Here is a 57,671-nt window from a genome sequence, read left to right on the forward strand (position 1 = left end):
AGCCATCTGTGTTTTCCTCCTTTCTAAAAGAATTATTTAGAAGCTTTAACGCTTTCCTTTAATACTACACAAGCTTTCTTAGGTCCCGGAACAGCACCCTTAACTAAGATTAAGTTCTGCTCTGCATCAACCTTAACAATCTCAAGGTTCTGAATTGTAACTTTAACTGAACCCATCTGACCAGGCATCTTCTTACCCTTGAATACACGGCTTGGATCTGAACAAGCTCCGTTTGAACCAGCATGTCTGTGGAACTTAGAACCATGTCCCATAGGTCCTCTGTGAAGACCATGTCTCTTGATTGCGCCCTGGAATCCTTTACCTTTTGAAGTTCCTGTTGCATCAATCTTGTCGCCTGCTTCAAAGATATCAGCCTTGATTTCCTGACCGAGTGTGTACTCTTCAGCGTTCTCAAACTTGAATTCTTTCAGATATCTCTTTCCAGAAACACCAGCTTTTGCAAAATGTCCCTGTAATGGCTTATTAACACCATGACTTCTCTTGATTTCTTTTTTACCTGCGGCATCTTTTGTGATAACTTTATCTTTCTTATCAACAAAACCTACCTGAACTGCACTGTATCCGTCATTGTCAACTGTCTTTACCTGTGTTACATAGCAAGGACCAGCCTGAAGTACAGTGACTGGAGTTAAAACTCCGTTTTCATTAAAGATCTGTGTCATACCGACCTTTGTAGCTAAAATAGCTTTCTTCATTGTTTTGCACCTCCTGTTAATCTACAGCGGATTTCAATTCTTCTTATTATATAAGATTGAAATCATCCTAGATGGTCTATAATGTGCAAGTTCGTAAACCAAAAACTCGAACCGCATATTACGCGATTTATATATAAACCCTAAGGACTTACTCATTTTTAAATAGTAATAATTCTCAGAATTATTTTTCTTTCATTTTAAGATTGACTGCTACGCCAGAAGGAATATCCATCTTTGTAAGAGCTTCGATAGTCTTCTGTGTAGGAGCGATAACATCAATCAGTCTCTTATGAGTTCTCTGCTCGAACTGCTCTCTGGAATCTTTATACTTATGAACAGCACGAAGAATTGTAACTACTTCCTTCTTTGTTGGAAGAGGTACAGGACCACTTACCTTTGCCCCGTTTTTCTTCAATGTCTCAATAATCTTTCCAGCAGCATGATCGATCTGATTGTGGTCATACGCTTTAAGTGTAATTCTCATTACATTTGTTGCCATAAAAAAAGCCGCCTCCTTTTCGCACTTTTGCAGACATACTGATCTGGCTTTTCGCCAAGTCTGCTAATTTCAGCGGAACAAGTGGTGACTGTACACTTATCCGGGTGTTTCCTGCTATGGTTTACAATTAAGCCGCAGAAATCCCGCCTTATCTAAATATGTATCCTAATGTTACATATACAGATATCAAATTGTTGTACAGTGACTTGTCGCCAGTTTCCTAACTTGACATTCGCTCCACGGAAAACCTGCCGTTATCGGCAGCAACCTCACGCTTCATCGCTATCAATGTCACAGCAGTTGCTAGTATACACTGTTTCTAGTTCTTTTGCAAGTATTTTTGCACTTTTTTATTTATTTTTTCGTTTTTCTCCATAATGCACAAAAAGCACCGTTTTTTCGCGATGCTTTTAGTAATTTTCACTTCAATCACTATTTAATTTATTCCGCTGTGTCGTTCTCTTTAACTGCTTCCTCATACTTTTCAAGTATCTCTTTCTGAAGCTTATCACGCATTTCAGAATTTATAGGATGAGCTATATCACGATACTCTCCGTCTCCTGAACGTCTGCTCGGCATCGCAATAAACAATCCTTTCTCCCCCTCAATGACTTTTATGTCATGAACAACAAATATCTCATCAAATGTAACTGAGACAACTGCTTTCATTTTTCCTTCTTTTGTAATCTTGCGCACTCTTATGTCAGTTATCTGCACGTTATAACCTCCTTCGGCTGTAATAAATAATAAATTTTAGTCTGAAAACTTACAACACACCATGGCAAAATGCCATGATGTGTCTAACTTTCTACCTATTATAATGATTATAATGCATATCTCTCATTTTTTTCAATAACTATTTTCACCTGTCCGGTTTCACCTATATAATTGGTGTTGGCTCTTATCGTATCTCTACTCTCAACTATACAGTTTTCAATATGTGTATTGTCTCCTATATATACATCGTTTAAGATAATCGAATTTTTAATTGTACAATTGTTTCCAACATATACTTTCTTAAACAAGATTGAATTCTCTACAGAACCGTTTATTATACATCCGCTTGAAAGAAGACTGTTTTTAACACTTGAGCCAAGATTGTACTTAACCGGAGGTAAATCTTCTACTTTTGAATATATATCAGGATACTGTCTGAAGAAATAATCCCTGACATCTTTTTTAAGGAAGTCCATGTTTGTATTATAATAGGAATCAACTGATGCTATGTTGCTCCAATATGTATCCATTTTATATGCATAAATCTTTTTTATGTTCTTGTATCTGATAAGAATGTCTGTTACAAAATCATGTCTTTCTTCTTCGGCAGCTTTTTCAATAAGTTCTATGAGCTGACGTCTTCTTATGACATATATTCCTGTCGAAACCTGATGACCGTCTGTTGTGATCGGCTTCTCCTCAAAATCAGTAACTCTTCCGTCTGCATCTGTCTTTATCACACCAAATCTGCTTGGGTCGTCTCTCTCATCAACCGTTGATGTAACAATAGTAACATCTGCCTTTTTAGCAATATGGTACTCAAGCACTTTCGCATAATCCATCTTATATATACCATCTCCTGATGCTATAACTACATATGGTTCATGACTTGATTTCAAGAAATCGATATTCTGCGCAATGGCATCTGCCGTTCCTCTGTACCAATAGCTGTTGCTCGGTGTGGTAGTCGGTGTAAATACATACAATCCACCCTGTTTACGTCCAAAATCCCACCATTTTGATGAGTTAAGATGTTCGTTGAGTGATTTTGCATTGTACTGTGTAAATACAGCTACTTTCTGTATATGTGAATTGCTCATATTGCTAAGAACAAAATCAATGCTTCTAAATCCACCGGCTATAGGCATAGCTGCCACAGCTCTCTTATTGGATAATTCTTTCATTCTGCTGCTGTTTCCTCCAGCAAGCACTATTCCTATTGCTCTCATACCTTATCACCTGCCTTAATCAAAGTTTCGCCACTGTCGAGTAATCCGTTCGGATAATCACTAAGTTCAGTTTTTCCTGATATTGCTGTGTTCTTTCCTATACTTACACCGTCAGGGATAACACTGTCCTCTCCGATGGTACAAAGTCCAAACGCATATACGTCAGGTTTGTAATTGTTCGGTTTTTCTTCACCGACACCAAGTTTGCAATTCTTTCCTACTTTTACACTTTCGGCTATAATCGACTTATCTATAACCGTTCCCTCATCTATATAAGAAGAACCCATAATAATCGAATCTCTGACAACTGCTCCCGGCGCAATATAAACACCTGAGCCGATAACTGAATTGCTGACTTCACCGTATATCTCCGACGCTTCGCCTATAATAGCTCTGTCGATTGAAGCCTCTTCTGCGATAAACTGTGGCGGAATCTTATCACTCTTTGTATAAATCTTCCAATACTCCTCGTAAAGGTTGAATACAGGAATAAGGTCGATAAGTTCCATATTGGCTTCCCAATATGCTCCAAGCGTTCCGACATCTTTCCAATAACCATTGTACTCATATGCAAAGATACGCTTGTCCTGCTCGTGGCAATAAGGAATGATATGTTTACCGAAATCACATGCCGGCTGGTCTTTTAACTTTATGAGAGCATCTCTAAGAACCGGCCATGAGAATATGTAAATACCCATCGAAGCAAGATTGCTTCTTGGATGTTCAGGTTTTTCTTCAAACTCCCGAATCCTTCCGTTGTCATCTGTTATCACTACACCAAATCTGCTCGCTTCTTCAATAGGAACCGGAATCGTTGCAAGTGTGACATCTGCTTTATTTGCCTTGTGGAAGTCAAGCATGACCTCATAATCCATCTTATAGATATGGTCTCCACCAAGGATAAGTACATAGTCAGGATTATAATACTCCATATATTTTAAGTTCTGATATATAGCATTTGCTGTTCCTGTATACCACTCACTGCTTGCACTCTTCTCGTAAGGCGGCAGTATTGAAACACCACCTACATTTCTATCCAAATCCCACGGAATACCTATTCCGATATGTGTGTTCAGCCTAAGCGGCTGATATTGTGTCAAAACACCTACTGTATCTACTCCTGAATTGATACAGTTACTGAGTGGAAAATCAATAATTCTATACTTTCCTCCAAAGGCAACTGCCGGTTTCGCAACGTCAGCGGTAAGGACGCCAAGGCGGGAACCCTGTCCTCCCGCTAATAACATAGCTATCATTTCTTTCTTAATCACACTATCACCCCTTTTATATTTATTCGTTTGAAATTTATATATATACAGTCATGTACTGCCTGTCCCGAATATGAACATATGACCATTTACAAAATTTCTAACAGGTATACCATATGCCTCAATTTAATGTGACAATATAGTATATTCATCTAATGTGCTTTTTATTATAACACAACATGAACAAAATGTGAACAAATATAACAAATTTTTCAGACATTTTTTTGTTATTTTTGCCAAATTTTACACAAAAATACTGCTTTCACGCCGTTAATACACTATATATACGGACTGCAATATTTTTACTCAATATTTTGTATTCATATAGAAATTATGAACTGTGTTCATATTCCAGTGAAACATTATTTTAATTACAAATAATTTATATTTTTGTTACATTTTCATTTTACAATTGTATTTTTCCAGCCAATGTTTATAATATAATGAGTAATAACTTATTAAAACAGATAGGACGGTGGCATTATGTACCAAATAAATCTTAATAATCCATGCAAAGTATTTTTCATAGGCATCGGTGGAATCAGTATGAGCGGTTTTGCTCAGCTGCTCCATGAAAATAATTTCAATGTCTGTGGTTCAGATATAAAAGAAAGCAAAATCACAAAGCATCTCGAAAGCACAGGTATAAATATTATATACGGACAGAAAACAGAAAATATCACTGATGACATTGACCTGGTTGTCTATACAGCGGCTATTCACCCTGACAATCCTGAATTTATCCGTGCCAAAGAACTCGGCATTCCTATGATGGAGAGAGCTGAGATGGTAGGTCAGGTCATGAAGAACTACCCAAATGCAATCGGCATTTCAGGAACACACGGAAAAACCACTACAACTTCCATGCTGTCACAGATTTTTCTTGCGGCAAAAAAAGACCCTACAATCTCCGTAGGCGGTATTCTTGACGCTATAGGCGGAAACATCCGCATAGGCCATTCAGAAAACTTTATCACTGAAGCATGTGAGTACACAAACAGTTTTCTTAAATTTCATCCTACTGCCGGAATTATCCTGAATGTAGACGCCGACCACCTTGACTTTTTCAAGGATATAGATGACATAAGACATTCATTCCGAAAATTTGCGGAACTCATACCTGAAAACGGTGTTCTTGTCATAAACAAACATATTGACAAATTAAACGAGATTATAGACGGTCTGCCATGCAAGGTCATCACTTTCGGACTTGAACAGGATTGTGACTATGCGGCTGCTGATATTTCTTTTGACGAAAAAGGACATGGCTGCTATACACTTGTAAGAAACGGTCAGAAAACAGATATGCAGGTAAAACTTAATGTAGTAGGAAAACATAACATATCAAATTCTTTAGCGGCAATCGCATTATCCGAATATTACGGAATAGACGAAGCTTCTATTTTAAGCGGACTCTCAGATTTTGTCGGAACTGAACGCCGCTTTGAACTTAAAGGTACATTCAACGGTGTAACTGTTATTGATGATTATGCACATCATCCAACTGAGATTACAGCTACACTTACAGCGGCTCAAAAATATCCACACAAACACCTCTGGTGTGTATTCCAGCCGCACACATACAGCAGAACAAGAGCACTTCTCAAAGAATTTGCTGCCGCACTCTCAAATGCTGAAAACATCGTCCTCGCCGATATATATGCAGCAAGAGAGCAGGACCCGGGAGATATTTCATCAAAAACACTTCAGGATGAACTTGCTAAACTCGGAAAAAAGGCGTACTATTTTCCATCTTTTGAGGAAATTGAAAAATTTTTACAGGAAAAATGTATCGACGGTGACTTGTTGATAACTATGGGTGCCGGAAATGTAGTAACCATAGGCGAATCACTCGTTCAAAAATAGTTATCCACATTATCCACAATTGATTGTTGATAATTCTTCACAATCCATTGTGGATATTTTTATGTTTTATATTACACTTAAACATGCTATTTTAAGCCATTTAAAACTTTTTTCCACATTTTCAACATTATCCACATTTTTTTAATAGACATAACTGTTTTCAAGCTATGACTTGAAACATTTTTAAAACATGCTAAAATACATTTACGGTGGACTTAATAACACATAAGATTTCAAAACATACAAAAATACAGAAATGAGGATTATAAATTATAATGGAAAATGTTTTATCATGTACCGGATATATTCAACAGAATACAGTGATAAGCAATGCATTCATTGAACATTTTATGTTGGATGCAAACGGCAGTTATGTAAAGGTATATCTATATCTGTCAAAATGTATACAGTCCGGCGGCATCGACATTTCCATACCATTTCTTGCAGATAAAACAGACAGCACTGAAAGAGATATTATTCGTGCTTTGCAGCATTGGGAAAAAAAGGGACTTATAAAGATTACTCTTGACAATGTCACCGAACAGATTTCTTCTATTCAGATGCTTAACCCCGACGATGTCTATCAAGCTGCAAAATCAGCTTCATATATTGATGATACCGCCGAAGACATTGCAAGCACATCACAGATTCCTTTTTCATCCAAAGAAAAGAAATCTGACTCTGTCAATTCTGTTTCCGTATCTGCCGAACAAAGAAAAGAATTAGCAGCAAATCAGGATTTTCAATTTGCGCTTCAGGCAATCCAGTCATTTCTTGAACGTCCTTTTAAGTCAAATGAAATTGAACTTATATCATATCTTTATGGTACGCTGCATTTCTCATCCGAATTATTGATTCATCTATATGACTATTGTATTTCACTCGGAAAAAGCAACTCAAATTATATACAGGCAGTTGCACTTTCATGGCACGAACAGGGTGTAAAATCACCCGAAGATGCCAAAAAAGTTACTACCGATTACAATACAGCATACACTGCCATATCAAAAGCTTTCGGACTTGGCAGACCGCTTGCTATCATAGAAAAGCAGTTCGTTGAACGCTGGCAGAAAGAATGGATGATTGATTTAAGTGTAATAATAGAAGCATGCAACCGAACGATGCTCAAAATACAGAAAGCTGATTTTAAATATGCCGAGGGAATACTCGACAACTGGCATAAGTCTGGCATAAAAACTTTGCTTGATGTTGAAAAAGCCGACGAGATATATGCTAAACATAAATCCGAGAAAAGCAATAACAGCCAGAAAAATTACAGATACAACGCAAACAATTCAGGCGGCAGCTATATAAAAAAGAACCAGTTTAATACTTTCCAGCAAAGAGATACTTCTCACGCTGAGATAAGTGAACTGGAGAGAAAACTGCTAAACAGGTAAACAAATCTAAACAGACAAATGACTGCTGATTTAAATACGGAGGGAGATTTATGGGATTATCAAACACTCAATATCGTGATATTATGTATAAGTATGACCAGCTGCGTTTAAAAAATAAACGCCTTGTTGCTTCGAGATATGAGAAGCTCTATGAAAAAATTCCGGAATTGAGGAATATTCAAAACGAAATCATCAATCTCTCTACCAATCAGGCACGCATGGAGCTTTTAAACCCTGACGAAAAGCTTGACGAAAAAGCTTACCGTGCAAAAAAAGACGAACTTATCAATAAAAAGACAGAATTACTGCTGGCAAACGGTTATCCCGCAGATTTTCTATCACCGATTTATTCATGTAAAGACTGTAAAGACACCGGCTACATAGACAACAAACCATGCCACTGTCTTAAACAGTACGAGATTACCTCGTTATACAAAAATTCAAATCTTGCTGATATACTTGAAAAAGAAAATTTTGATACATTCAATCCAACTTTTTATGATAACAAGCATATTGTCGAAAATTTATCACTTACGGCTAGAGAAAATATTCTCAGAGTCAAAGCGGTTTGTCTGGATTTTGTCAAACATTTTGATACAGCATACGACAATCTTATATTTTACGGCGAGACAGGTGTCGGAAAAACTTTCCTCACGCACTGCATTGCAAAGGAGCTCTTAGACACCTCGCATACCGTTGTATACTTGACTTCTTTACAGCTTTTTGATATTTTAGAAAAAAATAAGTTCTACAAAACCGATGAATATTTAAACAACGAACAAATCTCATATATTCTAAACTGTGAACTGCTCATCATTGATGATCTTGGCACAGAACTTGCAAATGGTTTTACAACATCACAGTTGTATTATTTTATAGAAGAAAGACATATGAATCAGAAATCAACAATTATTTCAACCAATCTCTCATTTCAAGAACTGAGAGAACGGTACAGTGAGCGTATTTTTTCACGTTTTACCGGATATTATAACTTTTATATGATTGCCGGTGATGACATACGCATTAAAATTGCTATCTCTTAACCTTGGAAAATATTTTATTTTCCTTTATCCAAATACATTATGGAGGACAAACTATTATGAAACGACATGACAAATTAGCTGAAACAATCCCTTATGGTACTCTTGGCATTCTTGCCCTTGAGAGCAGTAGAGATATGGGAAAAAAAGTCAATGACTATATTGTTGACTGGAGAAACGACAGAGCTGCAAAACATGCAACTGCCGCTTCTTTCGCCGGATACAACAGAGAGTCATTCATAATCGACTCTGCATGCCCTAGATTTGGTTCAGGTGAGGCAAAAGGTATCATCAGGGAGTCAGTTAGAGGTCAGGACTTATATCTCTTGGTAGATGTATGTAATTACAATTTAACTTACACTGTATGCGGTCAGACAAATCATATGTCTCCTGATGACCATTATCAGGACTTAAAGCGTATTATTGCTGCCGTCGGTGGAAAAGCAAGAAGAATCACTGTTATAATGCCTTTCTTATATGAAAGCCGTCAGCACAGAAGAAGTGCCCGCGAATCTTTGGATTGTGCTCTTGCCCTTCAGGAGCTTACACAGATGGGCGTTGAAAGCATTATCACATTTGATGCACATGACCCTCGTGTACAGAATGCAATTCCTTTAAAGAGTTTTGAAACAGTTCAGCCGACATATCAGTTCATTAAAGCACTTCTTAAAAATGTTGATGACCTCAAAATCGACACTGACCATCTTATGGTTATCAGTCCTGATGAGGGAGCTATGGGACGTGCCGTTTACTATGCAAATGTTCTTGGTATTGATATTGGAATGTTCTACAAACGCCGTGATTACAGCAAGATTGTTGACGGAAGAAATCCTATTATCGCACATGAATTTCTCGGCTCAGACCTTGAAGGAAAAGATGTTATTATCATCGACGATATGATTTCTTCAGGCGAAAGCATGATAGATGTTGCAACTGAATTAAAAAGAAGAAAAGCTAATCGTATATTTGTTGCAGCTACATTTGGTCTTTTCACAAATGGAATGGAAAAATTTGATGAGGCTCATGAAAAAGGACTTATCGATAAGGTTCTTACAACAAACCTTGTATATCAGCCTGAGGAAGTTCTCAAAAGAGATTACTATATAAATGTTGATATGAGCAAATATGTAGCACTCCTTATTGATACTCTCAATCATGACCAGTCAATCAGCGACCTTTTAAATCCGACAGAACGCATTCAGGCAGTTCTCAAAAAATACGGTCAGATTTAATAACTTATAACATGTGCAAAGTACATGCACAAAAAAGCCTTTCTTTAAAAACACCGACAAAAAATACCTGTTTTGTCGGTGTTTTTTTAGATTTTGTTTAGAATTAAGCTCTGTTTTTCACAATCACTTCATAAATGAAACACAAAAGGAACACAATTCCTTTGTATAATGTATTCATAAACATAAATGAAGCGGGTGAGGAAAACAAAGGTAGGAATTACCGAGTGAGATGATTCTTATTTTTGTCACCTGTTTCGACAAAAATATTTTAGCTTATTGACTTATGTTTGAGATAGATTCTTTTTCATTTTTTTCATTTAGGTCTGTAGTAGCTCCCTCTGCTGCAGACCAACTCCTTTTTGTACCGTACTTAAAATATTAAGTACACAATTTTTTTACATTATTTTTTCATGAACCGACAGTAAAAACTATCGGTTCAATCCTCTTTTTTCTTTAAAGACAAAAACAGCCTTACCGATTTGGTAAGGCTGTTTTTGTTTTGTGTTTAATTTATCTGTATCATTTTATTTGCATGCTTCACTTTAAAGATTTATATTAGATGCAATGTTTTTACTCTCTGCTTTAACCTTTTTCTTTTTGGATGAAATCGAAATGTTAACCGAAGACTTAATGCTCAATGTCTTTTTTGCTCTTATTCCGTGATCCGCTGTACTTGTAAGGCTTAAAGTTCCGTCAGTTATATTTACATTGGCACTCGCATGAATACAATCACCGTATGAATTTATGCTTATCTTGCCACCTGATATGTTTATATCCGCAGAAACAGCAGTTTTACCGTTTTTTCCTGAACGTCCTGCCGCAATACCTCTGAAATCTTCAAACTTTGTATTTGAACTTTTTCTTGTTTTTATACTTATACTTCCTTTTTTAACTGTTACACCGCTTCTTCCTTGAATGCCTTTGTCAACAGCATCTACAAGTACGCTTCCGCCATCTACCGTAACTTTTTGCGATGCCTTTATTCCAGTGTCTGATGAAGTCACCGATATATCTCCGCCGCTGATATTTACATTATCTGCATGTATTCCACTGTTTTTCGATGTAATAAATATATTTCCTGATGTGATACTTATATCTTTTTTACTGTCTACGGCATTGCCGTTTGACGATGTATCTTTTACATTAAGACTGCCACTGCCCCATATTTTCAAATTTCCGTCACTCATGATAACTCCGTCGGGAGATATTTTTTTGCTTCCTGTCTTTCCTGTAACCTCCGGGAATGCAGACGGCCCCGTCAAGACATTTTTTGTTCCTTTCACAAGCTGTATATGCAGGCTGGCAGATTTTTTCGTGTTGTAAATACATGCTGTCTTTGAATTACTCATTGTAACCCCATTCAAACGGACAGTCACATTCAGTTGTCTCTTGTTCATAATAATTCTGTAAGAGCCAAAATTTCCCTTGAATGTATATGTGCCGCTTTGGTTAAGTGTGATTGTTTTATTTTTCTTTGATACTGCCACTTTTCCATTCGCTGTCGTAACAACAGCTTTGCCAATTTTTACAGTTGATATTTTCTTGTTTGCCGCTGACACATTTACCTTATCACAGGAATAACCTGTTGTAAGCGCTGACATAAAAACTGCTGCTGCAACTGACATTGCAAATATCTTCTTACCTTTACATTTTATTTCCCTAAATAATTTTTCTTTTCTCATAAAATCCCTCATTTCCGTTTTAAAGCTGTTCTGCCTGCTGTACAATCCGTCCACACACAACCGTAAGATTTCCGTTTCTGCATCTTATCGCATCAATAAATTCCTTTTCTTTACTATTATCTTTAAATTCTATGTAATAGTGAAGCTGATACATACTTCCCATATTTACGGTTTTAACATTTTGCATCTCAACTTTTTTCAGATACTTTTCAAAAATATCATCAAAAATTTCAGTATAGTCAAGATTTTCATAAATAGTTATCTTCAAGTTTCTCATATTTTCTTCGCCCTTAAAGAACGGAACTGCATATATGACAAGCATTACAACAACAATAAATGCCGTTATGAATGCGGCATATGTAATATAACCCATGCCCGTAGCAAGTCCTACCACCATGGCAAAAAATATATTGCTTATCTCTCTGCTTGTGCCCGGTATCGAGCGAAACCTCACAAGACTGAACGCCCCGACAATCGCCACTCCGGTTCCAAGATTTCCATTGACAAGCATTATAACTGTCTGAACCATAGCCGGCAGTATAACCAGCGAAACAAAAAAGTTTTTAGTTGTTTTTCCAGTAAATGCATAGCACAATGCTACCACAAATCCCAAAACCAATGAGACTCCCGTACATTTAACTGCAGTGCTAAATGTAAGCGAATTTGCCGTAAGATTTAAAATCGTATTAAACATAATCCCTCCACTTATGTATATTATTCTGCGTATATACAATTCCATATTTTGAAAAAGAAATCGGATATATCTCCAAGTTCTCCAAAAGTTTTATAAGCCAAAACGGATATGCCGCCGAAGCTTTTATCTCAAGCAGGACACTGTCATCCGTCATAATATACTCTCCATAATCGCCATGTGACATATCAAGGTCATCTGTGCGGTATCTTATATTAAAATCGAATGTGACACGAAGGTCACTGCCTTTCTTATCATATAATGCCACCCTGTCATATGCCAGATACACTTTCGGCTCAGGTTTATAAAATGACAAAACATAATCGAGTTCTCTAAGAATCTGAGTGTCAGCTTTTTCTATACAACCTGCTGTAACAGCCTTATATGCTTCTTCAAGTTTCATGGCTGCTCTGCGCTTATAAACAATTCCCCTGTATTTTTTCTTTAGTTCAAGATAAACCGTATCCCCGCTTTTTATATCACCATAACCCCGCAGTCTGATTTTCTCCTTATAAACAGGCTTTTCTATAGATTCCCGAATCATGTCATACTGCCCGGTATCATAATAAATGTTGTTTATGGTATCAAGACCAAATTCATCCACCTGCATGTGCCTGTCAACTTCCCCACGAAACTTCTCATACTTATCTCTTGTCAAAAGATACTTTTTTTCGTATCTCTTAAATGTCATAAGTACATTTTTTTCCGCCATATATGTATCTCCCCCCCTATCCTAAAAAATGCCAAAAAACAATCAATTCAACTTGTTTTTGACACATTTCCTTTACACTTTATTATACATAAATTTGTTTATAAAAACCATATCTAAAATTATTTTTAAGTAATTCTTAATAAAATATATAATGTTATTTTTGCTGTGACTGCTTTATCGCAGAGATATAAATAACTATTATTTATTACTATTGACTTTTGAACAATAGTTGTTATAATAACATCATAAACAAATTTTTGACACACAAGTTTGTGTCTGTGCACACTTGCACAAGCTTGATATGACAAACAGGAAAAATGTGTGCAGAAAAGAGGGAAAAGTGGTAATAGTGTGAAAAATCTATGATTTTTCACACGCAAGATTTGTGCTTGCGCACAAACTTGAGATGCCCTGAAAAGCGGGCAAGAATGGAGATTAATATGAATACAAAAATCAGTGCACAGATAAAAAAAGGCGTTCTTGAAATGTGCCTTCTGCACAAATTATCACAACAGGATTATTATGGCTACAATCTTATGCATGAAATGAATATTTTGTTTCCTGAAGTAAACAGCAGCACTTTTTATGCCATATTGCGCCGCTTAAAAAATGATGGTTTTGCTGACATTTATTATGGAAATGAGTCCGGTGGTCCTACAAGAAAATATTACAAGATAACCGATAATGGAAAAGAAACTCTTGCCGCCTACATTGAGGAATGGGAACAACTTAAATCCGTTGTCTCAGAACTCGGAATCTAAATTAATATATATTTACAATGCAATTTTATTAAATATATAACAAAAAAAATTGACATAATACACAACTTGTATAATGTCAATTTTTTTACGCTTTCGCTTTTAAATTCCCTGCTTTCGCTCGGTTTATAACTTCTCTACACCAAATGTAACTTTCTCGCCGTTGATGTTCCACTCTTTTTTGAATCCTACAGCTCCGTCATACTTAGTTTCATTTGCGAGAACTTCTGACTTAATCTGTTCTTCGTTCTTCTGTACAATACCAGCTATCTTTTCATTATCCTGCATTGACACACGGATATGATCCATTACTTCAAATCCTGCATCTTTACGCATTGTCTGAATTTTACTGATAACCTCACGGACAAATCCTTCCTCAATAAGTTCAGGTGTAAGGTTTGTATCAAGTACGACTGTTATTCCACGGTCTGTATCTGAAATATATCCTTCCATCTGTGCTGCCTCGATAAGAAGGTCGTCTTTTTCAAGAACTTCCTCATTTCCATCAACTGTAATAGTGAGGTTTCCTTTCTCATTGAGTTCTGCCATTGCTTTCTGACCGTCAAGTCCTGCAAGAATTTCTTTTACAGCATTAATCTGTTTTCCAAATCTGCGTCCGAGAGTTTTAAGCTGTGGCTTAAAGCTGTATGTTGTAAGCTCACTTACATCCTGTGTAAGAACTGCTTCCTTAACATTAAGCTCATCCTTAATGATATCCATATAAAATTCTGAAAGCTCTGTATCAGCTTTTACATACATCTTTCCGATTGGCTGGCGGTTCTTGATGTTTGCTGTATTACGGCATGCACGTCCGATTACAACTGCTTCAAGTACAGTCTCCATATCCTCTTCAAGCTTCTTATCGATATGCGCTTCATTTACCTCAGGGAAATCACAGAGATGTACACTTTCAGGTGCGCTTGCATCAAGTGTGCATACAAGGTTTCTGTAAATATCTTCTGTCATAAACGGAATCATAGGTGCTGCTGCCTTTGAGATTGTCACAAGTGCTGTATACAGTGTCATGTAAGCATTTATCTTATCCTGCTCCATGCCCTTTGCCCAGAATCTTTCACGACAACGTCTTACATACCAGTTACTCATCTCATCAACAAAGCTCTGAAGTGCTTTTGCAGTCTCAGGAATACGATATGCTGCAAGGTTTTCATCAACTTCCTTAACAGTGCTGTTAAGTCTTGATAAAAGCCATTTATCCATTACGGAAAGTTTATCATAATCAAGTGTATATTTTGTTGCATCAAATTCATCAATGTTCGCATAGAGTACGAAGAACGCATATGTGTTCCACAGTGTACCCATGAACTTACGCTGTCCTTCCTGAACTGCCTTGCCGTGGAAACGGTTTGGAAGCCAAGGAGCACTATTTATATAGAAATACCAGCGGATAGCATCTGCGCCATATTTATCAAGTGCATCAAACGGATCTACTGCATTTCCTTTTGACTTACTCATCTTCTGTCCGTTCTCATCCTGAACATGACCGAGCACGATAACATTCTCATAAGGAGCTTTGTTAAACAGAAGTGTTGATTCTGCCATAAGTGAATAGAACCATCCTCTTGTCTGATCTACTGCCTCAGAGATAAACTGTGCAGGGAACTGTGCCTCAAATAAGTCTTTATTTTCAAATGGATAATGATGCTGTGCAAATGGCATTGCTCCTGAATCAAACCAGCAGTCGATAACTTCCGGTACTCTCTTCATTGTCTTGCCACAGTCAGGACACTTAAATGTAACACCGTCAATATAAGGTCTGTGAAGTTCAACCTTTGCATCATCAGGATTTCCACTGCGCTCTGCGAGTTCTGCACGGCTTCCGATAGATTCCTGGTGACCACAGCCTTCACACTCCCAGATATTGAGTGGTGTTCCCCAATAACGGTTACGTGAAATACCCCAGTCCTGAATATTTTCAAGCCAGTTTCCGAAACGTCCCTTACCGATTGAATCAGGAATCCAGTTTACAGTATTGTTGTTGCGTACGAGGTCATCTCTTACCTCTGTCATCTTGATAAACCATGACTCTCTTGCATAGTAGATAAGCGGAGTATCACATCTCCAGCAGTGAGGATAATCATGCTCGAACTTAGGTGCTGCAAAAAGCTGTTTCTTTGCATCGAGGTCTTTTAATACCTCAGGGTCAGCTTTCTTTACGAAAAGACCTGCAAACGGTGTCTCTTCTGTCATCTCACCTTTTCCGTTTACGAACTGTACAAACGGAAGGTCATAGTTACGTCCTACATTCGCATCATCCTCACCAAATGCAGGTGCAATATGAACGATACCTGTACCATCTGACATAGTTACATATGTGTCACATGTAACGAAAAATCCCTTTTTGTGCTGCTTGTCTGCACATTCTTTAGCACATGCGTAGAGAGGCTCATACTCTTTGTTCTCAAGTTCTTTACCTGCAAATGTCTCAAGAACTTCGTATGCCTTTACTCCATTCTCCTCGTCTGCAAGTTTGCCGAGTACAGTGTCGAGAAGCGCCTGTGCCATATAGTATGTGTATCCGTCTGCTGCCTTTACTTTGCAATATGTCTCATCAGGGTTTACACAAAGTGCAACATTTGATGGAAGTGTCCAAGGTGTTGTCGTCCATGCAAGGAAATATGCATCCTCATCCTTAACCTTGAAACGTACTACTGCAGAACGTTCTTTGACAAGTTTATATCCCTGTGCAACCTCCTGTGATGAAAGAGGTGTTCCACAACGAGGACAGTAAGGAACAATCTTAAATCCTTTATATAAAAGTTTCTTGTTCCAGATTTCTTTTAATGCCCACCACTCTGACTCAATGAAGTTGTCATCGTATGTTACATATGGATTATCCATATCAGCCCAGAAACCTACTGTACCTGAGAAATCTTCCCACATACCTTTATATTTCCAAACTGACTCTTTACATTTCTTGATAAATGGCTCCATACCATACTCTTCAATCTGCTCTTTGCCGTCAAGACCGAGCATCTTTTCAACTTCAAGCTCTACAGGAAGACCATGTGTATCCCATCCTGCTTTACGAGGAACCATATAACCTTTCATAGTCTTATATCTAGGAATCATATCTTTGATAACTCGTGTAAGCACATGACCGATATGAGGTTTTCCGTTCGCTGTAGGAGGTCCGTCGTAGAATGTATAAGTAGGACAACCCTCTCTTGCTTTCATTGATTTTTCAAAAATCTGCTGGTTACGCCAGAATTTACCGACATTCTTCTCTCTGTCGACGAAATTTAAGTCGGTTGAAACTTTTTCGTACATAATCATTTTCCTTTCTTAAATAAATTAAAAAACGCTTCCATCCCCAAACAGGATGAAAGCATAAACTGTCATTAACCACCTATTCTGATGTACATCGTCTGCTCTAAATCCGCCACTGTTCACACCTATGGTATGACAACAGACAAAATCCCATACAAACAAGATACATGACCTATATAACGGTAGGAACCGGCTCAGTGTACTCACAACTGCTTTCCACCTGCAACTCAGGAGTGATATTCCCAATTTGTCAGATGTCCGTTTCTCACCATCACGGACTCACTGTACTCTTTCCCAAAAAGGTACTGTCTCCATCTCAGTCTTTAACATATGTGTTCATTTTATATTGCATTTTAAAAAAAGTCAAGAATAAGATGTTCACTTTGGCATCCATCTGTAACAGTTCAGCCTTTCATCATCTAATCAAACTCAAACCTTTCATATACCGATGTGAAATCATTTTCAACAACAGTATGTGGCGCTATTGTCACACTTATATAATCTTTATCGTTACTAAGGTCAATATCCTTACCGCTATCAACAAGTCTGACTATAGGTCTGAGTGGATTGGAGGTATTCGATACCACAATCGCTCTCTCTCCGTTTGTCATTAACACATCAATACCTTTTGCATATACAGGTACTGCCTCCAAAAATGCTTCAACTGCATTTCTGTCAAACAGAACATTGCTTCCTCCCATAAGATATTCTATAGCTTCTGATAATGCATACGGTTTTTTGTATGGACGCTTTGAGGTTAGTGCATCATATACATCTGCAACATGTATTATCTTAGCATATGGTGGTATCTCATCTCCGACAAGTCTGTCCGGATAACCCGTTCCGTCCTCATTCTCATGATGATGAAGCACTGCCTGTTTTGTTCTCGCCGAAATAAGGCAATTCTCATCCAATATATCATATGAATATCTCGCATGTTCCTGTACTATTCTATACTCCATCATACTGAGTCTGCCCGGTTTATTGATAATTCCCGGGTCTATTTTCGTTTTTCCAATATCATGCATCAGTGCTGCCAAACAAAGTTCATACAACGATTCTTCATCATATGAAAGATATATTCCTATAATTGTTGATATGACAGCAACATTCACCGAATGCTTATATGTATAATTGTCATATGTCCTCAAATCTTTAATATCAAGCGAAATGCTCTTATCTTTCTCAAGAAGCTGACTGACAATATTTTTTGCTATTGATTTGAGCGAATCAATATTTCCCTCTTTGACTGCCTTGGCACCCTCATTTCTAAGTTCAATCGAAATAACTTCATCTATTTGGATTCCTCTTGACAACTCATCTTCAATATAAACTCCCTGATAACCTCTTATGGAAAGTCTTATAATATATTCTTTAGTAAGTATAGTATTCGCTGCAAGCAAAACCCTTCCATCATCATCAAAAACCTCTTTTGCAAGAACCATTCCCGATTCAACTTTTTCTATATTAATATATCTCATAAACCTATTCCCATTCAATAAAATTTTGCTCTGACTGTAATATTTTAAATTCCAAGACGTTTTAAAAATTCCTGTGTTCTGTAATTTTTAGGTGCATCTATAACTTCCTCCGGTGTTCCCTCTTCAACAATAACACCACCATCCATAAAAATAACTCTGTCAGAAACAGCTTTTGCAAATTCAATTTCATGTGTCACAACAACCATTGTCATTTTTTCTTCTGCAAGACTTTTCATAACCCTTAAAATTCCTGCTGTAATCTCAGGGTCTAGTGCCGATGTAGGCTCATCAAAGAACAGCATCTTAGGTTTTAATGCAAGTGCTCTTGCGATTGCCACTCTCTGCTGCTGACCTCCTGATAACTCACATGGATATGCATTCTCTTTGTCTTCAAGTCCCACTTTTTTAAGAAGTTCTCTTGCCTCCTTAAACACCTCGCTCTTTGGTCTTTTCTGATTGCATACCGGTGCATCGGTTATATTTTTCATAACAGAATAATGTGGAAAAAGATTAAAATTCTGAAAAACAAGTCCAAAATTCTGCTGTGCTTTTCTAATTGCGCTCTTGTCAGGATAAAACGCTGTTTCCCCTGCATTTTTTACAACCGCTTCCCCACAGTAAGATATATCTCCGCCATTTGCTTTTTCAAGAAAGGTCGCACACCTTAATAATGTCGATTTTCCCGAACCTGATGGACCTATAATAGATACAACCTCTCCCTCTTTAACACTTAAACTTATATCTTTTAAAACTGTTTTTTCATCAAAAGTTTTCTTGATGTGATTCATTTCTAATATGTTCATATTTATCCAAGCCTTTCACATATCTCTAAGTTACTATCTGTATTTATCATAGTTATCTAAACTTTCATCAGCAGACTTCTCTATCTGTAATAGTCAAGCTTTTTCTCTATCATTTCCATAGCGTATGCCACTATAAAGTTAAATATATAATAGAAAAGACCTGCCACAAAAAGCGGCATAACTGATGCCATGCTTGAGGATACCTGCTTCGCAACAGTAAACATCTCTGTATATGCAACTGCAAATGCAAGCGATGTATCTTTTACAAGCGTGATGACCTCGTTTGTAACAGGCGGCATTATTCTTTTTACCATCTGAGGGAATATAATCTTGAAAAATGTCCCTGCCCTGCTGTAGCCGAGTACCTCTGCCGCCTCTCTCTGTCCAACCGGTATACTCTGAATTCCCGAACGGTAAATCTCTGCAAAATAAGCCGCATAATTTAAAGCAAAACCTATAATAACAGCGTAAAAACGATATTCATATGGAAGCTTAATCTTAAAAATATAATATGGACCATAAAACACTACGAGAAGCTGAAGCATAAGCGGTGTACCACGCATTATTGATATATATATCTTTGCTATCCACTGCAAAACCTTTATCTTAGACATTCTCATAGCCGTAAGCGGAAGTCCAAGCGGCATTGAAAATACAAGTGTGAGAACAAATATAAGAAGTGTTGCCCCCATACCTTCCGATAATCTCAATGCTATATTAACAAAACTTTTTTTACCTGTATTTGCACTTGTACTTTCAGGTGCAACTGTTTCCTGTACGTCTGTTTTCTGTGGAGCAGGTGTTATTTTTGCCACCTCAGGAACTTTACCGCCGTCACTATATGTCTTGTCATCAAGGCTCAAACATGCACTGTCCTCAAGTTTCCATTTTTTAACTATAGTATCAAATGTTCCGTCCTGAAGCATTTCAAGAAGAGTTACCTGAACTTTGTCTCGAAGTTCTGTATTTCCACGCTTGAAACCGATGCCATACTCTTCTGATGAAAGTCTTTCATCAAGCATTTTGTACTTGTCACCTGACGCTTCAAGCTTGTAAGACGCAACACCTATATCCATACATATCGCATCAACCATTCCGCTTTCAAGATTCATAAACGCCGAATTGTAATCACCGACTTCTGTTATCTCCTTCATTGAAGCGGCAAGTTCTTTATTCTCCTTAGTCGCATCATCCCCTTTAAGGGCTGCAAGTGCTGAAGAATCAGACTGCACACATACAATCTTTCCTTTAAGGTCACTTAACTTTTCAATATCGGAGTCTTTATTTACAATAACTATCTGGGAGTTATCAACATACGGAGTAGTCCATGTATACTGCTTTTCCCTGCCATTCATTGTAAAACCATTCCATATACAATCTATGTTTCCAACCTTTAATTCGGTATCTTTGGCTTCCCAGTCAATAGGCTGTTTGACAAGTTCCCATCCATTTCTTTTTGCAACCTCTGCTGCAAGGTCAAGGTCAAAACCTATGTATTCGCCATCATCACTAAGATAACCATACGGTGGAAAACTTGCATCAAATCCCACAACAAATTTCTGCTTTGCATCTGCCTGCATTCCATGTCCAAAAATAAACATCACACCGACCATAATCAACATAAATTTTATCAGTCTGCCGGTTTTAAAAAATCTCTTGTCCATCATTTTCATCCAATCTGTTTTATTTTATGATATTCGAGTCAAAAAGTATTTTGACCCTTGCATCATTTTATTGCAAGATATAAAAATCAAAAACACAGCAAAATGCATTTACAAACGCTTTATACAGCCTTTGGCATAAATAACAAACAGCATGTCTCTGACTTTTACCTTTGCGTTTATATTAACATATATTTATCATGTTTGGGAAATTTTTTTAAGCCAAAAGGCAGCCATATATTCTAAAAAGAATTAGCTGCCTAAAAAAATACTGAATAAATTTACATTTTAATATTTTATTTTCCTGTATTTTTCAAACCCTCCATTCAGACTGACAACGGGATAACCAAGTTTTGCAAGGTCTCTTGTTGCATAAATACTTTGGTTTCCCCTGTCACAATAAAGAATTATAAGTCTGATACCTTTTTTATTAAAAATCTCTCTATCCTCATTCGTGATATAACTTCTTGCAAATATTCTTCTTATATCTTTCTCCAACAAACCAATATCTATCCAAACAGCTCCGGGAATGTGCTCTTTATCATAATCACTTTTATCCCGTAAATCAAAAATCAGCACATCTCTTCGACCAAGATAATTTTTAAGCTGTCGTGCCGGAAGAATACGAATTGAATTTTTGATATTATCAAAGGTCATAATTTTGTGTCTCCAATATATATTTTTAAGTACGCATAATATACCTTATACCATATATTATGAAGACAAACCGCATATTGTGTGTTAATATCTAAAAATATACTATAGAATCATTTTTATAATCACAAACGAATTCACATATTTACAACTTTTTAATTATAAAATATATCTAATTTTAAATGCACTAATCTATAATTACTCTTGCAATTATGAATAAATTGTAAAGTTTTTTGCATTTTTCTTCATATTTTGTTAAAAAAATATTGCTATTTTCCAAATATATGTTACAATGTCTCTTGTAGTTTACTAACATGTATAGCTGTTTTGAATATTCCTATTGGAGAGGGTGTACAGCTTTCAGCTTATACATTGTTTATTATTTGTTCCCACCTATTTATAAAAAAATCAGCCGTCTTATTTTTTTAATAAGACGGCTGATTTTTTATCTTGCCATAATTTTACATTTCTGATATACTAATCATAATTTAAGTAAACAATGGCGATTACGGAATATTCTGTAACCGCCATTTTCTTTATTATTCCCTATTTTTTTAGAAAGAGGTGTTATATGAACAGTTTTGTAAATTCTCTTACTGCCGTACTTGACAAAATCGATACTTTTGTTTGGGGACCTGTAATGCTTATTCTCCTTGTCGGTACCGGTATTTTTCTTACCATTAGAACAAAAGCTCTTTGCTGGCGCAATCTTCCATATGCATTAAAAAGTGTTTTGAGCAAAGAAGCAAGACAAAAAAAGGGGGATGGTGACGTTTCCCCGTTTTCGGCACTTACAACAGCTCTTGCCGCAACAATAGGAACCGGTAATATTGTAGGTGTTGCTACCGCAATGGTTTCCGGCGGTCCAGGAGCATTAGTATGGATGTGGCTCTCTGCTGCTTTTGGTATAACATCCAAATTCAGTGAATGCATGCTCGCCATAAAATACCGTGAGGTAAATGAAAAAGGTGAGATGTCAGGCGGTCCAATGTACACTATGAAAAAAGCATTCAAACATAAAAAAGCCGGCGCCATACTCGGATGGCTTTTTGCACTTTTCGCAGTTGTTGCTTCATTCGGAATCGGAAATCTTACGCAGGCAAATTCTATTTCAACAGCCCTCAGTTCAACATTCAACATTCCCGTTACTGCCACCGGAATTGTAATAACTGTTCTTGCACTTATAATAATCATCGGCGGTATCAAAAATATATCTAAAGTATCTCAGGTCGTTGTACCGCTTATGGCTGTATTTTATGTTATCGCAGGACTTATTGTAATATTCGGAAACATAAGCAATATACCATCAGGTGTCGCAATGATATTTAAGATGGCATTTTCCGTAAAAGCAGTCGGCGGCGGTCTTTGCGGCGGTATTGTCGCAAGTATGATGCAAGCTATGCGTTTTGGAGTTGCAAGAGGTGTATTCTCTAACGAAGCAGGAATGGGTTCTGCCGCCATCACTGCTGCCGCAGCTACAACTGATGACCCTGTACGTCAGGGATACATAAACATGACAGGTACATTTTGGGATACAATTGTTGTCTGCACAATTACCGGACTTTGTATTGCAAGTTCCGGCGTTCTCGGCTCAAAGGACATTGTAAACTCAGGACAGTACACATACACAAAAGAAGCTCACACTATCTCTGTAGCAACAAGAAACGGAAATAATATCGTAACTGACAATTTCGTCATAAAAGATGTCAAGACAGATAACGGAGGAACAACTCTTGTCATATCAAAAAATGATAAAGACATATCAATGACAAACAAAGAAGCGTCACTCACTTCAGATACCATAAATGCTGATAACCTCACAGGAACCTGGATAGATTCCTCTGAAAACGAATATGTATTTGAAAAAGACGGTTCTTATAAATATAAAGAACTTACTGTAGGCTCCGCACTCACCATAAAAGCATTCAAAACGGTTCTTGGAGATACCGGCGGATGGCTTGTATGTATCGGCATTGCTCTCTTTGCTTTTTCAACAATACTCGGCTGGGAATACCACGGTGAAAAAGCATTTGAATACATACTCGGAACCCATAAATACAACATGGTCTACAGAATAGTTTTCTCACTTATCGCATATGTCGGAGCAACAACAACACTCGAAATCGCATGGACTTTTTCCGACATTGCAAACGCACTGATGGCAATACCAAACTTAATCTGCCTGCTCGTTTTAAGCGGTACGATAGCTAAAGAAATGAATCGTTTCCAGGAAGTGCTGAAAAAGGAGAGAGGAAAGTAATATTTATATTACTGAATTAACATCAATGCTTTCATTAAAAATATCCAGCCCGTAAGCGTAATTGACGAAAAAAGAGTAGTACTGACTACTATACTTGCAGCTAATGTATCATCTCCATCCATATTTTTTGCCATTATGTAGGATGTAGGTGTGCATGGCGATGCAAGCATTATGACTATTGCAATCAATTTCTGGTCACGAAAACCAAAATTTGCCGCTATCGGCAGAAAAATTCCTGCAAGTACAACAAGTTTTATAAGCGATGCCACTATAGTCGGCTTTATCTTTGCAATTGCTTTTCTGCCCTCGAATGTCGCTCCTATTGAAATAAGTGCAAGCGGTGAAGCCATAACAGCCATATTGTTGATTGTTTTATCTATCATTCTCGGAAATTTTATATTAAAAAACGATGCTACAAGACCGAGAAAAATTCCGATTATTATAGGATTTTTCAATATATTTATAAGTGCATGTTTTATCTGGCTGTTGTCTCCGAAATTTTCTTTATTGTTGCTTTCCAAAGTCAGTATAATAACAGCAAATATATTGTAAAGCGGCACTGAACCTATTATCATAAGCGGTGCCATACCTGATGTTCCATATATATTCTGAATAAACGCTATACCGAGTATTGCAGCACTGCTTCGATAAGACCCCTGTACAAATGCACCTATCATACTCTTATCTCTCATAAATTTTTTAGCCAGAAACCATATTACAAGAATTGACGTAAGCGTTGCAATAAAACAAAAACCTACATATTTAAAATCAAAGTTCTTTCTTATATTTGTGTCAGCAAGATCCTGAAACACAAGACATGGCAGACATGCCTTAAACACAAACTTATTGGCGACCCCGGCAAAATGTTCATCTATCAATCCTATTCTCTTAAAAAAATGTCCAAGCACAATCACGGCAAAAACCGGAACTGTCGCATTCAGACTAAATAAAAAATTGTTCATCTCTAATCCTTTCCTAAAATAAATTTATTGTTAACATAACGCCACGGAATGCTCCATTGCTATGCAATTTTGGCAATCCTGCACAATTTATAGCATAGAAGCGAAATAGAGAAATGTCAATGACTGCAAATAAAATTCGCTGTGGCTTTTCACTTAAAGATTAATACGAAAAATAAGCAGTGATCTGTTATCTCTCAAACCGCTGCTTAAATTTTTGTTAAAACAATATCCAACTCTCCATACTGTATGTAAATTGACTTTCTGGATAGTAATTTTAAATAAGTATCTATTTTAATTCAGACATTTCCATTCACATAGTAAAATAGGCAGCTATTTCTTCTTAGCTGCCTACCCGCCAATGGAATATTTGGATTCGGGCATTACCCATGCCTTCCTACGGTCATTTTTATTGTATTCTTAAACCAATTTATTATTCCTACAAAAACAATATTCTATCGTATAAATCTTTCCAATTTGACGGAAGTATATTCATTTTATATACATCAATTTTTGCTCTTGAGACAAGCCTGTCTAGTTCTGTTTCCAACATATTTGCATCTTCTTGGGATAATATTTTCTTCAATGCATACAATCTGGAATAGAGGTTTGTATTATCCGGAAGAACATCTGAACTATCCTTGTTATCTGGAATCACCACAGAAGAAGTCATTCCAACTAACATAGAATGATGAGCACAATAATTTCTTAGATTTCTGACTGCATCTAACCATGTATCCATCTGCTTTGTCACTTCTTTTTTATAATTCTTCTGTGAATATGTATAATCTAATACTTCTTTTCTCAGATCACCTCGCAAATATGAATAAATTAACACCATTGTTCCCATTTCAAAATAAGAAAATGCGGCCCACACAGGTAATGCATTATTTTGACGAGTTCCACCTTTCCGATATTCTTTCAGTTCAGGGTGTTTTACAACATCCCTTCTCAGTTTCTCCTCGTCATTTTTTAACCCCACAAAAAATTTTGTATGAAAAAACAAAACATTTCTATTTCTAGTCTTTTTATCCTTCTCACTTTTTGTTGGCGTATAATATTGCTTATCCAAATAAAAGCCAGCATCTCCAGTCTTTAACGAAACCGCATTTGCTATGGCACTTTTAAAACGAATCTCTGCCTTTTTACAATACTTAAACAGCAACAATCTTAATTGTACATCAAAATTATAAAGTTCAAAGAAAACTTTTGAATCAGCCTTACTTCCAAACGCATTTACTTGTGTTAAAAGATATTTTCCATAACGACTTGCTCTGAAATATCCAGCATACCCAAGAAACTCTCTCATCTTTTTTCTTTGTCGAAAGTTTACATATTTCTTCATCAGCATGACTTGAGTTTCTAAATCTATCGGTAGTTCTGTATTTGGCATTTGTAACACCTCTTTCATAGTAAAAAAAAAGAATGGATATACCATTCTTAATCCCGCCAATGGAATATTTGGATTCGGGCATTACCCATGCCTTCCTACGGTCTATAATTATATTAGCACATAAGAATTAAATCATCAACTACTTTTTCAAAAAATCATAGATATACATAAAAAAATAGTTGCCGCCAAACAACAGCAACAACTATTTTCATATAAAGACCCATCCAAACTAAATATTCTCGTTTCTAAGTGTCTCAATCACATTATCTTTTTTAATCTTTTTCATAGTATAAATCATGCTTGCAAATACAACCACAAATATACTTGCTATTACCACGACAACACTTTGTATTGGAATATAAAATCCCACATTAAAGCCGTTTCCCATAACCCTGTACATTGCATAAGTAAACAGAACTGCCGCTATCATACCAAAAATAAGACCCTTTATTCCATAAAATGCACATTCATAATTCATCATTTTATTAAGACCTTTTTTAGTCATTCCGACCGATTTAAGCATTGCAAATTCCTGTCTTCTCAAAAGAATGTTTGTCGATATTGTATTAAATACATTTGCAATCACTATAAGTGATATCAATATGATAAAACCGTACGAAAAAACATTAACGATCAGCACCAAAGCATTGCTTATTTCTTTACTCTGTGTATTGTCATATATATATACTTCATTACTTCCTAATTTGGCTGCAGTAAAAGCATAAAGATTTTCCTGAGCTGCTGCATGTTTTTTTGCTTTAAAACCAAATTTATATGTGTTTTTTTTGATGACACCTGACGGTATATTCTTTATCTCAGAGTACGGACGCACTATTGTAATCATACTCTGTTCACTCATATCATCAACTGCCAGCGGAAGTTCCATATCGCATTTCACAACTTTTACATTCTGTGAAACAAATGCATCTTTTCCCGAATATTTTTTAAATTCCAGTTCTCCTTCATCTTCATCATTTGAATTTTCATCTAAACAATAGCTCTGTTCAAGTTTTTTATAACTTGTCACAATATCTACACTGAATCCCTTTTTTTCTTTTGCACGATAAAGCTTAATATCTGCATCTGATTTCAAAACATCATAAGAATAATTTTTCTGCTCATCATCATTGTACATTATTAAATGCTGCCATACCAATGTGTTGTTGTTTTTTAAATTATTTTTTTTTATGAAATCATGAAATGCATTATCTTCAATATAATATACCATAGCATCCATTCTTATGATGCCTTTTTTCTCATCTACCTTGTCAGAATCATTCTGTTTCAGTTGTTCAAGATACTCTTTATTTATATCACTTATTTTTATTTCAGCTACAGCATTATCGTAAAGACTATAACTGCAATCATCTATATTATCTACTCCCTTAAATCTCTTTAACGCATCGTCAACATTCTTAAACCCCTTATCCATGGCATCTTTTTCAATCGTCATAGACAAATCTGCTTTTGAATTGTTCTTATACACTTTCAAAGATGCCGACATATATGAGGTAAAGCTGTTTACCGCAACAAACAATGCCGTACTTACAGCTATTGAAAATATTGTAACTCTCTGTTTTCTTTTATTTCTCTTAAAATTTTTGTCTGCAAGTGTTCCCTCAAACCCAAACACTTTTGCCATAACCGGATTTACTTTTACATTTTTTCGCTTAAGTCCGGTACTTTCATTTTGTTTAAGTGCCTGTAAAACTGTAATTCTTACCGCTTTTAATGCCGGTATAAGTGCTGATATAAATACAGTAATAACTGTAACCGCTATCGCAATAATTACGCTTACCGCAGATATATGCATTTTAAGTGTATTTACCGATTCACTTGAAGTAATAAGCACGGCAAATTGTTTTCCAAGAAGATTTAATGTAATTCCTATTCCTGCTATTCCGCATATTATACCAATCGGAATACCTATTATACACAAAAGTCCCGCCTCAAAAAATACGCTTCTTAAAATCTGTTTTTTAGTCGCTCCTGCCGACTTTAAAAGACCAAACTGTTTTGTTCTCTCACTGACTGATATTGAAAATGCATTATGGATAAGTGACACTGAAGCAATCATTATTATCAACATAAGTATAGCTCCCATACCATACAAAGTCTTATTATAATTGCTATTTGAAGATTTTCCGTAAAATTTCAAGAGTGAACTGTTCGTATACCACTCCATATCATCAGTATTGTCTTTTTTTTCTTTGGTAATCTTTTGCATAATACCGTTAAGTGTATCTTCTGTTTTTGATATATTTTTACACTTGAAATATACAGCATAGGTTTCAGGCTTTGCAGCACCTTTCTTTGTATATATCTGCATATCATGCATCGAATCACCCGACACCTGTTGGCAAAAACCGGTAATTTCAAATTCTTTATCTTTACCGCCAACATCTAATTTCACTTTATCCCCTATCTTACAATTTTTAAAATATACATTCTTTGCCATAGATGTCATGATAATCTGTGAACTATTCTCAGGCATCGTTCCTTCTACCAGCTTGACGGATAACATTGACTTAAATTTGTCATCTATTCCCCTGAATGTAACTGCTTCTGATTCACCCTGATTTTTATATATCTCCACGATACTGCTTTTACTTACATTTCCTTCATCTTCACATATTTTTGTTTGTTTTTCGTCAATACCGTATATATGTCCATGCCAATCACCTGTCTGCTCTATAGACACATCAAGCATGTAATTTTGTAAGCTCACTATTATACTTGTAATTGCAACAAACATTGAAGTTGCAAGAATAATTCCGAGTATTGTCACAAGGGTTCGCACCTTATTTTTTTGAAGTGTACGCAATGTAAATTTATTTACGATATTCATTATCTGTTCACCTCATCTCTCGTAATACGACCATCTTCAATGGCAATTATTCGATCTGCCTGAAGTGCAATATTTTCATCATGTGTTATCATAATGAGTGTCTGATTGTATTTTCTGTTTGATTTCTTTAAAAGTTCCATTATCTCCTGACTGTTTTTACTATCAAGATTTCCCGTCGGCTCGTCTGCAAGTACAACAGAAGGTGAATTCATCAATGCCCTTCCTATTGAAACTCTCTGCTGCTGCCCTCCCGAAAGCTGATTTGGAAGATGTTTTTCTCTGCCATGAAGCCCCAAAAGAGCCACCATGTCCTGCAAACGCTCTCTATTTACCTTTCTTCCGTCAAGCTGTACAGGAAGTGTAATGTTTTCAACAACATCAAGCACCGGAATAAGGTTATAAAACTGATAGACAAGACCCACCTGCCTTCTTCTGAATATCGCAAGCTGCTCTTCATTCTGTTTAAAAACATCCTTGCCATCCATAAAAACTTTACCCGATGACGGCTCATCAACAGCCCCTAATATATGAAGTAATGTTGACTTGCCTGAACCGGACGGCCCTATAATAGCAACAAACTCTCCCTTTTCAACAGAAAATGAAACCCCATCTAAAGCTCTGACCTCATTTTCTCCCTTTCCATAAACTTTTGTCAGATTTTCTACTCTCAAAATTTCCACTCTATTTCCTCCATTCTTGCCAGTATACTGTATCATTGATATCGTACACTATTTTGCTCTTTTCTTATTTCTTTGGCGGGTCAAGCCACCAGATAGCAATTTGTATGTAAACATACTTTGCTATCTGCTTTTGACCCTTACATCATGGTTTTAATTTAGCATACACAGATTACAACCGGGTGACTTTAAAGTGACAATATTGTCATTTTATTAACAATTTTTTGAAAATAAATTACTATTTATTGAACATACATTCTTACTATGTTATACTTTTAATGTATAATTGAAACGAAAGCAGGATGTGATTTTCCGATGTTAGATGCCCTCTAGTTTATAAAGGAGGGTGATGCCCTATGAACACACTTGAAGTTTTAACATTAGTGCTTGTTATATTTGCGGCTCTGTCATACATAGACAATCATAATAACAAAAAGAAATAGCATCCTCCGACCAAAGTGAATGCTATTTCTATAATTTCTATTCAACTGAGGGCAAATCGGATATACATCCGATTACCTTTCTGAGTAAATTATACATCAGGGCACTTGAATTATCAAGTGCCCTTTTTTCATTCGATGAAACAATCATCATCCATATGAATTCATGCTGTTTACATATTATCATTTCTTCTAAACTACCCCTTTATAAAATCTTATATCAAACGAAGTCCCCTTACCAACCTCGCTTGTTACCTTTATCGTTCCGTTAAACTGTGTTATTATACTTCTCGACAATGCGAGTCCGATACCAACGCTTTCACTTTTATGCCCGTCTAAATCATTTTTCTTTTTTCCTTTATAAAATCTCTCAAATATATGCGGCAGGTCTTCCTTTGCAATTCCCACTCCGTTATCACTTATGACTATCCGACTGTATATCGTATTTTCCTCGCATGTAACAGAAATCTTACCTCCGTTAAAACTATGTTCCATGCAATTTTTTAATATATTCCCGAGTGCTTCAACAAGCCATTCCCTGTCAGCTTTCACTTTTGATTTTTTTTCATATGAGCGTTCAAATTCTATTCCTCTTATGTCAAGCGGTATCTCAATAAGCGAATATGCTTCATCAATCACTTTTCCCATATCTATATTTTCAATATCAAAGTCTACCATATCGGCATCCAGCCTTGATATTCTGAGTAATGTTGTTATCTGCCACTTTATTTTTTCAGCAAGTGTCGTAAGTTCCATTACTAAGTCCATTCTTCTCTCATATGTAATATCTTCTTCTCTCAAAAAATTCAATATTAAATTTATCGAGGTAAGTGGTGTCTTTATCTGATGTGAAATATCTGCAATGGAGTCTGCAAGAAACACTTTATCATTTTTTAGATTTTCTGTCTGCTCTCTCAGCCTGATAACAAGTTTTTCCACCTCATCAGAGAGCACCGAAAGCTCTCCCTCTTTATACTGCTCAAATGACAAATGTTCATCACCGTGTAAAATCGCATCTATTTTGTCACTTATTTTTGCAAGTCTGGTATATCTTTTCTTTGTGAAAATCATGTTTATCCCAAATTGTACAATTCCGGCAGCACACACAACCGCTGTCAGTTTTGTATTTTTATCAGATAATAAATATATAATTACTGCTGTAAATATTATGACTGCCAAATTGATAAATGAATATTTTTTTATCTCACCGTTTCTGAAAAAATTCATAAGCACCTATACCCCATTCCTCTGACCGTTTTTATTATCTCAGGTTTCTGAGCATCATTTTCAATCTTTTCCCTGAGCCTTTTTATGTAAACTGTCAATGTATTGTCATTCACAAATTCCCCTGATGCGTCCCAAATTTCTTCAAGCAATTTATTTCTCGATAAAACAACGCCTTTATTTGCAGCAAAAATAAGAAGCAGGCGGTATTCGAGCGCAGAAAGAAAAATTTCCTCACCTGATTTTATCACTTTTCCGCCTGTCGTATCAATTTTTATATCCGCAAGTTCAATCACATTTGAAATGCGCCCGCTTCTTCTGAGAACACTCTTTATTCTCGAAACAAGCTCCCTCGGTCTGAATGGTTTTCCTATATAATCATCCGCACCCATATCAAGTCCCATGACAACACTGTACTCATCACCTGATGCCGTCAGAAAAATAACCGGAATATCTGTATTTTGTTTGATTGCCGTACATACCGCAAACCCGTTTCCATCCTCAAGCGAAACGTCAAGAAGCACAATATCTATGTTTTGCATATGCTCATCAACATACGAAAGAGCATCCTTTTGTCCTGTCACACTTTCAACATTAAAACCTTCATTATTCAAAAATTCAGTCAGATTTTTTATTATCTCCCTGTCATCCTCAACCAATAAAATATTGTATAATGATTTACCCATAATCCACTCCAAAATTTGATATATTAATCTTTCTTACACAACCAAATTCGTAATCCAAACACCCTTTTTAACAAGAATATAACCGAGTATAACCTTTATCACATCGGCACTCTGCACGATAACATATATTGTGAGTACAGGCAGTGCCGTAAATTTACACAGAATAAACGCAATCGATACCGATACCACCCATGTAAAAATGCTGTCAAACAAAAACGTAATTATTGTTTTTCCGCCGGAACGGAGTGTAAAATACAGCACATTTAAAAATCCCTGCAGCGGGAAAAATGATGCCGTAATTATGATAAACCACTGTCCCAGGCGCCTTACCTCTTCTGATGTATCATAAAGTTTCGGAAAGAACCCTGAGCAGGCAACGAGGATTGCTGTAAGAAAAACACATATTCCAGCCGTAAACCACATAAGTTTGTTTGATGCTTTCTTTGCTTCGTCAAACTTAGACGCTCCAAGATACTGTCCTGATATTATCCCGACAGCATTTCCCATAGCAACAAACACAACATTTAAAAGATTGCAGATTGCATTTGATATGTTTAGTCCTGCAATAACCTGTAACCCTTTCATTGAATAACATTGTGTCATGGCTGCCATGCCGCCTGACCAGAAAAACTCGTTTAAAAATATAGGAAGTCCTTTTATTATAATTACCTTTACTTCACTTATTGAAATTTTAAGTGTCCTATATACACCTCTTAAAAATTCATACTTCTTTAGGCTAAGATGTGTCCACGCTACGACCACGAGCATTTCAACAAACCTCGCAAGCACAGTTGCTATAGCTGCACCCTCTACCTCAAGTCTTGGAAAGCCGAACTTTCCATATATAAGCAGATAATTAAAAACTATATCAACAACAACAGATGCTATACCTCCAACCATCGGCTTGACACTCTCACCCATCTCTCTCAAACTTCCCGCATAAATCTGTGTAAACGCAAACGGAACAAGACCGATAAGCATTATATGAAGATAATCAAGTCCATATTTAAGCGTTTTTGCCGAGTCAATACCGCCATCATTGCCATGCAGATACAGACCTATCATTTTCTCTCCACCAAAAACAAAAGCTATGAGTCCGCAAATTGTTATGGCTGCCGTAATCCAGATTTTTAATCTGAATACATTCTGATAACCCTTTTTGTTGCCCTGCCCGAAATACTGTGCTCCGTATATACCAGGGCCTGACAAGCCTCCAAACACAGCAAGAAAGAATACAAAAACAAGCTGACTGACAATAGATACCGCTGTCATATCCTCTGTTCCGAGACTTCCGACCATAAGATTATCAACAAGTCCGACTGCATTTGTAATACCATTTTGTATCATCATCGGAACTGCCAGCGTCATAGCCTTTTTATATACTGAATTTCCGTTACTTTTCATCATCTTTTTATCTTTACTCCTTTATAATTTTCCATACAAAAGACGAGAAGAAATTCCTCTCGCCTTTATTTTCATGATATCTATTCTACCCAGCTTTCATATAAATTACAAGCAAAATTTTCCGTAAATGCGTTTTTCAGTGTAACATTTCAGTTACTTTTCGACAGCAAAATCTATCTTTCAATCTTTAATTTTTTCTTAAGATTAAATTATTTATTATATAACTTGCAACAAATTTAATTTACTTCTGTTATTATAGGTATAGGGAGACATATTACAATAAATTACATGCAGGATTTGTGTCTGTGCGCACTTGGCACAAACCTGCTATGTACAAAAAACGTGCGCAGAAATGAGGATATTATGAAAAAAAGAAAAGTTCTAAAAAAAATAATAGGCACTGCCACCGCACTTGCAATAGTCTTTTCAAGTACATTTTCATCCTTTGTACCTGAAACCACAAAATCCGTAAGTGCAAAACAGACAACTGAAATCAATGACTACGGCGTTCTGACAGACTGTAAAACAAACGGCACATTATACATTTCAAAGAAAGTTTGTGCCATTTCTGCCATTGCCCTTGATAAGGCAAACATAACCAAATTTGTAGTAAACAACGACAATCCTTCATTTAAAGCTATTGACGGTGTTTTATACACAAAAAACGGTACAAGATTAGTAAGATTTCCTAATAATTATTCTAAATCATATACTATTCCGACCGGTGTTAAAACAATTTCCCAATATGCTTTTAGAAATTCAGAGCAATTAGAAGAGGTAATAATTCCCGACACAGTTACAAAAATAGGCGAGGGTGCATTCTACGGATGCAGTTCACTCAGCAAAATATCTATTCCGCAAAAAATAAGAGCAATACGCCCTTATACATTTTTTAACTGCTCATCACTCAAAAATATTAAACTGCCTTCAAAACTTCAAATATTAGGCAGTTGCTCATTTCAAGACTGTAAAAGCCTTAAAACTATAAATATACCAAAAAATATTGAAAGCATTACATATGGTACATTTATGGGATGCGAAAAACTAAAAAAAATAAGTTTTCCTGCATCTCTTGATACAATCGGTTCTCAGGCATTTAAAGACTGCAAGAGCCTGAAATCTTTAAAACTTCCAAAAAAGCTTGCCTATATTAAGAAAGGAGCATTTTATTCATGCAGCAGCCTGAAATCAGTCAGCTTACCTGACAATATTCCAACTGTAAATTACAATACTTTTGCCGACTGCACCAGTCTTAAATCATTTACATTTGGAAAATACACAAATGAGATAACTTCACACTCCTTTTACGGCTGTACATCATTGAAGAATATAACAATACCAAAAAATATTGAAAGCATCTCATCAAGTGCATTTGAAAACTCTGTTGAAAACTTTAAAGTCTCATCAGAAAATGCTGTGTATTCATCAAAAAACGGTGTGTTATATAATAAAGCGCAGACTTCAATCAAAAAATACCCATGCTTAAAATCAGGAAGTTATACTTTCCCTGATACTGTAAAAAATATTACTTACAGGGCATTCGCTAATTGTAAATATTTAAAAACCTTAACACTTACGGATAAAATCAAAGTATTGGATTTAAGTTCTTTCAGCGGTTCAGGTATAACATGTCTGAATCTTTCCGCAAAACTTGAATCTATTTACGGCAGTTCATCAAACTTTAAAAACCTGAAAAAAATAACAATACCTAAATCAAACCCAAGATTTTTTGTAAATGATGATGTTTTGTATTGTTATTATGATGTTGATAAATATATGTCATCAAACTCTGCATCATCATGGGATGAAAACCAGTCAACATCAAACTACAATATACTTATTTATCCTACAGGTAAAAAAGGTACTATTACAATATTAGAGCAGACATTATACACATCTGATATTCCCCGCGAAAATCAGGCATCATACTTTAAAACAGCATCCATAGCAACAGGTGCGGCTTTCTGTACATCTGAAAACGGAATACTTACAAATATGAGCAAAACTGAAATCTCAGTAATGCCTGGCAGAATAAGCAATTGTTACATTGGCAGCAAAATCAAACACTTATATTACATACAGACTTACAAAACATACCTTACAAATCTGAAGAAATATACAGTATCAGACAGCAATAAATATTATAAGGCAAAAAATGGTGTACTTTACAATAAAGCGGTTACAAAACTTATTGACTATCCTTCACAAAAAACAGGTAGTTATAAATTTCCAAGTACAGTAACATCTGTATATTACACAGCATTTAAAAATGCAGCAAAGCTTGAGGAACTTAAAATCGGTAAAAATATAACGTCCTGCAGAAACCTTTCACTTGAAAACTGCAAAAACCTTACAAAATTTACCATACCTGAAGACTGTTCTGTAAGAAGAATATCCTTACAGTTAAATTCTTCTGTTGCACCTAAGCTTATATCTATCCCTACATCGCTTATCTCATTCAAAATGTATGGCGTATCCGATAAGCTTCGTAATAAAGCTACAATACAGGGATTTACAAACACTTGTGCCGAAAAAGCTGCAAAAAAACACAAACTCAACTTTATAAGCAAAGGTGTTGTCCCAACAGCTTTGAAACACATCAAGATAAAAGCATATATAAATGAAAGATATTTAAAAGTAAGCTGGGCTAAATCTAATGATGCAAGCGGATATGAAATCTATACAGATAACAATATCACTAAAAAGATTACAGACAGCAACATAACAACCACTAATATTTATATAGGTAAAAAGAGTTCAACCGTGTTGTACATAAGAGCTTACAACATTGTAAAAGGAAAAAAACTGTATTCTAAAGCCAGCAAACGTTATGTATTTCTTGATAATTAAGTTCAAACTTGATAATTAAATTCAAATAAAATAAGTCCATAACTTATTTAAACCAAAAAGATGCCACACGAAACCATGTGGCATCTTTTTTAATACGCTTTTCAGACATAGAAAAAAGCGGGTGATGGGAATCGAACCCACGTATCCAGCTTGGAAGGCTGGTGTTCTACCATTGAACTACACCCGCGTCAAATACAAGAACTATTATAACACACTGTTTTGAAAATGCAAGAGGAAATTTGATTTTTTTTAGATTTTTTTATCTTCTGGAAAAGCTGCTATTTATATTTCTATAAACAGCAGCCAAATTGTACAAAACTATTGCTACTCCTTTGTTAGAATATACGCTTCATGAAATTAACAAGTCCATTTTTCCAAACTTCAGGACTATGCCCCCCCACTCGGATACTGATACCATATATGATCTACTCCATTTTTTTCAAGCTCCAGATGATAATTCTTAGGATTATCTCCTACAGTTCCATCTGCATCCCCACTGCAAAGCATAACCAATGCAGGTGTATCCTCTTTATTTTCAATCTTTAACAGTGACTGGTTTAATGTTGGTGCTGCTGAAAATGAACCTATATAATTGAACTGACCTTTTAATGTGAAGCCTGTGCAAAGTGCTTCCATGCCCCCCATAGACAAACCACATATTGCAGTATATTTTTTGTCCTTAGAAACAGCATAATTTTTATAAATATATGGTTTCAGATCCGTACTAAATTCTGTCTCAAAATCAGTGAATGCTTTAATATTTTTTGGGCTCAATGTTTTTTTATCCAAACCATCAGGCGGTATAATACTTGGAAAAACAGCAATAACAGGTGCTGCTTCTTTTCTTGAATAAAGACTATCCAAAATACCTCCTGCATTCATAGATACCCACTGATTTCCATCGCAGCCAATACCATGTAACATATATACTACAGGATATTTTTTCTCTTTATTATATTTCGGCGGCAAATAAACATATGCCTCTCTATCTTTATTATAAATTTTAGAATGATATGTGATTTTAGAAACAGTCCCATGTTCTACACTTTTGTCTTCATATAAAGACATATCAACATCAAAATATTTCTTAAAATCTTCTAAGCTGCCACTTGATTTTGCAGTCTGCCAATTTGAATCATTTATTGTCTCTGCAGGTTTTCTTGTTTCTACAGGCACCTCACCTGCCTTAACCACTTTTACATTACATATCCACTTATCTTTTTTATATTTAGCGGTTATTTTCGCATTGCCAACATTTTTGGCAGTAATAATTCCCTTTTTGCTGACTGTAACAACATTTTTCCTATCAGAACTCCACTTGATTTTATTTCTTATCTTTTCTTTTTTTACCGAAATTTTCATTGATTTTCCTTTTTTAATTTCTAAACTTTTAGGAATCATTGTAGTATTTTTTGCATATGTACTTTTACAGAAATATGTTCCAATAACAATTACAACCAAAAGAGCTGTAATAATTAAACATGCTGTTTTTCTACTTATTTTTTTCATTTCTAATCTTCCTCCATACATTAAATTTTCACTTGATTTATTGACTTAGAACTATATATATGGTACTATTTCAACGTCATTATTGCTATAGAACAAATCGCAAAAACATATAAAATATCGACTTTAACACATATTGTACATTCATAGAAATGAGGGATTAAATGGTGCAAAAAATATTTTTTAGTACAACACCAAATATTTTTCCAAAAATTATACTTGCAAACAGCGTATATATAAATGCTCCAAATTGTCATTTTACCAGAACTCCAAACGAATATATAATTTACTTTATTTTAGACGGAAAAATGATTCTTAAAGAGGATACAAATATTTATAATTTAAAAAAAGGGGATTGCCTTTTGTTAGATTCCTCAAGAACACATAGTGGTATTCGCTCAAACTCCTCTGTAAAATACCTATATATTCACTTTCAAACAGATTTTATTGAAAATATTTTTTTGCAAAACGACTTTACAAGATTATCTATAAAAAATAAAATATATTTAAATGAGACAACCAATAATACTATTTTGATACCGAAATATTCTACTTTAAAACCGCCTTATTATAAACAGTTTTTAAACAATAGCAACGAACTCATTCATATAATGAACAACATTACCGAACACAAAAACATACTTGCCGGCTGCTCATTACTCAAATTATTTATTTTATTAGAAAAAGCATTTCAATATAGCCTAATATCCGATACACCGCCCAAAGATATTCGTGTACTTGAATTGATAAATTACCTAAATGAACACTATGCTGAAGATATTACCAGCAGTAAAATTGCAAACTATTTTTACAATAACTATGATTATTTAAATCGTATATTCAAAAAGCAAACAGGAAAAACTATTTTTTGTTATTTAAATGAATATCGGATTACAGAAAGTAAAAAACTTTTATACAGTGGTTTATTAACCAATAAAGAAATTGCAGAAAAAGTTGGTTTTCATAATGAATTTTACTATTCAAAAGTATTTAAACAATATACCGGTTTAAGTCCAAGAGAATATAAAACAAATGGAGGTATAAAATGCAACAAAGTAACGCAACCTTTTTCTACTTAAAACAAATAATAAATAAACAGCATACATTTTTTAATCACAATCAGACAAAAGATATTGCTTTTAGAAAAAACATGCTTTGCAGACTCAAAAAAGCCATCAGAAAAAACGAAAAAAATATTTTTAAAGCACTCCACCACGACCTCGGAAAATCAAAAGCAGAAGCATATATGTCAGAAATCGCTATGGTCTATCAGGAGATAGATACTGCAATAGCCAATATCCAAAAATGGAGCAAGCCAAAACACGTATCAGTCACTTTAAGCACGTTTCCATCAAAAAATTACATTTACAATGAACCTTACGGAGTAGTGCTGATTGTCGCACCGTGGAATTATCCGGTCAATCTCTCACTCTGCCCTTTGGTCGGAGCTATCGCAGCCGGAAATTGTGCTGTAATAAAATGTTCTAAAAACAGTCAGGCATCATCTGAACTTATTCAGGACATTATCAACGATACATTCAGCAATAACTATATTTACTGCACAGATGCCGACATAAATCATGACATACTGCTAAATCAAAAATACGACTATATCTTTTTTACCGGAAGCCCTGACGCAGGCAGAAAAGTCATGAAAAAAGCCAGCGAAACGCTTACTCCTGTTTCACTTGAACTCGGTGGAAAAAGTCCTTGCATAATAGACGAAACAGCCAATCTCAAAATGGCAGCAAGAAAAATTGCATGGGGCAAATTCCTAAATGCCGGACAGACCTGTATTTCAATAGATTATGTATTTATACATGAAAGTGTAAAAAAAGCATTTATAACAGAACTTAAAAAAGAAATCAACAAACGTTATGCCAATGCTGCTTTTAACGATTCATACCCCAAAATTGTAAACCGCCGCCATTATAACCGTTTAAAGAAACTGATTTCTACAGAAACAAAAATTATAGGCGGAGAATATAATGATATCGAACGAAAAATCGCACCTGCTCTTTTACCTGAAACCGATTTTAACAGACCTGTCATGCAGGAAGAAATATTCGGACCTTTGCTGCCGATAATCAGTTATAAAAATATAAACAAGATTATACAGACCTTAAAAAACAAAGAAAAACCGCTTGCTTGTTATGTTTTCACATCAAAAAAAGCCACCGCACATAAGATAATACACGAGGTATCTTATGGCGGAGGCTGTATAAATGATGTAGTTGTCCATATCTCTAACCACAACCTCCCATTTGGAGGTGTCGGAAACAGCGGTATGGGCAGTTATCACGGAAAATACAGTTTTGAGACATTCAGCCACAAAAAAGGTATCGTTAAAAGCAGCAGTAAATTTGATGTTCCTGTAAGGTATGCACCGTATGGAAAATTAAAATATTTCCTTATAAAAAAACTTTTATAATCAACAAATTTTTTCTTCCGGCAGCCACTTGCGAAGCATCTTATAAAGGTCACCGATAACTATCGGTTTTGTAAGGAAGTCACTCATTCCCTTACTTATAAGTTCCTCTCTTACTCCTTTCATCGCATCGGCTGTCAATGCAATAACAGGCAATTCTCTCTTATTTTCATCCGACAGGTCACGAATTCTTGCTGTTGTTTCAACGCCATCCATTCCCGGCATAAAATGATCCATAAAAATAAGGTCATAATCATTTTCATCTATCATTTTAAGTGCCTGTTCACCACTCTCTGCCATATCAATATGCATCTGTGTCGGTTCCATTAAAGCTGCCGCAACTACAAGATTCAGCTTAGTATCATCAACGACAAGTATATGTGCGTCAGGCGCTGTCACCACTGAAATTTCATTTGCTTTTTCATCATTTTCTTCATATCGGTAATCTTCCAAACGACCGGCAGGTGTCCAGTCCTCAATTATAATAGGTAACGCAAACGAAAATGTACTTCCCTTTCCGTACTCACTTCTTACACTTACAACACCATTCATAAGTTCAATAAGCTGTTTGCTTATCGCAAGTCCAAGACCCGTACCCTCTTTGTGATGGTTAATCTTTGAATCCAGTCTCGTATATGCCTTAAACAGCTTTGCAAGGTCTTCTTTCTTTATTCCAATACCGTTATCTTTCACTGAAAAATGTAACATGGCATTTTTCTCATCACGTTTTTGCACAGCAACACGGACTCTGACTTTTCCCTTATCTGAATATTTGATGGCATTTGTACAGTAATTTATCATTACCTGTTTGATACGCACAAAATCACCATACATCTTCGCAGGTATATTTTCAGGAACTTCAAATTCAATATCAAGTTTCCCCTTATTTCTTGCCATTGTGATTTCTTTGACATCATTTAAAACCGACAACACATAGAAACTCTCAGGGACAATATCGAATTTTCCCGACTCTATTTTTGAATAATCGAGAATATCGTTGATAAGCGTAAGCAGACTAAAAGCAGATGACTTTACCATGCTAAGGCTCTTTTTAACACTCTCGGACATATCTTCACGAAGTGCAACTTCTGTCATACCGATTATCGCATTCATCGGTGTCCGAATCTCATGCGACATTGTTGAAAGGAAATCACTTTTAGCTCTGTTCGCATTATCAGCATTAATTTTAAGTATATGTGCAGTCAATGTATTAACTGCCTCTGAAATCAAAAATTTCTCCACTGCCGTATACGGAGTAGTATCATATCTGTCAAAACTTATTGCCCCAATATATTTTCCGTTGTCAAGCATCGGAATCCATAGCTGATTACCAAGAATAATACTGAATATAATATTATCAAGAAATTCTTTACTCGTAAATGTAGCTGTATGTATTTGCTTATCCGGGTTAATCTCTATATAACCGTTTTTATCATATGTTTCTGTTGTTTTTTGTATCTGCTCGATACTCATTGATGTAAAATAATCTTTTAGATAATTTTCTTTCCTGCTGTTCCATTGATAATTTACATAACAGGTTCCACTTGACATATCTGTTTCTACAACACATATTCTGTCAATTCCAAAAAATTTTCCGACCCTTGAGAACATTTGATTTATTCCGTCAAACAAATCTTTTGAATACTTTACATCTTCCATAATTTCGGCTAAAAAGTTATGCCCCTCAGCCATCCTGTTATAATCAGACTCATTAAATTTATCACTCTCAGCCATAACCTGCTCAAAAAGTGAATTTTTCCGCTTTATATCGTGGTCATGATACATATTTTCAATACGCTGACGTCTCATGCTCATCTGAGCCTGCTTTATCCTTGTAATATCGTGCAGCTTTCCAATAACACTCACAGGCATATTACCGTCTTTTACAACGAAACATTCAACACGATACCACAATTCAACCCTGCTGCCATTTTTATCATAAGACATATCAATCTCTGATTTTTCAACATTTTCTTCCCTAAATCCTTTTTTGATGCATTCATACAATTCATGCATTTCAGGATAAGACTCCATGTTTTCTGAAAATTTTTCATACTCGACATGCTCATTATGTTCACTTTCTTTCTGGTATACCGAACGATTCGCTATATATTTATCATTCTTTGGATAATACTCAAAAACCACATCTGTCGTCTCTTTAACCAGCAGTTGATAGCGTGCATCCTGCGCTTTTTCTTTAAGATATGCCTGATGCTGCTCATCAAGTATTTTGTTTGCCCTCTTCATAAGCAGAGCTAAAAAAAGCGTAATTACCAGATATTCCAAAGTAAAACCGATAAGATATGCACTAAAAGTCTCCAAATGTGACCAGCCAAGATATGTAATTTCAAGTCTCCCTGCCGAATTCAAATAAACAGAAATAACCATCACAATATACGAAAAAACAGAGCAGAACATCGTATAATACACATCAAAATAAAGACAGCTTGCAACAGGTACAAGTACAAATGTAATGTATATTCCAATATCATTGAAACAGCCAAACATTCCTATCAAAACCGACATTGCAACAGACATATAATACTTCAAAAATTTATCAGGAACTTTAAAAAAGCATAAAATTAACGGTGATATCAATGTCGGAATTCCAATTACTGAAATTGCAAATATCAACTCTTCACTAAAATTAAACACAGCAAAAAAGTCAAGTAATAAAAGACATATTAAAAATGTCGTACAAATTGCCATTGTAACCGCAATCTGCCTGTTAAGATTATGTGTATTGTCAATCATACGATAACTTTCCTCCTTTGTAAAAAGCGAAATGTCATTGATACATTACACTATAGATATTTTCCCTTCAATAATACTGTTCCAATTAAAAATCCCAAACACAAACCCAAAGCAACAGTTCCGGCAAAAAGCAGACCTATTTCCAGCACATTGTTCGTGCGGATATTTAAAATAACAGGTAAAAATTTCATATCCACTCCTCCCATCTTTAAAATTTTCTCATTTTTTCTAAATAACATCATTATTTTTTCCTTATTATACATTATTTTGTACGAAATAATCAATAATGGGAGTGGGAGGAATAAATTTTGCTTCACATGTTTTAACGCAGAAATTAATATAAAATTCGTACAAAACAAAAAAGCCACAAAACACACGACTTTATCGTTATATTTTATGGCTTTTTATTTCCTAAAACATCGAAAATCATATCACAACACTCTCATTATTTCTAACCGCATGATTTACAATCACCTCAACTTTTCCCGCATTGTCATCAACAAGATATATCTTATGTAAAAACACATTTACATGTTCACCCTCTGAAACCATTTCCTGACCTATCTGTCTGTTTGCTATTAAAATTTCATCATGAACTCTTATTCTAAGTTCAAGTCCGTTCCCTCTGAATGAAACTCTTTCTACTACTCCTTCCTCTTTTGTAACAGGATAAGGATTAAATTCATTTTTCTTTCTAACTGTAATAAACTCTGGTCTTATGACCGCTGTCTTTCCATCTGAAACATCATGAAAACCATTAAATGAAGAATAGTCATTGATTATAACGGGTTCTCCCAAAAACTGTGCCATAAACGGTGTCTGCGGATTGCTGTAAACCTCTACCGGTGTTCCAATCTGTTCAATTCTCCCCTTATTTGTCACAATAATCTGGTCTGCGACCTCTATTGCTTCATCCTGGTCATGCGTGACAAAAATACTCGTTATCCCTACTCTGTTTATAAGTTCCCTAAGCCATGACCTCAATTCTTTTCGGACTTTTGCATCAATTGCGGCAAATGGTTCATCAAGCAGAAGAAGATGCGGCTGTGTTGCCAAAGCTCTCGCAAATGCAACCCTCTGCCGCTGTCCTCCTGAAAGCTGTTTTGGGTATCTTTTCTCAAGCCCCTTTAGCCCCACAAGTTCAATAAGTTCCTCAACACGATTTTTTATTTCCGCCTTGCTTTTTTTCTGAATTTTCAGTCCGAATGCTATATTATCATATACAGTCTTATATCTGAACAGCGCATAATTTTGAAATACAAAACCTATCTCTCTCTTACTTGCCGGAATATTATTTACCTGTTTTCCGTCAATATAAATTTCACCTGAATCCGCATTTTCAAGACCCGCTAAAATCCTAAGTATTGTTGTCTTTCCGCTTCCGCTTGGTCCCAAAAGACCGATAAGTTTTCCCTTTTCAACAGAAAAACTGACATCATCAGATGCTTTGAAATCATTAAAAACCTTATTTATATGTTTAAGTTCCACATAAGCTGTTTTATTCTGTTCCATACTCATTTCCTCACTTTAAATTATAAATCTATTCCTATATCATGATTTATTTCACTCTGATACCACGCTCAAAAATATTTTTTAAGACTAATATAACAAGTGCCATTACAACCAAAATAGCCGACATTGCAAATGCTCCCGTAAAGTCAAATGCCTGATACAAAAGTTCTATGTACAACGGCATTGTATTTGTAATACCCCTCAAATGTCCTGATAATACAGAAACTGCACCAAATTCTCCCATTGCCCTTGCCGAACACAAAACTACTCCGTAAAGAAATGCCCATTTAATATGAGGAAATGTAATCTGTGTAAAAATCTGAAAGCCATTTGCTCCCATAAGTGCAGCGGCTTCTTCCTCATCACTTCCCTTAACCGTAAGAACAGGTATTATCTCTCTTGATATAAACGGAAATGTCACAAATATTGTCGCAAGAACTATTCCCGGAACAGCAAATATTATCTGAATTCCCCACTTTTCAAGGAAAGGATAAATTGCACTCTGACGGCCGAAAGTCAATACAAATATCAAACCTGCAATAATAGGTGAAATAGTAAGCGGTAAATCTATCAAAGTTGATATAATCTTTTTTCCCCGAAACTTAAATCTTGTAATAAGCCATGCGGCAAAAATTCCAAACACCGAATTTATAATTACTGTAATAACAGTAACCTTTACAGTCAAAAGAATTGATTTAACGGCATATTCATCCGTAACCGATGAAACAAAAACTCTCCATCCCTCCCTCAATGCCGTGTAGATAACGTACACCAGCGGAAGTACAAGCATTATAAGCAGAAATATTACACTTACACCAATAAGAAGCCATTTTACAAAACCTTTATTATTTCTAATTTCCATATCCTGCACCCCCTAATCAATTCCACTTACAATTTTTGACGTATGACTTTGAATCAATGCATTTATAAAAAGAATTACAAATGATATAAGAAGCATAACAAGCGCAATGGATGTAGCACTTGCATAATCAAATTCCTGCAATTTAGCCATTATCATAAGCGGTGCAATTTCTGTTTTATACGGAGTATTTCCTGCAATAAATACAACACTCCCGTATTCACCTATACACCTCGCAAAAGCCATGGTAAAACCGGCTATAAGTGCCGGACGGATTTCAGGAAATATTACACTGAAAAATATACGGGTACGGGAAGCACCAAACATTGCTGCTGCCTCCTCATACTCTTTTTCAACCTTTTCAAGAACCGGCTGTACACTTCTGACAACAAACGGTATTCCGATAAAAACAAGTGCCACGGTAATTCCAATCCGGGTATATGCAATTTTTATCCCGACATTTGCAAAAATTCTGCCGACCCATCCTTCCGGTATTGTAAGATGCGTAAGTGCAATACCTGCAACGGCAGTAGGCAATGCAAACGGCATCTCTATAATCCCATCCATAATCTTTTTTCCCGGAAAATCATATCTCACAAGTACCCACGCAATAATCATTCCCATAACCGCATTTATAAGCGATGCGATAAGTGCCGTTATGATACTCACCTTATAGCTTGCCAGAACTCTCTGTCTTGTCACTGTCACCAAAAAATCATGTGGTGACAGTTTAAACGAAAAGAATACAAGTGAGCACAATGGAATAATAACAATAAGTCCAAGAATTGCCATGACAATTCCGAAAGATAAACCAAATCCGGGAATCACACTTTTTTTATGCTTCATATCAAACTCCATTTCTCAGCGCACCGGTACAACAAACACCAAAGTGCCACTTAAAACAGCTTTTTATTTTTCCTCATAAATGGAATCAAACTCTCCACCGTCAGAAAAATGTTTCTTTGTTGCTTCACTCCAGCCGCCAAAATGCTGAATATTAGTAAGGTCAACATCGGTAATTATCCACTTTTTATCCTTAGGAAGTTTGTCAATAGTATTTCCACTTCCTTTATAGCTGTACTCTTTCAAAATCTTTTCATTTGAAGGACGGTAATACCACTGTGCCTCTAACTTCTGAGCCTCATCAGAATACAGATATTTTAAATATTCCTCCGATACTTTCCTTGTTCCTCTCTGGTCAACAACCTTATCCACAACAGCAACTGTAGGCTGGCATAAAATCGAAACCGAAGGAACCACAATCTCATATTCTCCCGGATGTTCATCTAATGAAAGAAATGCTTCATTTTCCCATGCCAGAAGAACATCTCCCTGTTTATTCTCAACAAATGAAGTAGTGGCACCTCTCGCTCCCGAATCAAGAACAAGGACATTCTTATATAACTTTTTCATGCTCTCCTTTATCTCATCCTCGCTCTGTCCCTGCTTCTCAAAATAATACCATGCCGCAAGATAGTTCCATCTTGCACCGCCTGATGTCTTTGGATTAGGTGTTATAACACCAACATCATTTCTAAGCAAATCACTCCAGTCGAGAATTTTTTTAGGATTTCCTTTTCTGACAAGAAATACAATAGAAGATGTATACGGCGAACTGTCACGCTCAAACTCATTCACATAACCATCATCAATAAGTCCCGCATCTTTCACTGCATCAACATCACCTTCAAGTGCAAGCGTTACCACATCTGCCTGAAGCCCGTTTGCAACCTCAAGTGCCTGCTTGCCTGAACCTCCGTGTGACTGAATTATTGAAACATCCTGACCTGATTTTTGTTTCCAATGCTTCTGAAAAATTTTATTATATTCTTCATAAAGTTCTCGTGTCGGATCATAAGAAACATTTGTTATCTCAACCTTTTTATTAGAAGAAGCATCACTCTTTTTACTGTCTGTTCCGGCTTTTGAACCGCAGCCTGTAAGACTCCCCAATGTCAACGCTGTCACTGTAAATAATGTAATAATCTTTTTCACTCTCATAATATCTGCCTCTCTTTCCCCGCCTGTTTTTAATCATGATATAAACTTAAAATGTTTTATACCGGAATTTATATCAGAAATTTAATCCAATATAATCGTTGAAGCGGTTTGTTTTTTGTTGATGATGAAATAATATTCATAAATCAGATGAAAAACAATTAGAATATTTGAAATCGTTTGCAGAATTAAGATAAAAAACTGAGAACAGATTTTTAGAATCGACTGTTTTCGTCACAACAGTACGCTTAAAATGATTATGAATAAAGAATGTTATGAAATCGTTCTCAGTTATATAAAATAAGGCTTTGTTGATATTTTATTACGTTTATTTTTGAATAATCTCTGTAAATGTCTTATATATTAGATTTTGTTACAAAAAATCTATCCATGAAATTCACTATATTTTATAGTTATACTTCTCAGGCATGTATTAAGTCAAAATCACTCATCCATGTAAAAACTTATTATCATTCCCCTGTCTCTGTTATAGAAATAAATATTGCCCAAACTATCTTTATATCCACTTAAACAGTTTGAATTTTGGTATAACTCCGGTAATTTACCCTCAGTTATCGTTACACCATCTGTACTATTATTCTTTTTCTTTTTGCTATATGTGACCTCAGTGTTTAAAAAAGTTTTTGCAAAATTAACAACCTTATTCACTTCAGCACGTTTACTTATATTTTGTACCTTTTTCACCTTGCAGTAATTAAGCATATTCGTCAAAACACCGTTTCCATCAAAATACAAATCAAGATAAATTGTATCATCTATGTTTTTGTTAGTTATACTACATACTATTTCTCCACTCTTATATTTTTTTAAATGTATTTGTCCCTTGTGCAATATTTCCTGATACACTTCTTTAGGAAAAGTCTGTTCTATTTTTTTCAATATAGGTATTGCCGATGATTCAACATTTTCAGGAATTGCTTCTATCGGAATGCTGTTTTTTGTGCCAACCTTTATCACATGTTTATCATCTGACACTGATTTACTTTTTTTTACTGCCGACGTGCCTGCAATTTTATTGCTCCGTGTCTCTGTATTATTAACAGCATTTGTCAGACATGAAATCCCGGTAATTATTATCACAACTGCCGCAACAATTCCAACCCATTTTTTTCTTGTAGTAAACCTCATGATATTTTTCACTCTCCTTCTCGTATCCGACTCACCAAAAGCCAGCAATCCTGCACTAAAAGCCTGTGTTTTTGTCGCAAAATCCAATAACAATGTACTGTAATCAGCACGAATATCGTTTGCACTGTGTTTCAAAACATATTCATCACAACTCATTTCCATATCACGAATCATAGCAAAATAAGAAATCCAAACAAGCGGATGAAACCAATAAATTATGCACAACAAATACGCGCAAAGCTTAATAAACTGGTCCTTTCTTTGAATATGGTAATATTCATGCAAAAGAATATACTCCCGTTCTTTCTTTCCTAAATGAAACGGAATATAAATTTTAGCTTTAACAATGCCTAATACAAAAGGTGTACTGATATTATCACATTCGTAAATATTATCCTTCCAACGAATCGCCATAGAAATGTTTTTCTTTATTCTCCAAAACCAAAACATATTCCATGCAATCAAAAAAATACAGCCAAAAAGCCAGATATATGAAACTGCTGAAAGCATAAAATCCCGTGTAATAAAATTCTTCCATACTGCCATAGTCTGTTTATTACTAATGTCAGTCATAGCAGAAATATCATAACTTTTGTTACTATTACTAACCTCATTACTTTTCAGATTACTTTTTTTATTATTATTTTGTTCACTTTTTAAACTACTTTTTTCTGCATCATCTTTCTCATTTTTTAAACTGCTTTTTTCAGCATCATCTTTCTCATTTTTTAAATTACTCTTTTCAACATTGTTATTATTACTTTCAATGCTGCTTTTTTTGTCGGTTCTTATATTACTTTTCCTGTCGCTGTTATTATTCTTAATTTTTTCCGCTTTATTTCCCCAAAAATTTAGATTTGCAGATAAAAAATAATTTTTAGCAGCCATATCTGAAGTATTATTCACCAAATTGTAAATACTAATCGGAGAACTCACCCTAACCGGACATAAAAGATAAATTCCAACAATCATCCACAAAATATAGCTGTATTTTTTCGGTACATTGCGAAAAAATAAACGAACTACAAAAACAATCAAAATTACAACACTTACCCGCAATCCATTGTTAAATAAATATGTAAAAATATTTTGTAACACTATACTCCCCCTCACAAGTATAACGAATAATTAATGATTGATATATTAACCAAAGATTTAATTTTCGTTGTACTCATTTAATTTTATATGATTTCTCTTTAAAATTTTTCTTTTAATTGACTTTTATTTTTCACTGTAAGAATCTATAATTTTTTTTATTTTATCTGCTTCTTTTTTGGAAATTTTCTTTTCTCCGAGAAACGCTGTCAAAAATCCCGGCAATGAGCCTCCAAAAGTCCTTTCAACAAAATAATTTGATTCATCATGCTGAACCCGCTCCCTCGGAATAACAACAGACACTACTGCATTTTCATTGACAAGATACCCTTTCTGTGCCAATTTCTTAATAGCTGTATATGTCGTTGACTTCTTCCACCCAAGCTGCTCATTGCAAAGCTGCACTAATCTGCCCGAAGATACATGTGCATTATCCCATACAATTGTCATAAAACGATAATCACTGTCGCATAATTTCAAATATTCCATATTATTGATTTCCTTTCAATTTAGTGCAACGTATAATTAATAATTCTTGTTTTAGCTCTAATAAGCTTTTCGCCTGCCATCACGCGCAATTAAAATACTAATTATCGGCGTTGGTCTGTAATAACCGACCAATAATTTAAAATCAGTCTACAACAACCGACCCAGAAAGTCAAGATTTTTTACATAGAATTATTTTTGCTGTGGCTGTTTTTACTCAGAAACAATCAGCCGTGTGTTAAAATACTGTTCCTGAAAATAAATCTGTTTACTAATCTCCTCTTTCGTAAAAGTCATATTTTCAGGTGCAACCACCCATTTTTCTTCCACATCATCTATTCGATAAACAACTGCAATTACTTTTCCCGTAAACTTATCTACAGCCTTATCAACTCCCAATATATAAGCATCCTGCTTCCTCCCCATCGGGTGCGATAATCCCTTCTACATAACCATAATTTATAGGATAATACATATCTCTATGTTCCGGATGATAACTTCCCAACGGTCTGTCAACAGTTACTGTCACTGTTTTTCCAATAACTGAATTTTTCATAAATACTCCTTTGTTATTTCTTCATTTATTCCATACATATTCTTAAAACTTTCAAGATCCTCAGGAGTCTTTATCAGTATAACCTCTTCAATCTTACCTGTATTCATGTCCTTAAACCCTGCAACCTGCTCGCCGTTGCATATACTTGCCTTGATTACCGGTTTCATATTTTCATTATCATAGGATTTTGCAACAAATTTCTTTTTAAACAATCCCATTTTGCCCACCTTCCTTCAGCTTATCCTCCGCCCTAATAAGCAGCCTTAATAAGCACATATCATACATAATTTTTTAAAAGATTGTGCCAAAAAAATATCACCTACTTCACCATACCAGAATTACTTCTGTATTCTTCATTTAACTGACGCAGTTCTTTTTCTCCATTGATATATGGTTCATAAAATGCATCGACAGAACCTCCGCCTAAATTATCACATCCATTGCAAAAATCACACGCACCACCGCATTGATTAAGCCCCTCCTGAACAATACGAATTCTTTCTTCTTTTGTTGTGTCCTTTATCAATAAACTTTTAATTTCCATGTTGCTACCATCCTTTCTGCAATTTTTTCTCTTCTATTCCATTCCTCAATAAGTTTCGGCTGTATCAACGGATATGTCCAGTTCTCAGGCAACTCATCCATAAGCACAACTTTCTCCATTTCGCTATGTAATTCTTTTGCAAACTCTGTTATCTCTGCAAAACAAAGTAGTCCAAATGTTTCCTCACCTGTATCATTTACTCTGTTCTTACCTGTTACTGAGTAAACACAGATTGGCTTTATCTCAAATCTGATTGCGCCTGTTTCTTCCTGCAACTCCCTTTTAGCTGTTTCAAAAATATCCTCTCCAGCTTCTCTATGCCCTCCTGGCACTTCATAGGTATCTCTTTCTTTGTGTTTGCAGAAAACCCACTTGCCGTTACTCTGTGAAATAATAACTGCAAATTTTAATAGTTCATCATTAACTGTATCATAAAATTTTACTTCCAAATTATCCATTAGTATACCTCCAACTTATTACTCTCCCCACAAATAGACCCAAACTAGAGCCATTTGATAAAACAAATGCCGGAAACCCGCATAAATACAGGCTTTCGGCATTTTAATCCGTTATTCAAACTCTGGGATTTCATAGTTCCACTCAGTCTAAAACTCAGTAAAAACGCACTCTTCTCAATTCATTTTTCCATGAGATATGGCATTTTTCCATCTGTTCCAGAAGTAAAGTGTATCATATGTGTATCATGATACATTTATTCGTGATACACATCAATACATTTACAAAATTATTATAACACATAACATACTTGTAAGCCACCAGAAATTTTATTTCTTTATGCTTTACCCCCTTGGCACTTTGGACATTTTCTCTGCCAAATATCAGAGCCATTTGCAAAATACTTATGACCACAATCTAAACATTCCATCTGATAAAACCACTGGTTATTATCTGTCCCTGGCTTTGATGTCTTACCAAGGTTTTTCTGATTCTTCTTATTAACATATCCAGCCTCTGTAGATTTAAGTTCCATCTGAACGCTCCTCTCTATTGGATGATTTTTTATATGCTTCACTACCTTTGTAAACTTATCTTTTCAATAATTTTTCTCATCCTTATTCCTTGTTCGAAACTAAAACTCGTAATACATCTTCGAAGTATATACATCGAGCTCCTTGACAGTTCAATATGAATACCTTGATTTAAAATTTCCTCCCATAATTCAAGATAGCTATTAACAATTTGATTTGGCTTTTCTTTATTTACAACACACACATAATACTCCATAACACTTAGGAGTTCCTTTTCCTCATCTACTCCTTCTTTTTCTTTTTTACAATGTTCTATTATCCATTCTTTTATTAACAATAAATATGTTTGCAAATCCTCGCCTTCAAAAAAATACATTTTTTTACAAATACTTACTATCTCATTACCACTTGCATGTTGTAAATTGGTTAAGCAAAAATACTCAGTTATCTCTTGTTCTATTCCAGCTTTTTCTTCTTGTGAGATGACATTATTTTTAAAATTATCAAGGAATCCCATACTATCATTTAGCTGTAACAACCAATTTGACAATTCTTGTAAAGTATACTTTAGCCTCTTGCTTTCATTTAATTGAGTAATTTGTGTTAGTACAATATCTGCAAAATTATTTGCAACAACAAGAGAATCTTTTTCTGTAAAAGTCAAATAAGTCTCACTTCTCCTAAAATAATTATATATGTATATAATCAATTGCCAAAATATATTAAGGACATTTTTGTCACTATCTTGTAACCATTGATTCCCCCTTTTAAATACATCATCCTCTGAATTATTCGCTAGTACATTCTCAAATAATTCTATACTATCCGGAAATAAATCTTCTATGGAAAACAATCGAGTTTCATTTTCCAACATATAACGAATGATGTATACAATATAATCTTCTCTCGATTTTATTTCTGACACAATCTTATCAACTATCTCTCCCCAATTTTTGCGATTTAGATTTCTCTGGTATTCTTTCATATCTAAATCCGTAATAAAGCTACTCAGAGAGAGCAATCCTTTTGTTCTCAACAGAGCATCTTGACAGAGTAACATTGCTTGATCAATTCTAAAGTAATGTATTCTCTTATTTCTAGCATCGTCAATGTATTCAATCTTAAACCCTTGGTGAAACAACTCATTTACAATGAATGTTATTGTATATTCTCTCTTCGTTGTTTCGTTTGTTCTTATGATACTACAATCAATTCCCTGTTTCATTGCATCCTCAAGCCATTGATTAAAATGTTCTCGTAGAATAAAATCTTTTTCTCCTAAATAAACAAAATTATCCTCAAATTTTTCTATTATTGGTGCTATTGATGCATTTTTTCTGATCAGATCTCTATAGTATTCTGGCATATCAGCTGTTACAGATAAAACTAACATTCCAATCCCAATATCTTTATATGGAGTGCCACTTTCATGTCTATATACTTCACATATAAGATTAGCTAATAATTGTATTAGTCTATCCTCTAAACCATTTTTCCATTGATTATTTTTGCTAAACCAGTTAAATAACCAACTATAATATTCTTTCCTATATGAATTACCCGGAATTTCACAAAAACCTGAAAACAAGAAATTTGAAAGTTCTAACTCATAATAATTTTGATTACCACTGTCAACACTCTCGTTCATCACTGTGCGATATGAAAAGACAGAATAATTAGCTAATAACCAATCTGATACTTGGCATTTCCATAACTCACCTCGTTCAGTACACCATACATATTTCATAAGCTTTATTAATTCTCTTTGCAGGTTATACATGTATCCGGCGGATTCTGGCATTACACCCTGATGTATCATATCATCATCTAATTTACTTTCTGATGCTGTAATATAAACCAAATAATCACACATTATAGAAAGTTCTTCTGGAATCTCTTGACTAACATCCTTTCCGTCTGGCACTTGTTCCAATAACAATTTCACATATTCAAATGGCGGAACAATATATGCATAACCTTCATTAAACATTTGTGTAATAACATTAATATACTTCTCATCCGAAATAATTCTTTGCTCATGTAGTAACTCTACAATATCAGTAACGGAATAGATAAAACAATCATTAAAATTATTGTAACTATTTGCCCATCTATCATCACAAACAAGTATATGACTATTTAAAGATGCATAGTGAAATAAATCCAGAAAATCATTAGTAAATATTTCATTCTTTCTTTTATGTTCATCTTCGTAGAAGCCATAATAACCAATATATCCTGCCTCTTTATTCTCTTGAATATCGTTTTTTAAATCTTCCAAAAAAACATAAGCATCCTTTGCCAATTCGACTCGCTTCATTTCACTCTCAATATTATCAAAAATATTGCTAATTACATGAATATTACATTTTTGCGAAATAACTGACACTCCATCCATTTCGAACATTTCTCGCAAAAAATTTTCATCAACTAAAATAGGCAACTTTCCATTATAGCCAACAAGTGTATCAATTAATTCATTTCCTTCTCTTAGTTTTCTACCTCCTTTATATTTATTTTTAAATTCACTATTAATATCTCCTCTCTTTTCCAAAATGGCTAATAATTCATAGGGCGAAATAACATTATTTCTCATATCGTCTGTTATTTTATATGACTCTTCTAATAAATCAGATATAAAATTATCAGAAACTAAAATCAAATTATTACACTTTGCAAGCTCATACGGAACAATATCACCCAGATTAATTCCAGTTTCAACCCAGTTTTTCAAATCGTTTTGTGAAGGTAATTCAATGTAATTAAGCGGTTTTCTTCTCCATGTAGCCACCATTTTTTCCTTTGCTGCTAACATATCAGGTTGACTTGGCAAACATTTATTTTGTTCTGAAGCAATAATATTGCTGATATTTCCCGATATAACTATTTGGTTCCAACACGATTTAATATCATCTAATATCTCAAAATGTTTCATATGAATTAACGAAGAGAAATCAATAGTTATTGCTTGTCCCAATGTTTTCTTTATTTCTTCAATTGAAGCATGATGCCCTCCGAACGATGATAATAACAATTGTTTTCCTACTGAATTATTAATATTGTTACTCCATAACTGTTGACAATACAATGCATAACTAGCATTCCCTGAGTGATCAAAGAATAAGTGATATGGGAATTGACACTTCATATACATTTCATATCGTTTTCTACTTTCTTCCTCAACTTTATCAATCCATTCCTTAGCTTCTTTAAAAGTCAACGTTCTAAAGCAATCCACTTTGTCTAAAGCTTGTAGTTTAACAAATAATTCGGATGCACTATCACTCTTTCCAATTGAATAGAGGAAATTCATTGCCCACATCATTACATTCGGATCGTTATCCGATTGTATCAACGCTTTTTTTACATATTTCTCAGACTCGCTAACACTAATTCTTTTATTGTATTCCGCATACATCTGATATACTTCAACATTTTTTATTCCCTTTTTAATGCCGTCTCTTAAAGTGTAAATTGCCTCTTGTTCCTGAACATTTAAATAATAACATTCCGCCAGCAAAAAAAGTATTTTAGGAGACACTTCTTTACTCCATAAGTTTTCACCTTTTTCTATCGCTTCACTATATTTTCCCAAAATTTTAAGTGCCTGAACTTCATAAAACAAGACCTCTTTTGTAAGACATTCTTCCTGTCCAGATTTTCTAAGCTCGCATACCTTATTCAAACATTCTTCTTGTCTATTTTGTAATGCAAGATATCTTACTATTTTTATGTTTGCCATAGGATTATGAAATTTTTTTAACCAATCGTTGCAATAATATTCAGCATCCTTCCAATCCTGATTTTTTTCATAACAATTAATAAGATTTATCAAATCTATTTCTAGATTTGTTTGCTGATATAATGACAATGCATGATTTATGATCTTTTCATTTTCCCCAAGCGCCTCTAAAATCATTCCATTAATTCTCTCTTTTGCAGTTAAATCCATGTCGAATTTATCTAAACTATCTTGCATTTGGCTCAACTGTTTTGAATCATCACAGCATCGTACCACCAGCTCAAACCAATGACTCATCATGTGCATCTCTTCAAATTTAAAACGATACTCTTTTAACTTTTTATATGCTGACACATAATCCTTTTTGTTCATGAACAAATACACACAAGAAATCATTGATTCAATATTGTTTCCTTTTTTTTGAACAATCTCTGTCGGATCAAAATCTTTTCTAAGTGATATTTCTTTTCCAGTAACGCAAAAGTAAATAACTGCTTGACACTGATATGGTTCTAATTCCATTAGTTTAGAGGCAATTTTATAACCTTCTTCTCTATATTCATCAGATATTGAAAGTGTATTCAACCATACAACTAATATCTGTTTCTGTAATTCCGTGTTTTCTGCAATTTCAGCTAGTTCATATGCTTTTTGATACAAAGACACTATTTCATTGACTTTTTGCTTCAATTCGCTATTTAGCAAAAGCATTGAATTTACATACATGGAAGGCAACAGACTATCACCATATATCATATTTGACGGAAGTAACTCCCAATACAAAATCACTCCTTCCATCATAATATGAAGTGGCATATCCTTATCTTCTTCATTTGCCTTCTTCATATACTGATGCGCTAATGCATAATCTCCGTCCAAGATACATATTAAGGACATCAAATAGTAAGTCCCATCATTAGCCAAGTGTTTACTACTTTCAAAAACTTCATACGCATCTTCAATTTCGATATTATATACACATAGTTGTATGTATGTATTTAATATAGATACATTATCAATTGGATAGAGCACTTTCTTGACTTCAACAACATTTCCCTCCATAAAGAGTTTTTTCGCATTATAATTTCTACAATCATAATCCGGATTTATTTCCAAAGCTTTCTTGATATATTTTTGTGCATTACTACTATCTTCATAATCATCAAGATACCAACATGCTTGTAAATAATATAAACGTGATAGCATTTTAGATGGTTTACTTTTACTTCCTCTCACCATCGCTGTCAGCTCTCGCAATTCGTCCCAGGCCTTTTTTATATTGCCTTTATTCTTAATTGAGAAAATACTTTTCAATTTAATTTCAATTGATTTTTCATAGTCTTCAATAGCACCATCTAATTCACAGTAATCTGCAACGTATTTTTCTTTGTAATTCTTTTTTCTTTCATCATAATAACAACCATCTTCACGATACTCCTTTGGTTGTTGCATCTTTCTTAATTCATCTTGTAATTCCACGTACTTTATTGATGAATACTGAATTCTAACATTGTCGAGCAACTTTTGTATTCTTTTAATACTAATCATTTTTACATCGACAGCTTTTCGGTTATTACCTATTGATTCTATTCCCTGCTCAATCAATATTCCTATC

The 57,671-nt window shown here is 35.1% G+C and carries 46 protein-coding genes, 1 tRNA gene and 1 pseudogene (2 of these 48 cut by a window edge); 9 read left to right on the forward strand and 39 right to left on the reverse strand.

What is annotated here, in order from left to right:
- The 6 genes from rplD to ACZLXV_RS02355 all read right to left on the reverse strand — a co-directional run.
- Positions 1 to 6, reverse strand: partial view of a 50S ribosomal protein L4 gene (gene rplD, locus ACZLXV_RS02330; protein ID WP_022224474.1) — the 5' end (the start) only. The gene continues 618 nt to the left of window position 1, outside the view; only the first 6 of its 624 coding nucleotides appear in the window; the start codon lies at positions 4 to 6; the stop codon falls past the left edge of the window.
- Between the two features lie 26 nt (positions 7 to 32).
- Positions 33 to 716, reverse strand: a complete 684-nt coding sequence (gene rplC / locus ACZLXV_RS02335; RefSeq protein ID WP_367335967.1) for a 50S ribosomal protein L3 — start codon at positions 714 to 716, stop codon at positions 33 to 35.
- A gap of 181 nt (positions 717 to 897) precedes the next feature.
- Positions 898 to 1,215 (reverse strand): 30S ribosomal protein S10, encoded by a 318-nt coding sequence (gene rpsJ / locus ACZLXV_RS02340; protein WP_022014857.1) that lies wholly within the window; start codon positions 1,213 to 1,215, stop codon positions 898 to 900.
- A 441-nt stretch (positions 1,216 to 1,656) separates the two neighbouring features.
- Positions 1,657 to 1,932 carry a septation regulator SpoVG gene (gene spoVG / locus ACZLXV_RS02345; protein WP_022223686.1) on the reverse strand — a complete coding sequence of 92 codons (276 nt, stop codon included), beginning with the start codon at positions 1,930 to 1,932 and terminating at the stop codon, positions 1,657 to 1,659.
- A gap of 107 nt (positions 1,933 to 2,039) precedes the next feature.
- Entirely contained in the window at positions 2,040 to 3,161 is a 1,122-nt protein-coding gene (gene glgD, locus ACZLXV_RS02350; RefSeq protein WP_482382366.1) for a glucose-1-phosphate adenylyltransferase subunit GlgD, read from the reverse strand.
- Entirely contained in the window at positions 3,158 to 4,432 is a 1,275-nt protein-coding gene (locus ACZLXV_RS02355; RefSeq protein ID WP_482382367.1) for a glucose-1-phosphate adenylyltransferase, read from the reverse strand. The genes glgD and ACZLXV_RS02355 overlap by 4 nt, the downstream gene beginning before the upstream one ends.
- Before the next feature lie 480 nt (positions 4,433 to 4,912).
- Here ACZLXV_RS02355 and murC point away from each other — a divergent pair, with 480 nt between their 5' ends.
- The 4 genes from murC to ACZLXV_RS02375 all read left to right on the forward strand — a co-directional run bounded on the left by murC (position 4,913) and on the right by ACZLXV_RS02375 (position 9,967).
- Entirely contained in the window at positions 4,913 to 6,295 is a 1,383-nt protein-coding gene (murC, locus tag ACZLXV_RS02360) for a UDP-N-acetylmuramate--L-alanine ligase (RefSeq protein ID WP_482382368.1), read from the forward strand.
- A gap of 275 nt (positions 6,296 to 6,570) precedes the next feature.
- Positions 6,571 to 7,695, forward strand: a complete 1,125-nt coding sequence (locus ACZLXV_RS02365) for a DnaD domain protein (protein ID WP_482382369.1) — start codon at positions 6,571 to 6,573, stop codon at positions 7,693 to 7,695.
- 50 nt (positions 7,696 to 7,745) lie between these two features.
- Positions 7,746 to 8,738, forward strand: coding sequence for an ATP-binding protein (locus ACZLXV_RS02370; RefSeq protein WP_367335972.1), 993 nt, complete (start codon positions 7,746 to 7,748; stop codon positions 8,736 to 8,738).
- A gap of 56 nt (positions 8,739 to 8,794) precedes the next feature.
- Positions 8,795 to 9,967 (forward strand): ribose-phosphate pyrophosphokinase, encoded by a 1,173-nt coding sequence (locus tag ACZLXV_RS02375; protein ID WP_367335973.1) that lies wholly within the window; start codon positions 8,795 to 8,797, stop codon positions 9,965 to 9,967.
- A gap of 542 nt (positions 9,968 to 10,509) precedes the next feature.
- On the opposite strand, the gene ACZLXV_RS02380 is transcribed toward ACZLXV_RS02375, so the two are convergent.
- The 3 genes from ACZLXV_RS02380 to ACZLXV_RS02390 are packed head-to-tail and all read right to left on the reverse strand — an operon-like array spanning position 10,510 to position 13,052.
- Positions 10,510 to 11,649, reverse strand: coding sequence for a carbohydrate-binding domain-containing protein (locus tag ACZLXV_RS02380; RefSeq protein WP_482382370.1), 1,140 nt, complete (start codon positions 11,647 to 11,649; stop codon positions 10,510 to 10,512).
- A gap of 19 nt (positions 11,650 to 11,668) precedes the next feature.
- The gene (locus tag ACZLXV_RS02385) at positions 11,669 to 12,343 is read right to left on the reverse strand and encodes a DUF4956 domain-containing protein (protein WP_022223694.1); all 675 of its coding nucleotides are present in this window, start codon (positions 12,341 to 12,343) and stop codon (positions 11,669 to 11,671) included.
- Positions 12,336 to 13,052, reverse strand: coding sequence for a polyphosphate polymerase domain-containing protein (locus ACZLXV_RS02390; RefSeq protein WP_482382371.1), 717 nt, complete (start codon positions 13,050 to 13,052; stop codon positions 12,336 to 12,338). Before ACZLXV_RS02390 ends, ACZLXV_RS02385 begins: the two co-directional genes overlap by 8 nt.
- 440 nt (positions 13,053 to 13,492) lie before the next feature.
- Here ACZLXV_RS02390 and ACZLXV_RS02395 point away from each other — a divergent pair, with 440 nt between their 5' ends.
- On the forward strand, positions 13,493 to 13,813 hold the full coding sequence (locus ACZLXV_RS02395) for a PadR family transcriptional regulator (RefSeq protein WP_022223696.1): 321 nt from the start codon (positions 13,493 to 13,495) through the stop codon (positions 13,811 to 13,813).
- Between the two features lie 123 nt (positions 13,814 to 13,936).
- Here the strand turns inward: ACZLXV_RS02395 and ileS are convergent, their stop codons facing one another.
- From ileS to ACZLXV_RS02425, 6 genes and pseudogenes are all read right to left on the reverse strand, one after another.
- Entirely contained in the window at positions 13,937 to 17,098 is a 3,162-nt protein-coding gene (ileS, locus tag ACZLXV_RS02400; protein WP_482382372.1) for an isoleucine--tRNA ligase, read from the reverse strand.
- 419 nt (positions 17,099 to 17,517) lie between these two features.
- The gene (locus tag ACZLXV_RS02405; RefSeq protein WP_022223698.1) at positions 17,518 to 18,579 is read right to left on the reverse strand and encodes an HD-GYP domain-containing protein; all 1,062 of its coding nucleotides are present in this window, start codon (positions 18,577 to 18,579) and stop codon (positions 17,518 to 17,520) included.
- A 44-nt stretch (positions 18,580 to 18,623) separates the two neighbouring features.
- The gene (locus ACZLXV_RS02410) at positions 18,624 to 19,382 is read right to left on the reverse strand and encodes an amino acid ABC transporter ATP-binding protein (protein WP_482382373.1); all 759 of its coding nucleotides are present in this window, start codon (positions 19,380 to 19,382) and stop codon (positions 18,624 to 18,626) included.
- 80 nt (positions 19,383 to 19,462) lie between these two features.
- On the reverse strand, positions 19,463 to 20,074 hold the full coding sequence (locus tag ACZLXV_RS02415) for an amino acid ABC transporter permease (RefSeq protein ID WP_482382407.1): 612 nt from the start codon (positions 20,072 to 20,074) through the stop codon (positions 19,463 to 19,465).
- Positions 20,075 to 20,278: 204 nt separating this feature from the next.
- Positions 20,279 to 21,055, reverse strand: a pseudogene (locus tag ACZLXV_RS02420) (amino acid ABC transporter substrate-binding protein); the annotation flags it as partial.
- Positions 21,056 to 21,331: 276 nt separating this feature from the next.
- Complete coding sequence (locus tag ACZLXV_RS02425) at positions 21,332 to 21,700, reverse strand: rhodanese-like domain-containing protein (protein WP_367335531.1); 369 nt, start codon at positions 21,698 to 21,700, stop codon at positions 21,332 to 21,334.
- A gap of 568 nt (positions 21,701 to 22,268) precedes the next feature.
- Between ACZLXV_RS02425 and ACZLXV_RS02430 the strand changes: the two genes are divergently transcribed.
- Complete coding sequence (locus ACZLXV_RS02430; protein WP_482382374.1) at positions 22,269 to 23,957, forward strand: alanine/glycine:cation symporter family protein; 1,689 nt, start codon at positions 22,269 to 22,271, stop codon at positions 23,955 to 23,957.
- Positions 23,958 to 23,965: 8 nt separating this feature from the next.
- Here the strand turns inward: ACZLXV_RS02430 and ACZLXV_RS02435 are convergent, their stop codons facing one another.
- The 7 genes from ACZLXV_RS02435 to ACZLXV_RS02465 form a co-directional block, all read right to left on the reverse strand.
- Positions 23,966 to 24,919: an AEC family transporter gene (locus ACZLXV_RS02435; RefSeq protein WP_482382375.1), complete on the reverse strand. Its 954-nt coding sequence runs from the start codon at positions 24,917 to 24,919 to the stop codon at positions 23,966 to 23,968.
- A gap of 436 nt (positions 24,920 to 25,355) precedes the next feature.
- Complete coding sequence (locus ACZLXV_RS02440; protein WP_482382376.1) at positions 25,356 to 26,309, reverse strand: Abi family protein; 954 nt, start codon at positions 26,307 to 26,309, stop codon at positions 25,356 to 25,358.
- Between the two features lie 229 nt (positions 26,310 to 26,538).
- Positions 26,539 to 29,157, reverse strand: coding sequence for an FtsX-like permease family protein (locus ACZLXV_RS02445; RefSeq protein WP_482382377.1), 2,619 nt, complete (start codon positions 29,155 to 29,157; stop codon positions 26,539 to 26,541).
- Positions 29,157 to 29,837, reverse strand: coding sequence for an ABC transporter ATP-binding protein (locus ACZLXV_RS02450; RefSeq protein ID WP_022223706.1), 681 nt, complete (start codon positions 29,835 to 29,837; stop codon positions 29,157 to 29,159). The genes ACZLXV_RS02445 and ACZLXV_RS02450 overlap by 1 nt, the downstream gene beginning before the upstream one ends.
- A 629-nt stretch (positions 29,838 to 30,466) precedes the next feature.
- On the reverse strand, positions 30,467 to 31,501 hold the full coding sequence (locus tag ACZLXV_RS02455) for a sensor histidine kinase (protein ID WP_482382378.1): 1,035 nt from the start codon (positions 31,499 to 31,501) through the stop codon (positions 30,467 to 30,469).
- The gene (locus tag ACZLXV_RS02460; protein ID WP_022223708.1) at positions 31,498 to 32,184 is read right to left on the reverse strand and encodes a response regulator transcription factor; all 687 of its coding nucleotides are present in this window, start codon (positions 32,182 to 32,184) and stop codon (positions 31,498 to 31,500) included. Before ACZLXV_RS02460 ends, ACZLXV_RS02455 begins: the two co-directional genes overlap by 4 nt.
- A gap of 33 nt (positions 32,185 to 32,217) precedes the next feature.
- On the reverse strand, positions 32,218 to 33,591 hold the full coding sequence (locus ACZLXV_RS02465) for an MATE family efflux transporter (RefSeq protein ID WP_482382379.1): 1,374 nt from the start codon (positions 33,589 to 33,591) through the stop codon (positions 32,218 to 32,220).
- Between the two features lie 360 nt (positions 33,592 to 33,951).
- Here ACZLXV_RS02465 and ACZLXV_RS02470 point away from each other — a divergent pair, with 360 nt between their 5' ends.
- A complete protein-coding gene (locus ACZLXV_RS02470; protein WP_482382380.1) occupies positions 33,952 to 36,438 on the forward strand; it encodes a leucine-rich repeat domain-containing protein in 2,487 nt (828 codons plus the stop codon).
- 116 nt (positions 36,439 to 36,554) lie between these two features.
- Here the strand turns inward: ACZLXV_RS02470 and ACZLXV_RS02475 are convergent.
- Positions 36,555 to 36,625, reverse strand: a tRNA-Gly gene (locus tag ACZLXV_RS02475).
- A gap of 200 nt (positions 36,626 to 36,825) precedes the next feature.
- Positions 36,826 to 37,947 (reverse strand): alpha/beta hydrolase-fold protein, encoded by a 1,122-nt coding sequence (locus tag ACZLXV_RS02480; RefSeq protein WP_482382381.1) that lies wholly within the window; start codon positions 37,945 to 37,947, stop codon positions 36,826 to 36,828.
- 161 nt (positions 37,948 to 38,108) lie between these two features.
- On the opposite strand from ACZLXV_RS02480, the gene ACZLXV_RS02485 reads away from it, so the two are divergent.
- Together ACZLXV_RS02485 and ACZLXV_RS02490 are read left to right on the forward strand one after the other, a co-directional pair.
- Positions 38,109 to 39,023, forward strand: a complete 915-nt coding sequence (locus ACZLXV_RS02485) for an AraC family transcriptional regulator (protein ID WP_022223712.1) — start codon at positions 38,109 to 38,111, stop codon at positions 39,021 to 39,023.
- The gene (locus ACZLXV_RS02490; RefSeq protein WP_022223713.1) at positions 38,990 to 40,375 is read left to right on the forward strand and encodes an aldehyde dehydrogenase; all 1,386 of its coding nucleotides are present in this window, start codon (positions 38,990 to 38,992) and stop codon (positions 40,373 to 40,375) included. The genes ACZLXV_RS02485 and ACZLXV_RS02490 overlap by 34 nt, the downstream gene beginning before the upstream one ends.
- Here ACZLXV_RS02490 and ACZLXV_RS02495 read toward each other — a convergent pair whose 3' ends face one another.
- From ACZLXV_RS02495 to ACZLXV_RS02565, 15 genes are all read right to left on the reverse strand, one after another.
- Positions 40,376 to 43,126 (reverse strand): ATP-binding protein, encoded by a 2,751-nt coding sequence (locus tag ACZLXV_RS02495; protein WP_482382382.1) that lies wholly within the window; start codon positions 43,124 to 43,126, stop codon positions 40,376 to 40,378.
- Between the two features lie 50 nt (positions 43,127 to 43,176).
- Positions 43,177 to 43,368 (reverse strand): hypothetical protein, encoded by a 192-nt coding sequence (locus ACZLXV_RS02500; protein ID WP_482382383.1) that lies wholly within the window; start codon positions 43,366 to 43,368, stop codon positions 43,177 to 43,179.
- Positions 43,369 to 43,552: 184 nt separating this feature from the next.
- On the reverse strand, positions 43,553 to 44,638 hold the full coding sequence (locus ACZLXV_RS02505) for a sulfate/molybdate ABC transporter ATP-binding protein (protein ID WP_482382384.1): 1,086 nt from the start codon (positions 44,636 to 44,638) through the stop codon (positions 43,553 to 43,555).
- A 46-nt stretch (positions 44,639 to 44,684) separates the two neighbouring features.
- A complete protein-coding gene (cysW, locus tag ACZLXV_RS02510) occupies positions 44,685 to 45,500 on the reverse strand; it encodes a sulfate ABC transporter permease subunit CysW (protein WP_022223604.1) in 816 nt (271 codons plus the stop codon).
- 12 nt (positions 45,501 to 45,512) lie between these two features.
- Positions 45,513 to 46,343, reverse strand: a complete 831-nt coding sequence (gene cysT / locus ACZLXV_RS02515) for a sulfate ABC transporter permease subunit CysT (RefSeq protein ID WP_367335181.1) — start codon at positions 46,341 to 46,343, stop codon at positions 45,513 to 45,515.
- A gap of 63 nt (positions 46,344 to 46,406) precedes the next feature.
- A complete protein-coding gene (locus ACZLXV_RS02520; RefSeq protein ID WP_022223606.1) occupies positions 46,407 to 47,498 on the reverse strand; it encodes a sulfate ABC transporter substrate-binding protein in 1,092 nt (363 codons plus the stop codon).
- 441 nt (positions 47,499 to 47,939) lie between these two features.
- Complete coding sequence (locus ACZLXV_RS02525; RefSeq protein WP_482382385.1) at positions 47,940 to 49,742, reverse strand: M56 family metallopeptidase; 1,803 nt, start codon at positions 49,740 to 49,742, stop codon at positions 47,940 to 47,942.
- Between the two features lie 123 nt (positions 49,743 to 49,865).
- Complete coding sequence (locus tag ACZLXV_RS02530) at positions 49,866 to 50,228, reverse strand: BlaI/MecI/CopY family transcriptional regulator (protein ID WP_482382386.1); 363 nt, start codon at positions 50,226 to 50,228, stop codon at positions 49,866 to 49,868.
- 210 nt (positions 50,229 to 50,438) lie between these two features.
- Positions 50,439 to 50,651, reverse strand: a complete 213-nt coding sequence (locus ACZLXV_RS02535) for a hypothetical protein (RefSeq protein WP_482382387.1) — start codon at positions 50,649 to 50,651, stop codon at positions 50,439 to 50,441.
- Positions 50,614 to 50,781 carry a hypothetical protein gene (locus ACZLXV_RS02540; protein ID WP_482382388.1) on the reverse strand — a complete coding sequence of 56 codons (168 nt, stop codon included), beginning with the start codon at positions 50,779 to 50,781 and terminating at the stop codon, positions 50,614 to 50,616. Before ACZLXV_RS02540 ends, ACZLXV_RS02535 begins: the two co-directional genes overlap by 38 nt.
- A complete protein-coding gene (locus ACZLXV_RS02545) occupies positions 50,778 to 50,999 on the reverse strand; it encodes an aspartate dehydrogenase (RefSeq protein ID WP_482382389.1) in 222 nt (73 codons plus the stop codon). The genes ACZLXV_RS02540 and ACZLXV_RS02545 overlap by 4 nt, the downstream gene beginning before the upstream one ends.
- 101 nt (positions 51,000 to 51,100) lie before the next feature.
- Complete coding sequence (locus ACZLXV_RS02550; RefSeq protein WP_022013278.1) at positions 51,101 to 51,325, reverse strand: hypothetical protein; 225 nt, start codon at positions 51,323 to 51,325, stop codon at positions 51,101 to 51,103.
- Positions 51,304 to 51,783: an NUDIX hydrolase gene (locus tag ACZLXV_RS02555; RefSeq protein WP_482382390.1), complete on the reverse strand. Its 480-nt coding sequence runs from the start codon at positions 51,781 to 51,783 to the stop codon at positions 51,304 to 51,306. Before ACZLXV_RS02555 ends, ACZLXV_RS02550 begins: the two co-directional genes overlap by 22 nt.
- A gap of 335 nt (positions 51,784 to 52,118) precedes the next feature.
- Positions 52,119 to 52,316 (reverse strand): hypothetical protein, encoded by a 198-nt coding sequence (locus ACZLXV_RS02560; protein ID WP_482382391.1) that lies wholly within the window; start codon positions 52,314 to 52,316, stop codon positions 52,119 to 52,121.
- A 41-nt stretch (positions 52,317 to 52,357) separates the two neighbouring features.
- Positions 52,358 to 57,671, reverse strand: partial view of a trypsin-like peptidase domain-containing protein gene (locus ACZLXV_RS02565; protein ID WP_482382392.1) — the 3' portion only. 488 nt of this gene lie beyond the right edge of the window; 5,314 of the gene's 5,802 nt are visible here — the last part of the coding sequence; its start codon lies off the right edge, out of view; it ends in the stop codon at positions 52,358 to 52,360.

The sequence above is a fragment of the Butyribacter sp. genome (genome assembly GCF_056818865.1).

Bases quoted from the DNA above. Each gene is read 5' to 3' on its own strand.
- ACZLXV_RS02395 (WP_022223696.1), top strand. From the start codon at position 13,493: ATGAATACAAAAATCAGTGCACAGATAAAAAAAGGCGTTCTTGAAATG.
- ACZLXV_RS02495 (WP_482382382.1), bottom strand. From the start codon at position 43,126: ATGATTGACAATACACATAATCTTAACAGGCAGATTGCGGTTACAATG.
- ACZLXV_RS02440 (WP_482382376.1), bottom strand. From the start codon at position 26,309: ATGCCAAATACAGAACTACCGATAGATTTAGAAACTCAAGTCATGCTG.
- glgD (WP_482382366.1), bottom strand. From the start codon at position 3,161: ATGAGAGCAATAGGAATAGTGCTTGCTGGAGGAAACAGCAGCAGAATG.
- ACZLXV_RS02385 (WP_022223694.1), bottom strand. From the start codon at position 12,343: ATGTTTAATACGATTTTAAATCTTACGGCAAATTCGCTTACATTTAGC.
- cysW (WP_022223604.1), bottom strand. From the start codon at position 45,500: ATGGAAATTAGAAATAATAAAGGTTTTGTAAAATGGCTTCTTATTGGT.
- ACZLXV_RS02485 (WP_022223712.1), top strand. From the start codon at position 38,109: ATGGTGCAAAAAATATTTTTTAGTACAACACCAAATATTTTTCCAAAA.
- ACZLXV_RS02550 (WP_022013278.1), bottom strand. From the start codon at position 51,325: ATGGAAATTAAAAGTTTATTGATAAAGGACACAACAAAAGAAGAAAGA.
- ACZLXV_RS02405 (WP_022223698.1), bottom strand. From the start codon at position 18,579: ATGAGATATATTAATATAGAAAAAGTTGAATCGGGAATGGTTCTTGCA.
- murC (WP_482382368.1), top strand. From the start codon at position 4,913: ATGTACCAAATAAATCTTAATAATCCATGCAAAGTATTTTTCATAGGC.
- ACZLXV_RS02410 (WP_482382373.1), bottom strand. From the start codon at position 19,382: ATGAACATATTAGAAATGAATCACATCAAGAAAACTTTTGATGAAAAA.
- ACZLXV_RS02445 (WP_482382377.1), bottom strand. From the start codon at position 29,157: ATGAATATCGTAAATAAATTTACATTGCGTACACTTCAAAAAAATAAG.
- ACZLXV_RS02460 (WP_022223708.1), bottom strand. From the start codon at position 32,184: ATGGGTAAATCATTATACAATATTTTATTGGTTGAGGATGACAGGGAG.
- ACZLXV_RS02435 (WP_482382375.1), bottom strand. From the start codon at position 24,919: ATGAACAATTTTTTATTTAGTCTGAATGCGACAGTTCCGGTTTTTGCC.
- ACZLXV_RS02530 (WP_482382386.1), bottom strand. From the start codon at position 50,228: ATGGAATATTTGAAATTATGCGACAGTGATTATCGTTTTATGACAATT.
- ACZLXV_RS02500 (WP_482382383.1), bottom strand. From the start codon at position 43,368: ATGATGTTATTTAGAAAAAATGAGAAAATTTTAAAGATGGGAGGAGTG.
- ACZLXV_RS02430 (WP_482382374.1), top strand. From the start codon at position 22,269: ATGAACAGTTTTGTAAATTCTCTTACTGCCGTACTTGACAAAATCGAT.
- ACZLXV_RS02365 (WP_482382369.1), top strand. From the start codon at position 6,571: ATGGAAAATGTTTTATCATGTACCGGATATATTCAACAGAATACAGTG.
- ileS (WP_482382372.1), bottom strand. From the start codon at position 17,098: ATGTACGAAAAAGTTTCAACCGACTTAAATTTCGTCGACAGAGAGAAG.
- ACZLXV_RS02540 (WP_482382388.1), bottom strand. From the start codon at position 50,781: ATGAAAAATTCAGTTATTGGAAAAACAGTGACAGTAACTGTTGACAGA.
- ACZLXV_RS02545 (WP_482382389.1), bottom strand. From the start codon at position 50,999: ATGGGATTGTTTAAAAAGAAATTTGTTGCAAAATCCTATGATAATGAA.
- ACZLXV_RS02505 (WP_482382384.1), bottom strand. From the start codon at position 44,638: ATGGAACAGAATAAAACAGCTTATGTGGAACTTAAACATATAAATAAG.
- ACZLXV_RS02380 (WP_482382370.1), bottom strand. From the start codon at position 11,649: ATGAGAAAAGAAAAATTATTTAGGGAAATAAAATGTAAAGGTAAGAAG.
- ACZLXV_RS02470 (WP_482382380.1), top strand. From the start codon at position 33,952: ATGAAAAAAAGAAAAGTTCTAAAAAAAATAATAGGCACTGCCACCGCA.
- ACZLXV_RS02480 (WP_482382381.1), bottom strand. From the start codon at position 37,947: ATGAAAAAAATAAGTAGAAAAACAGCATGTTTAATTATTACAGCTCTT.
- ACZLXV_RS02465 (WP_482382379.1), bottom strand. From the start codon at position 33,591: ATGATGAAAAGTAACGGAAATTCAGTATATAAAAAGGCTATGACGCTG.
- ACZLXV_RS02555 (WP_482382390.1), bottom strand. From the start codon at position 51,783: ATGGATAATTTGGAAGTAAAATTTTATGATACAGTTAATGATGAACTA.
- ACZLXV_RS02455 (WP_482382378.1), bottom strand. From the start codon at position 31,501: ATGAATTTTTTCAGAAACGGTGAGATAAAAAAATATTCATTTATCAAT.
- rplC (WP_367335967.1), bottom strand. From the start codon at position 716: ATGAAGAAAGCTATTTTAGCTACAAAGGTCGGTATGACACAGATCTTT.
- ACZLXV_RS02415 (WP_482382407.1), bottom strand. From the start codon at position 20,074: ATGGGGGCAACACTTCTTATATTTGTTCTCACACTTGTATTTTCAATG.
- ACZLXV_RS02370 (WP_367335972.1), top strand. From the start codon at position 7,746: ATGGGATTATCAAACACTCAATATCGTGATATTATGTATAAGTATGAC.
- ACZLXV_RS02520 (WP_022223606.1), bottom strand. From the start codon at position 47,498: ATGAGAGTGAAAAAGATTATTACATTATTTACAGTGACAGCGTTGACA.
- ACZLXV_RS02425 (WP_367335531.1), bottom strand. From the start codon at position 21,700: ATGACCTTTGATAATATCAAAAATTCAATTCGTATTCTTCCGGCACGA.
- rpsJ (WP_022014857.1), bottom strand. From the start codon at position 1,215: ATGGCAACAAATGTAATGAGAATTACACTTAAAGCGTATGACCACAAT.
- ACZLXV_RS02390 (WP_482382371.1), bottom strand. From the start codon at position 13,052: ATGGCGGAAAAAAATGTACTTATGACATTTAAGAGATACGAAAAAAAG.
- cysT (WP_367335181.1), bottom strand. From the start codon at position 46,343: ATGAAGCATAAAAAAAGTGTGATTCCCGGATTTGGTTTATCTTTCGGA.
- ACZLXV_RS02490 (WP_022223713.1), top strand. From the start codon at position 38,990: ATGCAACAAAGTAACGCAACCTTTTTCTACTTAAAACAAATAATAAAT.
- ACZLXV_RS02535 (WP_482382387.1), bottom strand. From the start codon at position 50,651: ATGGGGAGGAAGCAGGATGCTTATATATTGGGAGTTGATAAGGCTGTA.
- ACZLXV_RS02560 (WP_482382391.1), bottom strand. From the start codon at position 52,316: ATGGAACTTAAATCTACAGAGGCTGGATATGTTAATAAGAAGAATCAG.
- ACZLXV_RS02375 (WP_367335973.1), top strand. From the start codon at position 8,795: ATGAAACGACATGACAAATTAGCTGAAACAATCCCTTATGGTACTCTT.